The organism is Hyphomicrobiales bacterium (assembly GCA_039989895.1).
Taxonomy (GTDB): Bacteria; Pseudomonadota; Alphaproteobacteria; order Rhizobiales; family JACESI01; genus JACESI01.
The window spans coordinates 173,015-229,791 of sequence record JBDXGY010000002.1 but is presented as its reverse complement, the minus strand read 5'-3'; the positions used below and the strand labels follow the sequence as shown (position 1 = coordinate 229,791).

The following is a 56,777-nucleotide window of genomic DNA, read 5'->3' as shown; positions in this document are numbered from 1 at the left end:
TCGTTATGCTCAGCGTCAATATCCAGCATTTGGCCACCAACCATACCAATAGGACCAGCAGCCGTTGCAAGGCAGGCCACGAGCTCTGCCTGAATGACAGGGTCAACATGTGTTTCACTTGAAGCGAGGATCACAAAGGCCTGCGTCAATAAACCGTCACCAGCTAAAATGGCTGTTGCCTCGTCAAATTTCTTATGGGTCGTCGGCACACCGCGCCTAAGGTCGTCATCATCCATTGCAGGCAGATCATCATGAACCAGTGAATAGCAATGTATACATTCAAGCGCGACCGCCGCACGACGAACACCCACACTTTCAAGCCCAAATAAACGAGCCGTCTCTATGACCAAAAAGGGGCGCACCCGCTTGCCACCATTTAAACTTGCATAGCGCATGGCATCAAAGAGCCTATCAGGCCAGCCAATCCCCGCAGGCGGCGTGAAGGTCAAAAGGTCATTGAGGTCAGCCTCAACGATTGATGCGACTTGAGAGAGCCGATCCTTGAAAGAAGATTGGGTTGAAGACGTCATAATGTATTGATAATCCCTCGCTATCCGTTTGCGTCCTTATTCCACAAATTAGTATAAAACACCAAGGCCGAGATCATAAATCACGTGTTTTTGCATTCACGAGCCTAACCCTCTATTTAAAGAGATGATAATGACGCAATCTGCATTCGCTTAAGGGACTTCTCAAAATAAGCACCTATATGTCAAAAAAAATAGATCAAGAAAAAAAAGCCCCCAGCTCATGGAGGCGCTTTTTGAAGCGCATTATAATGGTATGTTTCCTTATCATCGCGCTCCCTTTTATTCTCGTGCCGCTTTATATTTTTGTCCCACCTGTCTCCATGTTGATGATCAAAGATCTTGTCACTCTCAAAGGCTATGAACGCAACTGGGTTTCCTATGATGAAATTTCTACTCGCGCTGTCTATTCCATCATGGTCTCTGAAGACGCACGCCACTGTGTTCATAATGGTGTAGACTGGATTGAAATGAAAAAAGCCTGGAGTTCCATCCAAAAAGGCGGCAGAGGGCGCGGCGCCAGCACTATCACCATGCAAACGGTTAAAAACCTGTTTTTATGGAACAGCCGCTCTTTCATCCGCAAAGGGCTGGAATTGCCTATTGCACTTTATGCAGATTTATTTTGGTCCAAACGACGCACTATTGAAATTTATCTCAACATCGCAGAATGGGATGAGGGCGTTTATGGCATTGATGGTGCGGCTCAACATTACTTCAATGTACCAGCATCGAAATTAACCCGCCGGCAAGCCGCTCTTTTAGCCGTTACATTACCAAGTCCCATAAAGCGGAACCCCGCCAAACCGACCCGTAGCTTAAACCGTTTAGCCAAGAAAATTATCGCCCGCGCACGCGCCGCTAGCCCCTATGTTGGGTGTCTCAAATCATAAAACGCATACGACAAACAAAAAAGGCTATTTTCAGAATGTATTTTTTCTGATATTGCACTGGTCAAAGCGTGGCTTTGACTGTATAAGCCCGTCACTTAACTGATATTGTGCCAAGACGCCAACCGCTGTTTCATGCGGTTTCCAAGTGCGAAACAGGCCAGCCAAACCACTGGAGACCGACATGGCAGTTCCAAAAAGTAAAATTTCGCGCATGAAACGCGGGTTCCGTCGTTCTACAGACGCCTTAAAAAACCCGACATATGTCGAAGACAAAGATTCTGGCGAATTACGCCGTCCACACCACATTGACCTGAAATCTGGCATGTACCGCGGACGTCAAATTCTTGAGCCAAAAGACGACATCTAAGTCGAAAAAATAAATTTACAAAAGGTCAGCTGTAAGCTGGCCTTTTTTTTTGCTCTTTTGTTCTGCAAACAAGGCAGTTAAAATATAAATCTGATTCTAAATCGAGGAAAAAAATGGCCCTTATCCGCAACTTTCCCCTGCTTATCCTACCACTTCTTATCTATAACGCCTTCAGTTTAGGCATTATTAGTAGCCTCGGCGAGATATGGTCTGGAGAAATTTTTCGCTTCGACATGATCTCCGGCGCGACTTTTTCGCTCACACGCGGGGGCATGATTGTCACCATCGCGCTTAGCCTGCTTTTCATTGAAATATTAAAAGCAACCCGTACAGCACGTTCAACTATCATCGATCACTTGCTATCGACGTTGGTTTTTATCATTTATCTGATTCAGTTTATTGTTGACCCAGCGGCCGCGACCACCACCTATTTTATCTGCCTGATGGTCGCACTGCTTGATGTCATTGCCGGTTATTCAATCTCTATCCGCGTTGCTTCGCGCGATGTGACCCTCGGCAGCTAACATTTAAATAATATCAGTATCTAACCAACATCAGGCGTAAGGTTTGCAGCCTCAACGCCTGCGACAGCTGCTGCCTCATCATTATCCGATGTATCGCCAGTGATACCAACCGCGCCTATGATCTCGCCGCCATCTTTAATCAATACACCACCGGGAACAGGCAGAACCTTGCCGCCAGATAGCGCAACAACGCCGTCCATAAAGTGGCCGCGATCAATTCCGTTTTGATTGATCCAACGTCCACCAACACCTAGCGCGATGCAGCCATAAGCTTTACCTGCCGCCATTTCTGGGCGCATTGTTGATGCGCCATCTGCGCGAGCCAGCGCTTTTAGATGCCCACCAGAATCAAGCACCGCAACAGTGAGCGGCTTAAAGCCCATCTCTTCACCTTTTTTAAGTGCATTTTCAATAATTACATTAGCTTGTGCTAGCGTCACATCTGTCATTTTTATTATTCCTGATAAGAGAAAGATTGTCGTTTCTTATTAAGCATGTTGTTGTACGACTACAAGAGATCGCTTAGAACAAATAAGCACAACTCTTATTCCAAATTGGGTGCATCCAATGGATGCTTCAAGTTGTTATTATTAAACTACGTCTTTGAACCACTCTATTCGCCGGATATACCGAATGCGCGACTTTCATGAACCAAAACGATCGCCCATCTATGCGGCAAATGCAGCCCTTGCAACATCGCATCCTCTTGCGACCGAAGCCGGAATTGCTGTTTTGCGCCGTGGCGGTAATGCCGTAGATGCAGGCGTAACTGCAGCTGCCGTTCTGGCCGTGGTCGAGCCGGCCATGACGTCTATTGGAGGTGATGGTTTTGCCATGATTGCAAAACCAGGTGAACCCCTCTATGGCCTAAATTCATCAGGCCGCGCTGCCAATGCTCTTTCAACAGAGATGTTGATGGCACAAGGCATGAACGCTATGGATCTGAATTCTCCCCATGCCGTCACCGTACCAGGTGTTGTAAAATGCTGGGAAAGCTTACTGGCAAGCCATGGCACCATTGGCCTTGAAGAAGCCTTACAGCCGGCGATCGCAGCCGCAGAAGACGGTGTGCCCGTTGCGCCTCGTGTCTGGTCTGATTGGCATGATGAAGTGGGAAAATTAACCCGACAAAATTCTGCATCAAACCAATATCTAGTCAATGGTCGCGCGCCTAAAATGGGCACGATTCACAAACTACCAGCTCTTGCTGCTACATTAAAAATCATCGCGAAAAAAGGCGCTAAAGGCTTTTATGAAGGCGAGGTTGCAGCTGATATCGTTTCAGAACTCAAAACCCGTGGCGGAGTGATGAGTGAAGAAGACATGGCGGCAATGAGCGCAGATGTTGTAACGCCTGTCATATCGACATACCGCGATATTGGCCTTGCCGAATTGCCACCAAATGGCACCGGCATCACGGCCCAGATCATTTTGAATCTTCTGGAACGCTTTGATCTCAGCTGCCTTGACCCACATGGCGCTGAGCGGTTTCACCTGGAAATGGAAGCTTCCCGCATTGGGTACGCCATTCGTGATGCACAAATTGCCGATGCGACAACCATGCAAGTATCTGTTGAAGCCTTGATAGATAAAGCATTTGCAGCCGGACTATCGACCACAATCGACCCGACAAGGCGCAATGAAACGTTGCCTTCTCCAGACCCACGCAAGCAAAGCGATACAATCTATCTAAGTTGTGTCGACAAAGACGGCATGGCGCTGTCGCTGATTAATTCAATTTTCAAAGGCTTCGGCTCCGGCATCGTCACCAAAAAAACCGGCATCACGCTGCAAAACCGTGGCGGAGGCTTTGTTGTTCAACCGGGTCACCCGAACACAATAGAAGGCGGCAAGCGCCCGCTTCACACGATCATACCTGCCATGGCCTTGGAAAACGGCAAGCCAACACGCTGCTTTGGCGTGATGGGTGGACAATATCAGCCCACCGGTCACACCCATGTCATGACCAATATGTTTGACTATGGCATGGATCCGCAAGAAGCTCTCGATAGCGCACGCATTTTTTGGAATGATAATGGCGTGATTGAACTAGAGCCAACGCTTGGACAAGATGTGTTTGACGGATTGAAGGCAAAAGGTCATCCAGTTGGCTGGACATCATCCCCGCACGGCGGCGGCCAGATCATCGAACTCAACCATGAAAGCGGTGTTTTGATTGCTGGTTCGGACCCACGCAAAGACGGCTGTGCACTAGGATATTAGAATAGGGTGCGCTTTTAATCACACCCATATAACCAATGGGTCAGCTTAAACCGCTTCTTGATAGAAGCTACCATGATCCATACGGTGTATTTTTCGGTCCAGCGCAGCACCATAGGCTTCAGCACCAGCTATAGAATTACTTGCCTCATAGGATAAATCAAAAGTATCAGCAAAACGGGTAGCGACAACTTGAGTCGCTATCAATGAATGGCCTTCAATTCCGAATGATGCCGCAGCAAGGGGCTTTTGAGAACGCACCTCTGGGCGGTTCGTTTTTGCCTTAGAGGCACGCGAAAGACGTTCAATACGTCTTGTTGTCGTATGTTGCGTTGCACCGATGTTGTGCCATTTTGATACAATTTGCATCACGGATGGTCCCAATCTGTTTTATCGCGAGACATTCTATCGTGTCTCGTCTGCTTTCAGATAAGGTCTCGCAAGTGGCATGCCAAATGCCAATTACTTGATATGGCTCTTAATTAGCCTTTATCGAGCGCTTTAATTTGCGCCTGCATTTCTGCCAGTTGCTTTTTCATCTTATCCAGATCGACATCATCCGCTTGCGCTGATTGTGAAGCAGGCTTTTGATTTTCGCCCTCATCATCATCTTTCTTTGCAAGACCACCAAACGGCATAAACATACTCATCGCATTTTGAAATATTTCAGTATTGCGTTTTGTTTGTTCGCTAATCATCTCAAGACCAGTTGCGGGCGCGAAGCCAGTCGCTATCTGCTCACGGAATTTATCTTGTTGCTCGCGAAAGGATTCCATTGAGTGTTCAAGATAGCTTGGCACGATTGTCTGCACACTATCCCCGTAAACTTGGATAAGATTGCGCAAAAATTTAACGGGCAAAAGAGTTTGACCCTTGGCTTCCTGCTCAAAAATAATTTGTGTCAGAACTGACCGGGTAATGTCATCACTTGTTTTTGCGTCAATAACGATGAAATCTTCCTCATCTTTCACCATGACTGCCAAGTCTTCCAAGGTTACATAAGTGCTTGTACCCGTATTATAAAGTCGCCGATTGGCGTATTTTTTGATTATTATTCTCTCAGGTGCTTTAGCCATGACACTTCCAAAAACTTAGATAAATATGTTTCAATATCATACCTTTCTTCACGCCTAGTACAACCAATATTGCGATACACTTTAGCAAATTAACTGATAAAGTGGTTTTAATGCCAGTTAGCATTTGCTTTTTTTAATTAAGACTATTAAAGAAATTTCAACAAATGCTGCAGTGCAGCATTTCATACTGAGATAGAAAGGGAGCTCTATGAGTTCAGATGATATTGTAATTGTAAGTGCAGGGCGTACAGCCGTGGGTTCATTCAACGGCGCATTTGCCGCAACACCGGCCCACGATCTGGGTGCTGCCGTTATTTCTGGCGTTCTTGAACGCGCAGGCATTGAGGGCGGCAATGTGGATGAAGTCATCCTCGGTCAGGTTCTGACAGCCGGTGCTGGCCAAAACCCAGCTCGTCAAGCTTCCATCAATGCTGGCCTTCCTATTGAGACAACAGCTTGGGGTATGAACCAAGTGTGTGGCTCTGGCCTTCGCGCGGTTGCCATCGGCATGCAACAAATTGCATCTGGTGACGCGAATATCGTGATCGCTGGCGGTCAAGAAAACATGTCTTTATCTCCCCACGTTCAGCACCTACGTTCAGGCGTTAAAATGGGCGATTACAAAATGATCGACAGCATGATCAAAGATGGTCTTTGGGATGCCTTCAACGGCTACCACATGGGCACCACCGCTGAAAATGTTGCCAAAGAATTCCAAATCAGCCGCGACCAGCAAGATGAATTTGCCCTTCAGTCGCAAAACAAAGCGGAAGCTGCACAAAAGGCTGGCAAGTTCAAAGACGAAATCATTCCTTTCACAATCAAGACCCGCAAGGGCGAAACAATTGTCGACCAAGACGAATATATTCGTATTGGCGCAACACTCGACGCAATCAAAAAACCACGTCCCGCTTTTGATAAAGAAGGCACCGTGACAGCGGCCAATGCCTCTGGCCTCAATGATGGCGCAGCAGCCGTTGTTTTGATGAAAGCATCTGAAGCAGAAAAACGCGGCCTCACACCCCTTGCCCGCATCGCCTCTTGGGCGATTGCCGGTGTTGATCCTAAAATCATGGGTACGGGCCCAATTCCAGCCTCCAAAAAAGCGCTTGATAAAGCGGGCTGGTCTATTGGTGATCTTGACCTTGTTGAAGCCAATGAGGCTTTTGCAGCACAAGCCTGTGCCGTGAACCAAGGCCTCGGCTGGGACACAGACATGGTCAATGTAAACGGCGGCGCTATCGCCATCGGTCACCCAATCGGCGCATCTGGTTGCCGTGTTTTCGTAACGCTCTTGCACGAAATGCAAAAGCGCGATGCGAAAAAAGGTCTTGCTACATTGTGCATCGGCGGCGGCATGGGCGTTGCTCTCACAGTCGAGCGCTAAGAGTTTTAAAAGGGCACCATCTGGTGCCCTTATTTATTTATAAATAGGAGAAGAAGATATGGCACGAGTTGCACTCGTAACAGGCGGAACACGCGGCATTGGCGCTGCAATTGCAAAAGGCCTTAAAGACGCAGGCTACAACGTTGCGGCAAGCTATGCAGGCAATGATGAGAAGGCAGCAGCCTTCACCGCAGAAACAGGCATCAAGACTTACAAATGGAATGTTGCCGATTATGATTCATGCAAAGAAGGCATCGCACAAGTTGAAGCTGATCTTGGCCCGATTGACGTTCTCGTCAATAATGCCGGCATCACCCGCGATGGCATGTTCCACAAGATGACCCCAGAACAATGGAACGAAGTTATTGGAACGAACCTCAATGGTGTTTTCAACATGACCCACCCTATATGGCCGGGCATGCGCGAACGCGGTTTTGGTCGTGTCATCACCATCTCATCAATCAATGGTCAAAAAGGCCAAGCCGGTCAGGTGAACTATTCAGCCTCAAAAGCTGGTGACATCGGCTTTACCAAAGCACTCGCTCAAGAAGGCGCCTTCAAAGGCATTACAGCCAATGTTGTATGCCCGGGCTACATCGGCACAGAAATGGTGCGCGCCATTCCTGAAAAAGTTTTGAATGAAAAAATCATTCCGCAAATCCCTGTTGGTCGTCTTGGTGAACCAGAAGAAATTGCACGCTGCGTTGTCTTCCTCGCATCAGACGATTCAGGCTTTATCACAGGCTCAGTGATCACAGCCAACGGTGGCCAGTATTTCGCCAACGGCTAAGTCATCAAAAATTGACGACCCTTTAAAAACCCTGACCATAGCGGTCAGGGTTTTTTGTTGTTATCATCTTCCTTAAATTTTGAGCTTCACAAAACACCAAACGAACCATGGCCACCTTTTACGGATTCACTGCTGTTTTTTTATGGTCACTCCTTGCACTGCTGACCGCCGCAAGCGGGATGGTGCCACCCTTTCAACTCGCCGCCTTAACCTTCACCATCGCAACCCTTGTTGGTTTGGTTTTATGCATAATCAAAAAGACCCCTTTCAGCGCGTTCAAACAGCCTCTTCCCGTTTGGATAGTAGGAGTTGGTGGCTTGTTCGGTTATCATTTTTTCTATTTCACAGCCCTCAAAAATGCCCCGCCCGTTGAAGCAAGCCTGATTGCATATTTATGGCCGCTTCTCATCGTTTTAATGGCGGCGATGTTACCGGGCGAACGGTTGCGCTGGTTTCATCTCATTGGCGCACTCATGGGATTATCAGGCACAGCTCTTCTGGTGAAGCGTGGCACAGGCCTTACCTTCGATACCCATTATATCATCGGCTATGGCGCGGCCTTTCTTAGCGCTCTGATATGGGCACTCTATTCTGTTTTATCACGCCAATTCGCTAAAACACCGAGTGATATTGTCACTGCTTTTTGCGCGGCTACCGCCCTTTTGTCCGCGCTCTGCCATCTCGCTTTTGAAACAACAAAATGGCCTGACACAACAACCCAATGGCTTGCCCTTATCGGCCTTGGTCTTGGACCTGTCGGTCTTGCTTTTTACACATGGGATATAGGCATGAAGCGCGGCAATATCCAATTACTTGGGGTTGGCAGCTATGCCGCTCCGCTTTTATCGACGCTACTTTTGATTGCTTTTGGATATGGCAACTTCACATGGCAAGTCATTCTCGCCTGCTTGTTGATCACAAGCGGTGCCTTGCTTGCGGCGAAAGAAATAATCGCAAAAAAATCTTAGCCTCAAGATTCTTTGCGCGGGGTCGGCCGCCAATCTGGCGGGGCCATTTCGAAGCCTGCAAATTCAAAGCCGGGCGCAACCGTGCACCCCACAAGCGTCCATTCGCCCAGACTTTCCGCTGTCTGCCACCAGCCTGTCGGCACAACCACCTGCGGGCGTTCGCCAAAATCGATATTGGGACCAAGCCGATGGCTTTCTGCATCATGACCATCAGGCGATACTGTCAACGCCAGTGGCGCCCCAGCATAATAGTGCCAAACTTCCACAGCATCATTCACCCGATGCCACGCGGAACAGTCCCCAACTTCCAACAGATAATAAATCGCCGTTGAGTGACCACGCTCACCCCCCTCACCATCGCGAAAGGTCTCTTTATAAAAGCCCCCTTCAGGATGCGGTTTCAATTCAAGAAGTCGGATGATGTCTTTTGCCGATTGCGTCTCGGTACTCACACCCAGCATTAAAAATTATCTTTCAAGCGACGAATTTCAGCAAACACCGCTTCATCACTTGCGCCAGCCATATCAAGATGCGCACGAATTGCAGCATCATCAGGTCGCAAAAAGGGATTTGTTTCAAGCTCAAGCGCCATGGTGGTGGGCAGTGTAGGTTTATCATCAGCCCGCAGCGCCTCAATCTCTTTCAATCGCGCGGCAAGAGCAGCATTATCAGGATCAACCGATACAGCAAATTTAGCATTAGAAAGCGTATATTCATGCCCGCAATAAATCACCGTATCAGCCGGCAAGGCTTTTAGCTTTTGCATGGAAGACCACATTTGCGCTGGTGTTCCCTCAAATATTCGACCACAGCCAAGTGCAAAAAGCGTATCCCCCGTGAAAGCCACTTTGGCATCGGGAATGAAATAATTCACCTGCCCCAAAGTGTGGCCGGGCGTCTCAATCACCTCGACTTTAAAGTTGCCAAACATAAAGCTATCACCTTGACTAACCATCTCATCAACACCCGGTATTTTTGAAGCCTCCGCCGCAGGTGCAATGACCTTACAGTCATATTTTTGCTTCAAGGCCTCGTGGCCTTCCACATGATCATAATGATGATGTGTTGTAATAATATGAGTTAAAGTCCAGCCCGTTTCTGATAAGGCGGCCTCTATGGCTGCAGCTTCTGGCGCGTCAATGGTGGCGGTCGTGCCCGCGCTTTCATCATGAATAAGAACGCCATAATTGTCTGAGCGGCACATGAACTGGTGAATGTTGAGTGAAGTCATAAAAAGCTCGCTGCTGTAAGATTGGTGAGACCTCTTAGTATGATTGCACGACGTAAAAGGTCAATAACCAGTCTCACAACACTGATTTTAAAGTACTGGCTTTGAGCTTCGCAAGCCTTTAAAATACCCCCATGTATCTTGATGCTATTGATCTAAGAGAATTTTATTCATCCCACCTAGGGCAGCAAACCCTTGAGAAACTGCAGATAAAGATCAGCCATGTCTGGCCAAAAGTCAGCGACGATCGCATTTTAGGACTTGGCTACCCCACGCCGTTTCTGGATAAATTCTCAAATGACGCCGAACGCGTGCTGGCTTTCATGCCCGCAAGCCAAGGCGTGTTTCGCTGGCCACAAAGCAAGGAGGGCAAGGACAGTGATGCATCGGCCACAGCCTTGATTGCCGATAATATGCTACCTCTTCCTGACGCCGCTGTTGATCGTGTTCTTCTCACTCATTCTTTGGAAATGACCGATAATCCGCGCGAGCTCTTATCTGAGATCTGGCGCGTTCTCTCCCCCGGCGGGCGACTACTCGTTATGGTGCCAAACCGAGCTGGCCTTTGGGCACGCATGGAGAATTCTCCATTTGGTTATGGTCGCCCTTTCAGTCGAGGCCAACTGAACAAGCTCATGCGTGAAGCCCTGTTCTCACCTGTAGGCTGGGTCAGTGCTCTGCACACCCCGCCAATTGAAAGACGCTCCTTCATAACAAGCAAATGGATAGAAAATGCTGGTGAGCGATTCTTTTCGCGCCTGTCGGGTGTCTTCTTAATGGAAGCTAAAAAAGAGCTTTATCAAGGCATTCCGGTGGTTAAAAAGCGCTCATTTTCATCGGCCTTCAAACCCATCCTTATGCCGTCCCCTCAACCAAGCTCCCAAACCTCGCGCTTTACTCGGAAATCACAAAAATAGCTTCACGACCAAACAGATTCCAAAGCCACGGACTTCGGCGCGCAATAGGCTTGCCATCTGAGCGCAAAGCAAAATGGGCTTCCATAGTCAAGTTCATTTCATCCAGTAAATCGCGAAAATCGCGGATCGTACAAAAATGAATATTCTTGGTTTCATACCAAGCAATGGGCAGGTGACTGCTCATGGGCATACGCCCTTCAACACCAACCTGCCACCGAATATGCCAATGGCCAAAATTCGGAAATGAAACGATCGCCTTCTTACCAATACGAACAAGCTCTCTTACGACATGTTTTGGATCATCCACCGCCTGCACAGTCTGGCTCAAAATCACCCAGTCAAAAGATTTATCAGGATAAGGACCAAGGTCAGAGTTTGCGTTACCTTGAATCACGGAAAGACCTTCAGCCAAACATTTGGTCACCCCTTCCGGACTAATCTCAATGCCTCGAGCATCAACGTCTTTGCGGCTCTCAAGGATGCGCAGCAGTTTACCATCGCCACAACCAATATCGAGCACCCGCGTGCCTGGTTCGATCAAATCAGCGATCAATTCAAGATCAGTCCGCCGAGCTTCCTGCATATTTTTTTTAACACGCACCACCATCGTCTTATCCTTCAACATCGTCAGAGGCGACAAGACCACGAGCACGAGCAGCCGACATCAAAAATCCGTCAATCATCTCAAGCATTTCCGGCTCATCCAGCAAAAACGCATCATGCCCTTTATCTGTCTCAATCTCTGCGAAAGAAACACTCGCACCTGCTGCATTCAATGCATGCATAATGGCTCGGTTTTCCTCTGTCGGAAACATCCAGTCTGACGTGAAAGAGATGATGCAAAAACGGGATTTAGTGCCCATGAAAGCTTTTCCAAGAACATCGCCATAATCACTTGCTAAATCAAAATAGTCCATCGCCCGCGTCAAATAGAGATAAGAGTTTGCATCAAAACGATCCACAAAGCTCATCCCCTGATGGCGCAGATAACTCTCCACCTGAAAATCCGCATCAAAGCTAAAGCCAACTTTTTCTTTGTCTTGTAGGCTACGACCAAATTTTCGCTGAAGCGCCGTCTCAGACATATAAGTAATATGCGCAAACATACGGGCAACAGCCAGTCCTTTAGACGGGAGAACGCCTTCAATTTGATAGCGCCCACCACGCCAGTCAGGGTCTGCCATTACGGCCTGTCTGCCAACTTCATAAAACGCAATATTTTGCGGGCTATGACGCGCACCGGTCGCGATTGGCACCGCTGTAAAGACAGCGTCAGGATAGCTCGTCGCCCATTGTAAAACCTGCATCCCCCCCATTGATCCACCAACCACAGAAAAAAGGGTCTCTATGCCTAAAGCATCGACTAAGAGCTTTTGCGCATTCACCATATCGCGAATAGTAATAACAGGAAGATCAACGCCATAATCACGCCCCGTATCAGGGTTGAGTGATAAGGGACCTGTTGATCCCATACATGACCCAAGCACATTCGGGCAGATGACAAAATATTTTTCCGTATCAATTGGCTTGCCTGGACCGATCATCGAGAGCCACCAGCCCGGCTTGCCGGTGACCGGATTATCGCTGGCCGCATATTGATCACCCGTTAACGCATGACACACAAGCACAGCATTTGATTTGTCAGCATTCAACGTGCCGTAAGTTTCATAGGCAATTGTCAATTCCGGCAATAGGGCACCGCAATCAAGCTTCATGCCGCGCTCAACAACACAAACTTCACTACTGGGTGAGCGGGCTTCACGCAGCGCCACATCACGCACTGAATTACTCGCATCTTGACTAGGAGGCACTGCTTCACGTCCCATTTAAAATCTCAGTTCTTGTTTTCAACTGCTAAGGTCAGAACCTAGGTAGAGCGGGTCTTATATTGATGTCAATCACCCACTACCTTTATATAGGAAGCAATCTTTTGTTTGCTCTTCTTCTTTTCGTCGCTTATGAACGGCTTTTAAGAGAGTAAAACCGTATGAATACGGCGATCATTACCGAATTTAGGCCAAATCTTTAAGGATAGGCCAAGGACAATAGAAAATGCCTGCCAATAGATCAAATGAACAGATGCTAAGGCCAACCCCACGTGCGGGTGTTATGGCAATTGACGCCTATGTTCCTGGCAAATCCAAAGCGGGGAACAATGCCCCGACATTGCACAAACTGTCATCCAATGAAACGCCCTTTGGCGCAAGCCCCAAGGCCATCGCCGCCTTTAAAGAGGCAGGACAAGCATTAGAGCTCTATCCAGATCCCGCCTCTAGCCGCCTGCGTGAAGCTATCGCTGGTGTTTATGGCCTCAACCACAATCAGATTATTTGTGGCACTGGTTCAGATGAAATTTTGAGCCTGCTCGCCTATGCCTATTTAAGCAAGGACGATGAAGCCATCTTCACCGAGCACGGCTTTCTCGTCTATAAAATTGCCATTCAGGCAGCAGGAGCAACGCCTATCGTGGCACCTGAGACCAATGCAACAGCCGATGTTGATGCTATTTTAGCCTGCATCACTGAGCGCACAAAAATGGTGTTTATCGCCAATCCAAACAACCCAACAGGCACCTATTTGCCTTTTGATGAAGTGCGCCGCTTGCACAATGCTTTGCCCTCTCATGTGATGCTCGTGCTTGATGCGGCTTACGCGGAATATGTGCGCCGCAATGATTATGAAGCAGGCATTGAACTTGTGGCAACGAGCGAAAATGTTGTCATGACTCGCACGTTTTCCAAGGTCTACGGTCTTGCTTTCCTCCGCCTTGGCTGGGCCTATGCGCCTGACCATGTCATCGACGCTTTAAACCGCATTCGCGGCCCATTCAATGTTAATGGTGCAGCGATCGAGGCGGGTATTGCTGCCATTGAAGACCGCACGTTTTTAGAAGCCGCCATCACCCACAATGAAGAATGGCTGCCAAAAGTCATAAAAGCTCTCGAAGCAATCGGATTACGCGTCACGCCAAGTGCGGGTAATTTCGTACTCATGCACTTTGCCGAAAATGACACCAAGAACGCAGAAGCTGCAGATGCCTACCTTTTGTCGAAAGGCTGCATCTTGCGCCGTGTAACAAGCTATGGCTTTCCCAATGCCTTGCGCATGACAATCGGCACGGCAGACGCTAATCGCGCCGTGATTGGACATTTGGCCGACTTCATGGGTGTTAAGGCACCGGCATTCTCATGACCCAAAAACCTGACGTTCCGCTTTTCAATAAACTCACGCTGATCGGTATCGGCCTCATTGGCTCATCCATCGCCCATGCCTGTCGGCGTGCCAATCTGGTGGATGAAATCACCATCACAACACGGCGCGAAGAAACCCTTGCCGAAGCCCGACGGCTCAATCTTGGCGATCACTATACCCTTGATATGAGCGAGGCCGTACGCGACGCTGATCTTGTTATAGCCTGTATTCCCGTTGGCGCTTGTGAGGCGGTCGCAAAAGAAATTGGCCCTCACCTCAAAGCAGGCACGATCATCTCTGATGTCGGTTCGGTCAAACGCTCCGTGATTAATCAAATGCAACCACATTTGCCGGATACCGTGCATTTTATTCCCGGCCATCCCATAGCTGGCACAGAATATTCCGGCCCCGCCTCAGGCTTCGCGAGCCTATTCGATGACCGCTGGTGTATTTTAACGCCGATTGAGGCGACCAATCGTGGGGCACTCGATCAACTCATTTCTTTTTGGCAGGCTCTTGGTTCCAATGTAGATGTCATGGATGCCGACCATCATGATCTGGTGCTGGCCACCACGTCCCATCTGCCGCATTTAATTGCTTACAATATTGTCGGCACCGCCGCAGACCTTGAAGATGTCACCCAGTCTGAAGTCATCAAATATTCCGCTTCCGGCTTTCGCGATTTTACTCGCATTGCCTCTTCCGACCCAACCATGTGGCGCGATGTATTCTTGCACAATAAAGAAGCCGTTTTAGAAATGCTGAGCCGCTTTTCAGAAGATCTCTCATCCCTGCAACGCGCCATTCGCTGGGAAGATGGAGACAAACTTTTTGAATTGTTCAGCCGTACCCGCGACATCCGCCGCTCCATCATAGATGCCGGCCAAGACACAGATGAACCAGATTTCGGGCGTAAGGATTAAATACCTGACAAATCAATCTGTGGTATCGTGCCAAGCGGGATGAGGCCGATGTTCACAAAGCCTTTTCGGATCGTTACCTTGACCCGTTTGGCTGCCTGTGAACCCAGCGTCACATTTTCACCCAAGCCTTCAATCGCACCAACAATGGCACGGGCAACTGCTTGAATTTGCACCAGTTCCGGCCCCATCGCATCAATGAATTCATCCACATTCGCACTATCCACATCAAGGTCAGCATGGATAAATCCATTTTGATCAAGCTTCACCCAGCCCTTGGCAAAAATCTGTGCATTGCCTGAAATCAAGCTCACCCCATTCACATCCGCCTCTCCACCCTTTTCAATCCAAAGCGGGAAAGGCGACCCGCGCCCTTCAAAAGCGCCGGCAATATCATAGACCAATATAGAGGCATCTGCCGCGACTGGTGGCAGGCGGTATTTCGAGCCAAGAACCTCAAGGCCGCTGGAAACAAGACCAAGCACAACGGAATTAGCGGCCTCGTCACCGCTAGAACGACGGGCACTGACCGTTATAAGTTCAGCACTCAAGGCCGTATCACCAACCTCTATCGGTGGATTAATCAGACTCAAGCGGGCTTTTTCAATTTTAGCGGTAGCTGCACTAAGACCATTCTTTTGAAGTTGGGAACCAAGTCGCGCTTTTTGCCACACAAGTTGCAGCGTCCCAAGTCGTCCAGCATCGATCAAAGCAGGGGATTTAAAATTAATCAGCTGATGGTGCGGCTTATAGACCACACTTTGTGCGCTTAAACCGGCAAATTCAAAACTGATACCTTCACCCTTTGCGAATGACGGCTTGTCGCATTCGACGGCTAAGCGAAAGGGAAACCCGCTGGAGCGCGGATGATCACAACTGAAGCGCTGCTCACCATGGTTGGCTTTGTCAATCACACCAACAAAGGCTTTTTCAGCTTCGCCAGATAGATAGTTCCAACCAACAACCCAGCCAATTGAAGTAACGATCAAAGCTGTAATCAGCACGATAAAACGAGTTTTCATGAAGTACCTTTTCAAACAGTCAATATTTGCCCTTGAGAGACATTAGTGAGCTTGCTACCACAAACTATGACAGATCATAAGACCACATTACCTGATCACATACTTTTCAATGATAATCATGTCGACTTTTGGGTCTTCGCTTATGGTTCTTTGATGTGGAACCCAGGTTTTGAATATACCGAACGCCAACCTGCCACCCTCAATGGCTATTCACGCGCGCTTTGCATCTATTCATGGGTGCATCGCGGCACTCCCGAAACCCCCGGGCTTGTCTTCGGGCTTGATAAAGGGAGAAACTGCGACGGTTTTGCCTTTAATATTCCCAAACATGCACGAAAAGATACGGTAGCTATGCTACGAGGCCGTGAACTCGTAACCGATGTTTATCAAGAAACTCTTGAACCACTGAAACTAACCGGAGCTACCCCACGAACAGTCAAGGCGCTATTTTATACTGCTGTGCAGAATCACGAGCAATATGCTGGAAATCTAGATCATGCTGATCAAGTTCGTCTTATAAAACAAGGTGTTGGTAAAAGCGGCATCAACAGAGACTATATTTTGAACACACAAAGCCATCTTGTAAAAGAGGGCATTCATGATGAAGATCTAAGTCTTCTTTGCGAGCAGATCAACGCTGAGAGCTAACATCAACGCCGCGCGCTTCCAGTTCATCAAGCGCCTTATGAATTGTTGCTGGCGGATTGTTTGACCTTGCTGTTTCAAGTATCAACGCATTGGAAGCCTCTTCCACATCCTCTTCAAGTTTCTTCAAAACATCTTGCACTTTTCCACAGGGCAATATGGGCGGCATAAACTCGATAATCGCATGGCCGGGATAGCGCCTAAAACTGTTGCGCGGCCATAAAAGACCCGTGTTCAAAGCCACCGGCACAATCGGACATTCAAGCGTCTTGGCCATACGCGCAACACCGGCCTTATAGGGGCGCATTGTGCCAGCAGCCATGCGCGTTCCTTCCATGAAAATAATAATCTGACGACCTTTGGAAATAGCTGCGCCGGCCGCCTCAATCATCGGACCGATCGCTTTAGAGCGATCACTTCTACGCACAGAAATCATACCTGTTTTCTGTGCAATCCAGCCAAAAATAGGAATGTACATCAACTCACGCTTCATAATAAAAGCGACATTATGAATGGCGACACCAAGCCCAATAGTCTCCCACGCAGATTGGTGCTTTGAAGCGAGTATACAGCCCCCTTTTGGAACATTTTCAAGGCCCCTGAATTCATAAGTAGACCCCGTGGTCCATTTCCAATGAAATAAAACGGCATGCATCCAAGCCACGGCATAAGACCATGCAATGGACTTAGGCAGAAACAGAACGACAGGAGATACCAAAGCAAACAGAATAAAATTCAGATAAAAGACAATCTGGAAAAGAAGCGAGCGCAAAAAAATCATCTCTGATCCCGAATAATCAGCGTTACAAAAGGTCTGTATGGTCTAATGGCTGTTGAATAAGCACACAAGCCCAAAACCTTCCCAAACTCTTCAGTGCCCAGCACTACCACGAAGTGGGCTCACTTTTTCGTTCTTCTTCTCAGTCGACAAATGCACACTTTCATCAAAACGGCGCAGCGGCATTGTCGGCCATGGCTTACCTGTCCATGCATTCACATAATCACGGCCACTGACAAATATAAGCTTAGCATATTCCCGCAACATATCCCGTATACGAGAGTAATCTCGCCACCAGTTATTGCCGCTAGGAACATTGACGGGTGCCGCTATGAATTCCACACCCTGCATAGCATGGTCTAATTCCTTTAAAGCCCGCGGCATATGAAAAGCGCCAGTTACAACGACAAGGTCTTTTACATTAAACTGCTCGGCCCATTTTTTGGTAGCAAGCGCATTGCCTATTGTGTCCCGCGCCATCCAATCGATTTCGATACAACACTCAAACAGCGCTTCATCAATATTGAATATATTTTTCAATGAGTCTTGCGTCAAAACGCTATTAACCCCAGTCAAAAGCAACCGCTCCGCTGTGCCTTCAGATAAAAGCTTCATCGCTGCATGGATTCGATTTTCACCACCGGTGAGAACAACAATCCCATCAGCTTTATCAACTATCGGGGCTGTGGGTGTGGTTACCATATGCGCATAACGCACCAAACCACCCAATTGAAGGCCAGCAATAATAAAACCACACAGCAGAACAAACGACCAACAACGGCTGCCTATTCGGCGCATGCGGGAACGGCCTGCAATAATACCATTAGTCGGCTTCTCAGATGTCTCTGGATATATCACCAGATCTGCATCTTCTTTTTTGATCTCGTCTACCATTCTAAAAAAGCTAACCTGCTATAACGGCCTATAATAATTCCGCTTGTACTATGACATTTTGGCCAAATATCGAAAAACTGCAATGCGTGAGGTTAATCCAGTCAGCGCAGCGATCACAATAATTAACAAAAAAGCGCCCAAATAACCCAATAAGCCAATTTGAAACCGTCCAAACAGGGCAGCCAATTGATCTGCTTCAAGTGCCTTAGAGGATAAGGACGACCAAAAATTCAATGCCAGCAAACATAAAATAGCACCGCCCCCACCCATAAACGCCCCTTTTAAACCCAGTAATAAAAAGCGCCGTTGAAATTCAGAGGCAATAAAATCATCACGGCCACCCACAAAATGGAGGACTTCCAGCACATCATGATTACTTGTCATCGCACCATGGGTGGCGAAAGTGACACTCAAAATCATGGCCGTCAGCATCAGGCCCATGATAATGAACCCCAAAAGAACCGCCGTATTTGCAACGCTACCTAATCTATCAAGCCATAGCCGATGATCGTCGAGGGTAGCGCCAGGCACACTTGTCGTCAGTCTTTCGGCCAAGCCTTCAAGGTTAGCGCCTCTTTGCGGGTCCAACTCCAAAATCAACATTCTAGGGACAGGCAATTCGCTCAAATCAAAATCACGACCAAGCCATGGCTCTAAGAGTTTTTTTGACCATTCATCATCTACGTTAGACACACGCGCGATGCCAGGCGTGTTTTCAGCCAAGGCAATTGCCTTAGTTATTTCTTCACTTAAAGACACCCCTTCAATCGGCCTGATTTGTATCGTAACCTCGCTTGAAATATCACTCTGCCAATCTGACGCCTGCTGCCAGACGATCATCACCGTTGCAAAAGTAAGACAAGTGAGAAAGCTCATAATCGCGACGACAATAATAAGGGTTTGGCTAGAGACAGACCGTTCAGGCACAATCGGATTGCCAAGATTGCGTTTACCGAAAGAAGAAAACATAAAATCGCGCAGTATCGATGCGCCTTTTTGAAAGGCTGACGGTTGCATAGCCTTTGTATTTTTTCTGCGTTTTTTATTGCTCTTTTTATTCATAAATGACCAACCGTCCCTCATCCAGAACAAGACGCCGTGCATCAAATTGATCCATTAAATTGATATCATGCGACGCAATAACGACCGAAGTACCCGATCTATGTAGCTCTTGAAACAAGCGCAACAGCCTTTTGGCAAGCGGTGGATCAACATTACCCGTCGGCTCATCTGCCAAGAGCAGTTTTGGTTGGGCAATAAGCGCTCGCGCAATGGCAGCGCGCTGTTTTTCTCCTCCAGAAAGTATGGGTGGGAAAACATCCATTCTCTCCCCAAGACCAACCCATTCAAGCAGCTCCCTTACATCCGGCCCATAAGTTGCTTCATCTTGGCCAGCAACCCGCAGCGGCAACGCCACATTTTCAAAAGTCGTCAAATGATCAAGTAGACGAAATTCCTGAAACACAATCCCAATTTTACGCCTCACATCTAGTAAATCTGCTTTGGTAAAGGTCGCCGGATCCTGATCGAACACCTTAATCAAACCGCGAGATGGTCGCCGTGACAAAAACAGTAACTTCAGCAATGAGGTTTTACCTGCACCAGATGGTCCCGTTAAAAACTGAAATGAATTATCAGGTATTTGAAAAGTTAGGTCGCGCAAAATTTCTGGCCCTAAGCCATACCGAAGTCCGACATTTTCAAATTCAACCATTGTCAAAGTTAATTACCGCGCGGGTTAAGTCTTGTTGATGAAACCATTTTTGAGGCACATTTTCCATGTTTGAGGCGGCTATATTAAGAACTTGTTAACCATAAACGTTGAACAAATGATATAACAACCCGGATTTCATCATGCCAAAAATCACTTGCCCATCATGTTCCACATCTTACGAATTACCCGACGGATCAATTGATTCAAAAGGCCGTAAGGTAAAATGCGCCTCATGTGGGAGCAAATGGTTAGCCAAACCAGAAACTATTGAAGTGAAAGACCCCCTACTTGATTCTATTTCCACGGGGCAAGAAGACATTAACCCGGCAGATGAGTGGTCCTTAAATCAAAACACGCCTATTGATGCCGATTTCGAAGATGTTGATGGCAGCGATGTATCGCTGCATATGCCAACAGAAATTGAAGAATTACCCCGTCAGCGCTCAAGACCCATCAATCCATTGATGCGCAGCAGCATTGACAAAAACAAACAAACAAAAGTCAATCGCTATGAAATAAGCGAGCAAAACAGAGTAAAACGCAATGCCTTTTTGCGCCCGCTATCATTTGTTGCAAGCTTAGCATTTGTCGCAGGCATTATTCATATGCGCGAACCAATTGTGCGCATCGCGCCAGATCTTGCAAGCCTCTATAGTACAGTCGGGTTTGACGTCAATCTGCGAGGTTTTGAAATTCTCAATATTCGTTCAGAACGCGTTATTGAAAACACCGGTCCAGTCCTGATCGTCACAGGTGAAATTAAAAACCTGAGAAATGTAATCGCACCAGCCCCAAAATTACGATTTGGATTGAAAAGTAATACCAATGAAGAGATTTATGCATGGGACCACGATTTGTCGGTACCAACAATTGTACCTCGCGGTACGACGCGATTCCAAAGCAGATTGCCCGCACCACCACACCTTGGCCGAAATATTTCAGTACAATTCACAGACAGTTAAACGAAATATTTATTATAAATGAACCCAGCGGTATTTTTTTACCTGATCACAAGTCTCTTATGTTTAGATTGACATAGAGTAGAGATAAGGAAGCATCAGTTATGGCCAAAATATTAATCGCCGAAGATGACGAAGCAGTACGCACATTTGTTTCACGGGCGCTCATGATTGACGGACATGAAATCACCACAGCAGAAGATGGCACAGATGCACTGAGCGTCTTATCGCATGACGACAAGTTTGATCTTCTTTTATCTGATATAAAAATGCCTATAATGGACGGGATAGCGCTAGCTCTTAATGTTGCGCGCGACCATCCGCATATAACCATTCTCTTGATGACAGGCTATGCTGACCAGCGTGAACGCGCTGATGGTCTCGATAAAATCGTTGATGATGTTGTATTAAAGCCGTTTTCCCTCGCCCAAATTCGCAAAGCCGTAAGCGATACGCTGGAAAAAATTACTCACGCCGCTTAACTCAAAAACTCACTCGCTTTGTAGAAGGCGTTCAAGATACTCAAGTTCTATCTGAGGTCTAAGCGTTTCACCAAGGCGCTCGCGAATTGCATCCAATATTTCGCGCGCTCGCTGCGTATCAATTTCATCAGGCACTTCCACATCATCCCCAAAGTCAGAACTTCTACGCCCGTCGCGTCGACCAAGAGGGTCTGTCCCGCGATTTCCACCTGCAATAGATTGATCGCCCTCGCCTTGCCCTTCTCCTGCCATTTGTTCAGCTAATGCCCGTGCACCTGCCCGCAATTCATTCAGTGCCTGAGATTGGTCTTCACCGGCGCCACCAAGGTCTCCTTCTCCAAGTTGCCCTGCTGCACCGCGCATCGAGCGCTCCGCCTCACCCAGCTGCCCGCTTGGGTCATGCGGTCCTGGCCCAAGACCATCCATGAAACGTTGCAGCTGATCTGCAAGCGCGCTTTGCCCTTGTTCAAGACTCTGCCCATTTTGACTTTGCTGGCCTTGTTGACCTTGCCCCGGTGATGGTCTGCCATCCTGCCCAAACTGCTGGCCAGGCTGCTGACCAGGCTGTTGGCCTCGTTGCTGACCCCTTTGGCCTTGCTGCGATTGTCCGGGTTGCTCGCCTTGTTGATTACCTGGGCCTTCTTGCTGTTCACGATAGGTCTGATCCAACAATTGCTGCTGACGACGTATCATTTCACCAAGCTCATTCAGCGCTTGTTGCTCTTGACTTTCGCCTTGCTGCCGTTGCTGGTTTTGCGCTTGCAGGTTTTCCATCATCTGCTGTAGTTCAGACAAAAGCTGCTCAGCCGCATCCCGCGATCCCGTTTGCGCTAGTTCTTGAATACGGTCCAGCATTTCTTGAAGATCTTGCGGGTCTAGGGTTTGTGAAGGATCAGTTGGCTGCTGGTTTTGCGCCGTATCACTATTGCGCTGCGCTTGTTCCGACAAGGCTTGCATGAATTCATTCATTGCTTCGCGAGCATCTTCCAATAAACGGGCAAGCTCTTCTTCTGAAGCGCCATCCCTTATACCTTCACGCAAAGCCTCAAGCGCCTCACGCAATGCGCGTTCAGCATCTGAAAGATCACCATCTTCCAGACCAACAGCCAAGTCCCATAAGTCATCAACAACTTTGCGCAAAGCATCATCATTACGCGCATCCAAAAGGCCTCTTTGAATCGAGGCAAGTGTTATGAGCGCAGCGTAATCATCATTAAACTGTTCTGGTCTGACTGTTAAAACATCAATCACATCAACCAACTGATTGGCATAATTTCCATCCATAGCCAGACTTCGGCGTTGCTCGATGAGCGCGCGAGAAAGTGGATTGAAAAATCGCCGAGACGGCAAGGATAAAGTTAAAACCTCACTCAACCCCTCCTGTCCAGCCGCATCAACAGCCCGCAGTGTCATGGCAACTTCTGCACCTGCCCACGGGTGATCTGTCAGCGATCGCACTGTTTTAGACGTTCCATCTTTCGCTTGGTCCCGACGCAATGATAAAGGAAATTGCGGCGCCTCATAAAGAGGACGAGCTGTATCAGCAACCCCAGCACCTATAGGCTCAATCACAACATCAGCTTGCGTTATACCGTAATCATCTTTCATTGTTGCTAAGATTTGCAAAGCGCCCGATCGCTGCACTTCGGGATCATCAATGAAAGCAATAATCGGGGGGCTGTCGGGCAAGACATCAAAAGCCCAGCTACGGCTCAGCTCCGCCTTACCAACCGTGATGGTGCCGCTTTCATCAAGCTTAAACTCATAATCCGTTTGATTACTATTGCTCGTTGGATTTTCTGCCTGATTCAATTTTTGGGCAGCAATTGCAATAGGTCCAGTCACTGAACCAGAAGCTGCTTCACCAGAAAAAGTAACCACTGTGGCGTCCGCATTCACGCTGCGGATTTTTAAAAGACTACCAGCTGGCACCACAACAGAGCCAACCTCAAATTCGGCGTCTTCTTTCGTGAGAAAAATTGGTGGCTTGCCAGTATATCGCGGCGGCGTCACCCACGCATCAAGACGGGCAACAACAGTTGCTTTCCCTATCGAAAAATCAAAACCATCTGTCAGGCGCTGCAATCGATCTGGGCCTGCCACATTAAACCCTATGAAGGTCGCTAAAATAAGCACTGCACGCGAAGCGAAAGGATCCAACCTTTGAGTAAGTGGCTGTGGCCAACCGGCTTTTAGTTTCGACAATCCCTCGGCTATACGTTGTTGATGAGCGCGCCATAAAGTGCTTTGTGGCGATGAAGGATCTGCTGTTTCGCCAACAGGCAAATCGAGTGAAGCAGTCAATGGCCGGTGGGAAACACCCGACACCATCTCAACGCGCGCAATTGTCTCATCAACCTTTGGCAATGTAAGGCGCGAGGCCCGCGATAGCGTCAATAAAATAGCGATTGCAAACAAACCAAGCGCAATCACTTTCAGCCAAACCGGCATGAATGACCAAACACCAAACCATGACGCGCAGGCATAAACCATCGCAATCATCAAAAGTGAAAAGAGCGCGGGCCAAATCCGTTCCCAAAACAATATCAATTTTGCACGGCGCAAAACACTTTTGATCCGTGAAAAACCGTTACGTGTAAGAGAGTGAGATTTCTCCATGAGATCCAATCATAAACCGTGAACTGCCGATATAGGCCTTCAGCACCCAAATAGAGCGGCAATGAGCTTAATATATGACCATATCGATCAATGTCGATATCTTAAACAACCGATTCGCTCACAAAACCGGCATTGCACAAGTAATTCAAATACGATTGTATTCATCAAAGCCTAAGGCTAGGACCACTTAATTAGCATAAATCAGTAATCTGGCCAGTAAAATGAGCTATTTAAACGAAAGACACCCGCATGAGCACTTTATCCAATTTTCCAATCACAAAAAAATGGCCACCCAAAGACCCAACCATTATTCAGCTTTATTCATTGACCACTCCAAATGGCGTAAAGATCTCGATTGCTTTGGAAGAAATGGGGCTACCCTATGAGGCTCATACCGTTTCCTTTGGCACAAATGATCAAATGACACCGGAATTTTTGTCCCTTAATCCAAACAATAAAATTCCGGCCATCATCGACCCCAATGGACCAAACGGCAAACCTTTGCCGCTGTTCGAAAGCGGTGCGATTTTACTTTATCTGGCTGAAAAAACAGGTAAATTTATCCCGACAGACCCGTCACAACGCTATGAATGCATTCAATGGATGCTGTTTCAGATCGGTGGTGTTGGCCCGATGTTCGGTCAATTTGGGCATTTTTATAAATATGCTGCAGATAAAGTGAACGACCCCTATCCACAAGAGCGCTATCTCAATGAAAGCAAACGGCTACTCAATGTCTTGAACCAACGCCTCGAAGGGCGCACTTACATTATGGGCAATGATTATACAATCGCCGATATTGCTATCTTCCCGTGGGTTAATGCATTGGATGCAAGCTATGGGGCCGCCGATTTAATCGGCTTGAATGACTATCCAAATGTCACGGCATATCTTGCCCGCTGCATGGCGCGTCCTGCCGTTGGAAAAGGAATGGTCAATCCACCTAGATAAGTTTTAAAACCAGTCTGGAACGCTATCCATTGCAATAATATCGTCCGCGCTCAGGCGGGGGCGAATAATATGGTATTGATCGCCCTTCACCATGACCTCTGGCACTAAGGCCCGTGTGTTATAGGTACCAGCTTGCACAGCGCCATAAGCACCAGCCGACATAACCGCATAAAGATCACCTGATTCAGGTTTCACCATTTTGCGATCAAGCGCCATATAATCACCCGTCTCACAAACAGGCCCAACCACATCGGCGGTTATCCAGTCTTTAGACTCAATTGCTTCATTCACGGGCAACACATCGTGATGTGCTTCATACAGTGTCGGGCGCACCAGATCATTCATGGCTGTATCACCAATGATGAAAGTTTTACGCTCACCTTCTTTCACATAAATCACTTCACCAACCAGAATGCCTGAATTTCCAGCAATCAGCCGACCAGGCTCAAAAATCACCTGACAATCAAGATCATCCACATGACGACGCACCACTTTAGCGTAAGCGAGCGGGTCTGGCGGTGGGGTATTGTCTGCTTTGTAAGGAATACCAAGCCCACCCCCCACATCAACATGGTCAATCACATGGCCTTGCCCTCGCAGGGTTTTAATGAGGCCACTTAGAAGCGAAAAAGCATCGTCAAAGGGCTGAAGATCAGTAATCTGACTGCCAATGTGCATATCGATGCCTGTGGCTTTCACACCGGGCAGACGTGCGGCCTCAGCATAAATCCGTTCAGCGTCTTGCCACGGAATACCAAATTTATTTTCCGATTTTCCTGTTGCAATTTTCGCATGCGTTTTTGCGTCCACATCAGGATTGATGCGAAAAGACACATGCGCTTCTTTGCCAAGATCGGTTGCAACCTTGCTCAACAGATGAAGTTCGGGCACCGATTCCACATTGATGCATAAAATACCCGCATCAATGGCCGCCCGTAGTTCCTCAGCTTTTTTGCCAACGCCAGAAAACATGATCTTCTCAGGCGGTATACCAGCCATAAGCGCGCGTTTCAGTTCTCCACCAGAGACAACATCAGCCCCGCAACCTAGCCGCGCTAGCGTCGTTAATACTGCCTGATTAGAATTCGCTTTCATCGCATAGCAGACGACCGTATCAATGCCCTCAAAAGCATCCTTGAAAACACGATAATGGCGCTCAAAAGTAGCACTTGAATAGCAATAAAAGGGAGTCCCCACCCTAGCCGCAATTTCTGGCAAAGGCACGTCTTCAGCGTGGAGAACGCCATTTTTATAAGCAAAGTGATGCATGGTTTTGGTCTTTAAAGAAGAAAATCAAGAAGAAAGGAACGCTGAGGTTTTGTCTTGGCCACCGGCTCCAACCCATCGATATTGCCATCCAGCGTTTCTGTGGTTTGCGGTGATGCAACTCTGACTTCTTCAGATTTAGCCGCCGGAGGTTTTAAATCAGAAAGGCTTGGCTTGCGCCCACACCCAACAAGCGCCACGCTAATACCAGCGCAGATTATCAGGGCCAGTCCAGATTTTGAAACCAAATGCGTCATTCCATGCCTTTCTTTAATTTGCTTTTAATCGGCCTTTTATGCGCCAGCGTCAAGATGTTTGCGCCAACGTGCGGCCTGCTCGACCACATTGCTTGGCGACGTACCACCATAAGCCTTGCGACTCGCCACAGATTTTTTAACCGACAAAACATCAAAAATTCCATCGTTAATCCGCGCCTCAACCCCTTGCATGTCAGCCAAGGACAAAGCATCAAGCGTCAGACCCTTCGCTTCCGCAAGGGCAACAATAGCACCGGTCACATGATGCGCATCACGAAAGGGCATACCAAGCTCACGCACCAGCCAGTCGGCCAGATCCGTTGCCGTGGAAAACCCATGACCGGCAGCAGCCGCTAGTTTATCAAGATTCGGTGTTAAATCACGCACCATGCCTGTCATCGCGGCAATGACCAGCGACAAATTCTCAAGCGCATCAAATGTCTGCTCTTTATCTTCCTGCATGTCTTTTGAATAGGCAAGCGGCAAGCCTTTCATAACAATCAAAAGCGCATTCAGCGCCCCGACAATCCGCCCAGCCTTTGCCCGCACAAGCTCTGCCGCATCAGGATTACGCTTTTGCGGCATGATAGATGAACCAGTTGAAAAGGCATCAGACAAGGACACAAAACCAAATTGCGCCGAACACCAAATCACAAGTTCTTCTGCAAAGCGCGACAAATGAACAGAACAAATGGCAGCACCACTCAAGGCTTCCAAAGCAAAATCACGATCTGATACACCATCAAGCGAATTGGCGGATGGGCGATCAAAGCCTAATGCTTTGGCTGTCATATGACGATCAATAGGAAAAGGCGTGCCTGCAAGGGCCGCAGACCCCAATGGACATTCATTCAGCCGCGCTCGTGCATCGCTAAACCGGCCTCTATCGCGAGAAATCATTTCCACATAGGCCATCATATGATGACCCAGTGTAACAGGTTGCGCAGTCTGTAAATGGGTGAAGCCAGGCATCACCGCATCGGCGTTCTTTTCTGCCACTTCGACAAAGGCAAGCTGCAAACCAGCAAGCTGCTCATCCAAAGTGTCCAAGGTATCACGCACCCACAGCTTAAAATCTGTCGCGACTTGATCATTGCGCGAGCGGGCTGTGTGCAATCTACCAGCAGCATCCCCGATCAATTCACGCAGTCTCGCCTCAATATTCATATGAATATCTTCAAGCGCACGAGAGAATTGAAATTCACCATTGGCAATTTCTAACGCAATTGTGTCTAGCCCTTTATTGATTATTTCGCCATCATCACTGGTAATAATCCCACAAGCGACCAACATGGCACAATGAGCTTTTGAACCGGTGATATCTTGAGATGCCAGCTTTTGGTCAAAATCAATCGATGCGTTGATTTCTTCCATAATAGCGTCAGGGCCTTTGGCAAAGCGCCCGCCCCACATCTTGTTGCCTGATTTGTTTTGTGTCATGTGCGGTCTCAATAGAAGTTCGAATTATTTTATACTAAGGATGAAATTATGTCTGATGCGCCCAAAAAGTCTGGTCTATTCATTGCAATTGCCGCCCTTGCCATGGGCGTTATAGCCGGTGCGATCACGGTATACTGGACTGCTGGCCAGTCTGGCAATGGGCAAGAAGAGACAAATATAGCACAAGCCGCTGCAGCCTGCACCATGACAGATGCCACAAAGGCTTCAATGGACGCTGCAGCAATCGGCGATTTGGCAGCAATGCGCATTGCCAAGAAGCCTATTCCTCTCGCCCATATAGGCTTTAAACTGCCAAATGACGAGGATATAACCTTTGGTGACTGGAAAGACAAAGTGGTGCTCTTGAACATTTGGGCCACATGGTGCGGACCATGCCGGGAAGAAATGCCGGATCTTGCCAAATTACAAGAAGAATATGGTGGCGACACATTCGAGGTGCTGGCACTTAACGTCGATCGAAATGGTGGCGTTAAGCCTCAACAGTTCCTAGAATCAATTAAAGCCACAGCATTGGGTCTTTATCTTGATCCGAAAAATAAAACTTTTCAGGACTTGCGGTCAAAAGGACTGGTTTTCGGCCTGCCAACAACCATGATTTTAGACGCTCACGGCTGTGTGCAAGGTGTTTTATCAGGCATTGCTCATTGGAACTCGGATGATGCTAGAAACCTTATTGAGGTATCAATAAAAGAGCTTGGTGCAAAAACCTAGCGGCAAGAATAGGCGCTCACGCCCACTCACATGACCATCTATACAGATCGATCCACAGCACCGCCGGTGCCGTCAAGCGTTGGCGGCACGGAAAGATTGGACGCAGCCTCATCAAGGCTCGACTGACTTTGCTGTAATGATTGAAGAATCCCGACCGCCGCCTGCTGATCAATCTCTAAAACCCGCGCCGCAACAGCCGATGTAGCTTCAACCGTATTGCTTGCAGCAATAAAATTTGCGACGGCATCAACTGATATAGACGACATGATTAAACTCCATACTAGACATATATACTGCCATAGACATCTTAAAATAGTTTAAGAAAAATAGATCAAATACGAGCCGTTATCATAACCACTCGAACACCAAACGGCGGCCCCTTTGTATTGGAACTTTGATAAAGCCTTCAAACCGATCGATTAACGGTTGCGCCTGTTCCATCGAGAGTGGGTGTTGGCGGTTGTGGAGGCGGCGCAATTTGCGAGGCAAGCTGCTGAAGATTTTGCTGGCCTTGCTCCAAAATTCCGACAACTAATTCCGCAGTTTGCAAGCTCGATGCAAGAGCGATACTTGAGGAAGCGGTACTAACAGCAGGGATAGACATAATAATACTCCATACAATATAAGTAGTAGTATCTGTGATGAAGATTAAAAATGGATAAACCGTCTCCCTGAGGGCAAAATCCTGTGCTTATCGCGGTTTAAAACCGGTAATAGCCAGCGGGTTATCAAGCAAAACATCTTTATCCGCCATGTCTATTTGCGGAACACCGCAAAACCCATCATAAAGCCGTTTGACAAAATCTTCATTCAATCCATTCGTGATAAAGACCAAACGCGATTGCTGGTTATCATCCGGCCATTGATCAAGCACTTTTGGCGGATGAAAAATATTTTGCACCCCATGCAATAATACTGGTTTATCTGGATGCTCCCTCACATGAACCAGCCCTTTCATCCGCAAAAGCTGCGGCCCATGCGCTGAGGCTAAGAGATCAAGAAATGCAGTGAGAGCCGCCTTTTCAATTGGATGATCGCGGAAAATAGTAAAAGTCTTGATACCTTCGCCGTGGCCCGCATGATGGGAATGGCCCTTTTTACTCGGTGTTACTTCCTGCGCTATTTGTTGCGCAAATGAAGAATCCCCTTCATCGAAAAGACCATCAAACAAGGCATCAAACTGATCACGAATTATAGCTGTTGGATTGAGGGCCCGAAGACGGCTCTTCAAGTCATCAGGGATCATACCCCCCACAAGATCACACTTAGCAACAAGCATCCGGTCAGCAACGGCCACCTGTGTCACAGCCACGTCATGAGTGCCAAGCGTCTCAAGGCCATTCACAGCATCGACCACGCTCACAACACCACTAAGATGCAATTGATCGTGCAAGACAGGATGCGCCATAACAGCCTTCATAACAGGTACAGGATCAGCAAGACCGGTCGTTTCAATCACAATTGCCTTCAAGGGATCGCGATTGATGTCCTCTTGTGATTGTCGCTCAAAAAGGCGCTCAAGAGTTTCAATCAACTCACCCCGAATTGTGCAGCAAATACAGCCTGACGACAGCTCAACAATACTGTCATCACTGCTTTCTATCAAAAGATGGTCCAGCGATACATCACCAAACTCATTAATAATCACAGCAGCATTGGCCATGGCTGGGTCTTGTAAAAGATGATTCAATAATGTGGTTTTTCCTGCGCCTAGAAAGCCGGTGACTATAACAACAGGGACCGACATAACAAGGTTATCGCACTGGATTGGGGCGAGGCAAAAGCGCGCCGCCAACATCAACACCGCCCGCATTCAAGGCGCGTGATTTAGAAGAGGCAATAACCCCAGTTCCGGTCACCACATCTGGTTTCTCTGTCTCTACAAGAAGACTACCGTTTCTTGCAGGCGCAGATGCGCCAACACCATTATTTGCATTAGCAAAGGCACTGGCGCTGGCTGGCACAGATGCCGCTGACAAACTCGTTGGTTTTTGTTTTGGTTTTGGAATATTAGTTAAAGCAACAGAAGAGCTAGAATCTAATAGATTACTCTCTCCAACCGCTTCTGCCTTTTGCCTTTTGGCTGCTTTTGCACTTTGTTTGATCGTGTATCTTGCGTTGACAACACGCTGCCCTGATCCTGTACGCACTCGCAAAATGTCGCGTGACTGGCGCGGTTGCAAAATATGAGAGCGGTATTTCCGCCCCTTTGGAGCATGAACTAGGGCACCTTGGGGGTGAGTTGCATCACCAAGATTACGGCCAAAATTCTTGCGTTGTGGCGAGACATATTTATCCCGCGCAAAAATACCTTTCTTTGGCTTTGGCGGCGGCGTAATTAGTTGGTATGAGCGAATTTTACTATTTCCACCGCAAATCACAGGCCGCATATTAACGGGAGTCGTCCGTGTGGGCCGAGGATTATAGCGATCTACACGTTTGCCAATTTTCCTAGCTTTACCGGAAAATGCATGCTCTAGAAGCAATGCTGCTTTTTCTGTCCGGTCAATTGTCGAAGGTTCTCCCAATAGCACTGCAAGATATTGCTTCCTACCGCGTTTTGCTGATGCCACCATATTGAGACCAGAGGCACAAATAAAACCTGTCTTCATACCGCTGGCACCGCGATAATGCTCTAAAAGAAGATTATACGAACGCAATACTTTATCGCCACTGCGAATAGCCGGTATATCGAATAGAGGCAAAAGTTCAGGAAAGTTTTTGTGAATAGCAAGACCAAGCAACGCCATATCCCGAGCCGTTACATACTGACCTTTTGACGGCAGACCGTGAGGATTGGTAAAGCGACTACCACTCATTCCCAAGCGTTGTGCCGTTTTGTTCATCTGCGCCACAAAAGCAGATTGAGAACCGGACACACGTTCCGCAATAGCGCCAGCAATATCATTCGCTGATTTTACGATCAGCATAGGCAAAGCGTTTTCTATTGTGACTTTTGTGCCAGGCTTAAAGCCCATTTTGCTTGGTTGGACACGCGCCGCCGTCTTCGACATGGTCAATGTGGAGGTTAAAGACAGTCTGCCCGCCTGCACAGCCTCCGCCACAACATAAAGCGTCATCAATTTTGTAATTGAGGCCGGATACCAAGGATCAGTTGGTCGATCAGCGGCGATAACTTCTCCATTTTTTATATCAACCAGAATGAACGGCCCCGCAAAAGCAGATGCCACAAAAAAGAAACCAGCGAAAAGAGTGATTGCCCATATCTTGAAAACAGAAAACATCCAGCAAAAAAGCCTTTGGTAAGTGGTCGTTTAGGGTTTTAGGCGATACTGATCGAAACTTCGTCGAATCAATGGCCGTCGATTGAAGTTAGTAACATTGAACATTGGTGCGGATAATAAACAAGATGACGCTATACAGCCAGTACAGGAAGCATTTTTATCATAACGATAGAGTGATGCGAAAATTACCATGGGAAAAGCTAGTTACTTTACTCATTGCCTGCGTGTTTTCACTTTCAATAACAACAGCTGCCCGCTCTTCTGAACGCACCTATCAGCTCAGCACAGGCATATCAAGTGGTGATTTTTATCCAATCGGCATCGCTTTAAAAACACTCTTGACCCTCAAAAGATCAAAAAAACAAAATATTATACTCGACGTACACCAATCAGAAGGCGCTCAGGCAAACCTGATTGCCCTTTTGGAAGGTAAAGCCGATATTGCTTTCGTTGATGCTTCCACAATACTTGCTGCCTTTACGAAAAAGCCTCCTTTCGACAAATTCACTAATATTGGCGAACTTCAGGCCCTCGCATCACTATGGCCTGATATTGCTCATTTCATTATCCAAGAGCCACAGGTAAGCAGTGGCGATGTTGGTGACTTTCGAAATTTGATCGGTGAGAACATCTCTATTGGTTCCCAAACAACTGCTTCTGCCTTCGCAGCGCGTGAGCTGTTTAACAAGACCGGTATCTATCACGATAAGATGTTTCGCATGTCAGACTATGGCATCTATCGGACCACAGAGGCTTTCATTGACGGAACGTTGAGTGGCGCAGCATTATTCACCCATCAAGCCAACAAAAATATAGCCCGCATTTTGGCAGAGCCAAACAACAATTCCACACTGCTCCATATTAGCAACAAACATTTAAAAGCTATCAATGAGACACAGATCCCCATCTGGCAACGCCATATTATAGAAGCAAATACATATAAAAATCAGCTGAACCCGATCAACAGTATTTCTCAGGCCAATTTTTTGGTGGTTCGCCAAAACTTCAATAAGAAAGATGCTTACACAATCACAAAAACGCTTTTCGAAAATTTGACATTCGTGCAGGCGCTTCATGATGCAGCAAAAGAACTTCATCGAGACGCCTCTACAGAAGAAATGCTCTTGCCGCTTCATGTAGGTGCAAAGCGATATTTCGTTGAAACAGAAAAATGTAGAGGTATTTTCTGCCTATTTAACTCATACTAAGAACACAAAGACAAACTTATTATAATGCGGATCACAAAGGCCAATCACAAAGCCTTTACAAAGTTTGATAATATTCTGTGCTATGAATTGGGCAAAAAGTAATATCTAACAAGCATGCTGCGGTATCAACTACGCCAAAACTAGATCATCACTGACGGATAGGATTTTCTCTTGGTTGCTTTCCAAACCCATAAAAGCAAAAATACTGCCAAAAAGGCATTTGCCCGTAAAGTGTCTCTTTTGGGAACAATCAGTGCAGCAATGATTTTGGCTGGCTGCTTCGGCGCAGAATTTGAAAAGCATGAAGCGCCCATTACATCCTCGCTCATTAAAGAAATGGCTAGAATCAACGTCGACAAGCGTGATGCAATTTTTATACGTATTTTCAAAAAAGAAGCAGAACTTGAAGTTTGGAAAAAAACATCAAATGGACGATATGCCCTTTTGAAAACCTATGAAATTTGTGCGTGGTCAGGTGAGCTTGGACCAAAATTTAAAGAAGGCGACAGGCAGGCTCCTGAAGGATTCTACAAAGTATCACCAGCTCAGATGAACCCGAATTCATCATTCCATTTATCATTCAATCTTGGGTTTCCCAATTCTTATGATAAATCACATGAGCGCACTGGCTCATTCTTAATGGTTCATGGCGCCTGCTCATCTGCTGGTTGTTATTCTATGGAAGATGAACAGATTGAAGAAATTTATGCCTTAGCGCGCGAAGCATTTCTTGGCGGACAAGAAAAATTTCAAGTTCATGCCTTCCCTTTCCGCATGACGGCTGAAAACATGGCCTTATTCCGTGACAATGAATTTATGCCTTTCTGGCGCACCCTCAAAGTTGGCTATGAACATTTTGAACTCACCAAGGTCGCCCCAAAGGTAGATGCGTGTAACCGAGGTTATATTTTTAACGCTGTAGAGACTGACGGCGGCAGCTTCAATGCAAATAACGAATGCCCCGCCTATGAAGTTCCATCAAGATTAGCAGCAGCCGTTGATCTGGAAATTAAAAAAGATCGTGCACAAGAAGAAGCTATTGCAGCACAGTGGACAACACCCAGAGATCGCAAACACACGGAACTGCTCACCAAATTGAAAATCGAGAAAGAACGAGTCGGCAAATTTGAAGACAGAGGCCTTGCTTATTCTTCACATCAAAAGCGGCGCATTCTAGAGATACAAGCAGCCCTTGTTAAACTTGGTTATACACCAGATGGATCCTTACCGGATGCAGCCGCACCAAGTGTAACGACTATTGAACCTGTTTCACCGGCACAACAAATCACGCCTAACCTGCCAATACAGCGCCCACTCGCTCCAACAAACGCAGCCGCGGCCGAACAAACGGGAAAAGTTAAGTCAGGCGCGTAGAGATCCGCGACCATAATAACTCAACAAAAACGCATCCTGTTACCAACAAAATAGCAAGTCCCTGCAACAGGGTCGGATGATCTGATAAAAACAAAATAGCCAAAAAAGCAGCGACCACCGGTTTCAAAAAAAACAAATAAGAAGCGCGTGTGATATCGGGCGCGGCCGCCAATCCTCCAAACCATAAAATTTGAGTAATTGTGGTATTCCACAACCCTAGAACCAAAATCCACCATCCCGGGTTTACATATACGGTCGCCTCACTGCTGCTTCTATCGAATAGCGTTGCAGGATTAACCCAGACTCCCCAAAAAGAGCCAACCGCCACCCAAAGCCCAACAGCACCGATAGCAAGTGATATAGCGGTCGTGGGCAAGGCACCGTGTTTGGCAATTATCGGTTTCACTAAAACGGAATAAGCAGATCCCGCGGCCGCACAAAAAACGGCAAGGCCGACACCAAACAGTGACTGACTATCGCCAGTAAGTTCCGCCAGATAACCATCAGTAATCATCACAATAATGCCAGCAACCGCTAGGCAACCGGTCACAATTTTAACCCATGTAATCCGCTCACCATTGATCGCAAGGTTAGAAAGGCCAACAAAAATTGGGATGGTTGTTACAACAGTTGCCACTTGAATGACGGAAGCAAAATCAAGGGCCCAGTGAAAGGCGAGATAGGTTGCCGAGACACCTATCAACGAGAGAAGAATAAAATAAAGCCCTCCGTCTCTTAAAGGGGCTAGCAAATTGCGCGATGAAGGGATTAAAAGCGCCCACACCACAAGCCCAAAAGCACCAATAACATAACGCCAAACAGATAACTCAGGACCTGAAACGCCTGAAAGAACAGCAAAAAATTCTGATGATGCATGGCCGCAAACACCGATGAATGCAGCCAGATAAGCTGTTTTCGCCGAAATCCTCATGGCCGCTTAGCTTCAATTTCTTGGCCAAATTTTGCAAGCGCCCGCGCTAGTTTTTCTGGTCGTTCTTGAGGCAGCAAATGCCCTGCATCATGCCATTCTTCACAAGTAGCCTCAGGCAAAAGGTCAAAAAGTCTCTCCACTACGTCACGGTCAAGAAAAACACGGTCATGCAATCCCGTTATCACGTGAATTGGTAGAGCCAGTTTCTCATAGGGAATATCCCAGTCAGCGAGGGCTGCATGTTTCATGAGATTGGCGTGGCCGTGGCTTGGGGGTAATGGCTCATAATTGCCTTTTATAAATTGCGCGCGCACTGATTTTGCAAAATCAGGATTGACCAGCAGAGGAAACAAAGCATCCAAAAAAAGTGGCACACCACCGGCCTTCACAATCACCGGCATCGCATCATTGATCCATGAAATGCGGGGGCCTATTTCACGCAAAGTATTAAGGAGTACCAGCCCTTCACAATTCATCCCATCAAGATAAGCATGGGCAGCAAAAAGCCCTCCAATGGAAAGACCCACAACAATGGGGCGAACTGGCTGAACCGCATCTAGTAAATCTTTTAAATCACGCGCAATCAAATCAGGCGTCAACGCTACATCTTCACCGAAGGCTGAGTTGTCCTGTCCGCGAAAATTATAACTCAGCGTGCCAAAGCCATCCTCCCGCAAAGAAGGCCCGACAATAGCTTCCCATGCCTGCGTATTACCGGTGAGGGCATTAACAAAAACAAAGGTCACAGCTCCATCACGCGCAGGCCGCGTATGTTCATAATAAAGCGCATTGTGAGCATCTATATGATGAAGTGTCATGATATCTCCCTAAGAGATCATAAACACTTCATTTTAGGTTTGACGAGCAGAAACTTATGAAACGGCGCTAAAGCGCGCCATGACTCTCATCTATCCACGGCGCTAAAGCGCGCCATGACAATGTTTATACTTTTTGCCGGATCCACAGGGGCACAGTTCATTGCGGCCAATTTTCCCCCATGTCTCAGGGTCTTCCGGATCACGGTCTTCAGCGTTCACAACAGGCATAGTGACGATACCGGACGAATGGGCCGCATCTTGATTTACAGCGCCCTCGTCAAGTGATCCATGCTCATATTCCATCTCAGGCATATCATCATCTGATAATTCAGGTGCTTCACTCGCAAGCTCAACGCGCATCAATTGCCCTGTAACAGCCTGTCGTAGGGTTGCAAGCATGGTTTCAAACAAGGCGAATGATTCTTGTTTGTATTCTTGAAGCGGATCACGTTGACCATAACCACGCAGGCCAACGACCTGACGAAGATGTTCTAATGTAACCAAATGCTCGCGCCACAAATGATCCAGCGTCTGTAGAATGACTGCCTTTTCAATATGCCGCATGTTTTCTGTACCAATACGAACCGCACGAGAAGCAGCAGCCTCATCAGAGGCGACCTGCAAACGCTCGCGGATTTCCTCATCCGCAATACCTTCTTCTTGTGCCCATTCATCAATCGGCAAATCGAGACCAAGATAGGTATCAACCTCACCCTTCAGCTCATCCACCGACCATTGTTCTGCATAGGCCTTTTCAGGTATGTGCTTTGCCACCAAATCATTCACCACGTCGGTGCGCATTTCATCAACCGCATCCGCGAGGTCTTCATCACCCATCATTTCAACACGCTGCTCGAAGATCACCTTACGCTGATCATTCATCACATCATCATATTTCAATAGGTTCTTACGAATATCAAAGTTGCGCGCTTCAACCTTTTTCTGTGCTTGTTCGAGCGCTTTATTAATCCAAGGGTGAATGATCGCTTCACCTTCTTCAAGACCAAGCTTTACCAACATGCCATCCATCCGGTCAGATCCGAAAATTCGCATGAGGTCATCTTGTAAAGAGAGATAAAATTTAGAACGCCCCGGATCACCCTGACGCCCAGAGCGGCCACGCAACTGATTGTCAATGCGGCGGCTTTCGTGGCGTTCTGTCGCTAGAACATAAAGCCCACCGGCGGCCAGCGCCTCCGCTTTCAATTCCTCAATTTCACTCTCAATTTTAGCTATTTTCTTATCACGCTTAGAGCCTTCAGGCACATCAGCAAGCTCTTGCTCAATGCGCATGTCCAGATTGCCACCCAGCTTAATATCCGTACCGCGACCCGCCATATTTGTAGCAATCGTAACAGCACCCGGCACGCCGGCTTGAGCCACAATCTGCGCTTCTTGATCATGGTGACGCGCATTCAAAACGCTATAGCCTTCAACCCCTTTTTCTTTCAAAAGATCAGCAAGATATTCTGATTTCTCGATCGATGTTGTACCAACAAGAACGGGCTGTTTTTTTGCCTGACACGCTTTAATTTCTTCAACAATCGCATTGAATTTTTCATCCGCAGTGCGATAGACCTCATCGCTTTCATCAACTCTAGCGACAGGCTTATTCGTTGGTATATCAATAACTTCGAGACCGTAAATGTCGCCAAATTCCGATGCTTCAGTCATCGCTGTACCTGTCATGCCAGCAAGTTTTTCATACATACGGAAATAGTTTTGAAATGTGACAGAAGCCAATGTCTGGTTTTCTGGCTGAATTGATACCCCTTCGCGGGCTTCAAGAGCTTGGTGCAAGCCTTCAGAAAACCGTCGCCCTGGCATCATACGGCCAGTAAATTCATCAATAATCACAACCTCATCATTGCGCACGATGTAGTCTTTATCACGCTGAAAGGTTTTATGAGCACGAAGCGCATTGGTAACATGATGGACCATCGTCACATTTTCAACGTCATAGAGGTTTTCGCCCTTCAAGAGATCCGCCTCACGAAGCAATCCTTCTAACTTCTCATTACCTGCTTCGGTAAGGGTCGCTGAACGTTGTTTTTCGTCAATCTCATAATCTTCCTCAGTAAGCTTAGGAATGAATTTATCGGTAGTGACATAAAGCTCGGAGCGATCTTCAAGGGGGCCGGAGATAATAAGCGGCGTTCTTGCTTCATCGATCAAAATAGAATCGACCTCATCCACTATCGCAAAATAATGTCCACGCTGGGTCATTGAATCGACAGTATATTTCATATTATCGCGCAGATAATCAAACCCAAGCTCATTGTTCGTCGCATAAGTGATATCACAAGCATAGGCTTCTTTACGTTCATCATCTTCAATACCATGAACGACAACACCAACGGTCAAACCGAGGAAATTATAAAGTTGTGCCATCCATTCCGCATCACGAGTAGCCAGATAATCATTGACTGTGACAACATGAACGCCGCGCCCTGTAATCGCATTGAGATAAACTGGTAGCGTAGCCACCAGTGTTTTACCCTCACCGGTGCGCATTTCAGCAATCGCTTTTTCATGCAAAACCATGCCACCCATAAGCTGCACATCAAAAGGCCGCATACCCAAAGCGCGTTTTGAACCTTCCCGCGCGACAGCAAAAGCTTCGACAAGTAGCTGATCCAGCGTCTCACCATCTTGATATCTTTTTTTAAATTCATCCGTCTTGGCGCGAAGATCATCATCGCTCAACACTTCAATTTCAGCTTCCAAAGCATTGATCGCATCAACTTTGGGCTGATAGCCCTTAACGCGGCGATCATTGGCTGAACCGATAAATTTACGGGCAATTGCGCCAAAAACCATTAGAATTTCCTGTGATGTCACTAGATTAAGTAGAATACAGTTTCTCTACATCATAAAACTATGCGTAAAGTTAAAACCGTTGTGGACGATATATCATGAGACAGATAAGAGTGGGCTGTGTCGATGTCAACGCCAACAATGTATAGACAAGCGATAACAACTAAAACTATAAAGTCGGGATTTAGACATAATCTTATGTAACCCGTCGCCACGAAATAATGAAGACACTTAAGAAGTTGGAGAAATTGATGCTCTTTTCAAAATGCGAAACCTCATTTTTTACGCTCGCAAAAGGTATTTCTAAGTCTGGAATTCGCAAGCTGTCATCCCCTTTGTTGATGATCAGCCTATTCCTATTACCGGCTATGGTTCAAGCACAAGAAAAACCATCTTCAACTGAAAATTTAGACGAAGTCGTCTTCACCGTAGATGGCAAAGAGTATACCAATCGCGACTTAGCTGCGGCCTCTATCGACTTTAGGCCAGAGCTTGAGAAAACTCCGGCCGATAAACGCCGTGAAGCTGTGATTGAGATCATGATAAATACTATCCTGATCGCCAAAGAAGCTGAGACAGAGAAACTTAACGAAATAGATGAATACAAACGTCGCTTTGAGCTACTAAAAGCACGCACTTTACGTAATTTTTATCTTAATAAAATAATCCGCCCAAAGGTAACCGAAGAACTTACTCAAGAGCGATACGTCGAATTACTCGCACGTTTCAAACCAGAGACAGAAATCCGTGCTCGACATATTCTAGTGGAAACCGAAGAAACCGCGAAAGCATTGATTGTAGAGATTGATGGCGGTAAGGATTTTGCTGAATTAGCTAAAGAAAAGTCAACCGGACCAAGCGCTCCAAACGGCGGGAACCTTGGCTTTTTCAATAAAAATCAAATGGTTTCCGCTTTCCATGAAGCCGCCACTAAATTGAGAATAGGCGAGCATAGCAAAGAGCCCGTTAAAACCCAGTTTGGATGGCATATCATTAAAAAAGAAGAGATCAGAGAAAGCACTGCCCCAACTTATCAACAAGTTGTTTCAGAGCTACAAAATCAAGTTTATAATAGCTTGTTCGCAGAGAAAGTTTCTGAATTACGCAAAACGGCGAAAATAGAAATAAAAGAAGACCCACAAGCGCAGCCCGCGGCACAAGGTGACAAGAAATAAGCTGAATCTTAAAATATGGACCAAATAATTGCTGAAAGTATCACCCCTAGCACCGAAAACCTTTGACGAATGTCCAAAGCTTGAAGGTTTAAGCCTCAAAACTGAGCAGGCAGGCATCAAATATGAAGGTCGCACGGACGTTTTACTGATCACCTTTGATGCCCCCGCAGCTGTGGCTGGCGTCTTCACAAAATCCCGCTGTCCCTCAGCACCGGTAGACTGGTGCAAACAAGTTTTAAAAAGCGCGACAGCACGGGCAGTCCTAATAAACTCAGGCAATGCCAATGCCTTTACCGGCGTTAAAGGATGGGAGTCTGTGCGTACCTCCGCAGAGATGGTCGCCGAAATTACAAACTGCCCCGTCAATCAAGTGTTCCTAGCCTCGACAGGGGTTATCGGCGAGCCGCTTGATGCATCACTGTTTAAAAGTGTTCTCCAAACAATGGACAAGTCATCAAGCCAAAGCACATGGCTAGACGCTGCCCGCGCCATCATGACAACAGATACATACCCTAAAGTCGCGACCACAAGTGTCAAAATAGACGGGACGAACGTTGTCTTTAATGGCATCGCAAAAGGCTCTGGCATGATAGCTCCTGACATGGCGACGATGCTGTCTTTCATTGTCACTGATGCGCCAATTTCCGCAGAAATTTTACAAACGCTCCTATCAAAATCAACTGAAACAACTTTCAATGCCATCACAGTGGACAGCGACACATCCACAAGCGACACGGTGCTTTTGTTCGCAACTGGCAAAGCGGCCATCTCGCCCATAACAGACCCAAAAGACAAGCGCTTAAGAGCTATCAAAAAAGCTCTCAAATCGCTGAGCCTCAATCTTGCCCATCAAATCGTTCGTGATGGCGAAGGGGCCCACAAATTTGTAGAAATAAAAGTCGTTGGCGCCAAATCCGCTAAATCCGCTAAAAAAGTAGCACTCTCAATTGCCAATTCGCCACTGGTTAAAACCGCGATAGCCGGGGAAGACGCCAATTGGGGACGGGTAGTGATGGCCGTTGGCAAGGCGGGCGAGCCTGCGGATCGCGACCGGCTTGCGATCTGGTTCGGTGATATTCGAGTGGCGGTTCAAGGGGAACGCGACCCAGACTATAGCGAAGAAGCGGCAGCCTCAGTTATGAAAGCAGAAGAAATTACCTTAACCGTCGACTTGGGCCTTGGCCGTGGAACCGCCAGCGTTTGGACTTGCGACTTGACCAAAGACTATGTGGCAATCAATGGCGACTATCGCAGCTGATATCATCCGCGCTGAATCGATGATCGCCTCCTCATGGCCGGCTTTAAACGTCTGCCTGTCCGGTCGTTGGTTGCTCGGTATGGCTGATGGTGTGTCGGGCCGCGCAAATTCTCTATTTTTCCTCGACCATACCGATGATGCCGACTATCAAATACGGCTAGACTGGATGGAGGCAACATATCGCCGTGCAGGGCTTCCCCCACGGGCAAGATTGAGTCCACTAGCACCGGTTGCAGTGATAAAGGAATTACAAAATCGCGGCTACAGATTCCAAAACCCCACCATAACGCTTAGTAGACAACTCTCAAATCTTGAAACCAAACCAACACCAGCTATTGAAAACTTTGAAATTATGTCATCGCCATCCTGCACGAGTGAATGGCTTGATACATTCATCCAATGCAGCCCAAGGTATAAAGATAAGCCCGACACCATTAAAAAAATGCTTGAAGCAATTTTAGATAAGACAACCTATCTCCTCGGTTTATACAAAGGTGTTCCGGTTTCAACAGCCATGGCAGTAGACCATATTGGATGTTTGACAATACAAAATGTTGCCACCCAAGCTGACTATCTGCGACGTGGTTTTGCTAAGGCAACCATGGCGGCTCTCTTGAACCAAGCCACTCAAGAGAAGGCAAGTTGGTGCTGGCTTGCGGTCGAACAAAGCAATACGCCTGCTATTGATTTATATAGAGGCCTCGGTTTTGAAGATTTTTACAGTTATATTTACGCATCACTCGACGCGTGAGGAGAATAGGTTATGAAACTCACCTTGGTTGTCGCCTGCGCGCTCATAGATGCCGACAATCGCGTGTTGATTGCCAAAAGGCCGGCAGGCAAATCAATGGCTGGCCTATGGGAGTTTCCGGGCGGAAAACTAGAAGCAGGTGAGCGGCCTGAAGAAGCGCTAGTGCGCGAGCTGCAAGAAGAACTGGGAATTGAGACCAAAACTGACTGCCTTGCCCCTCTTTCCTTCGCAAGTCATGCCTATGATGAATTTCATCTCTTGATGCCGCTTTATATATGCCGAAGATTTTGGGGAGAACCGCAGCCAAAAGAAGGTCAAACCCTAAAGTGGGTGAGAGCAAACAAACTGCGCAGTTTTGACATGCCACCAGCTGACGAGCCGCTCATACCACCTCTCATTGACCTCTTAATTTCATAAATCATAAGATTTACCCGATGAGATAGACTTTATTTATAAGCCCACGTGAACCACTTATTAAGCAAGATAATGCAAATTAACTCAGAAATCGTATTTTGGGGTTAAAATCATGCAAGAATATAATGTGAGTCAACGGCCAGGCGCAACGATCAACTACGCAATATTTCTTTGTGTCGCATCTGTATTATTCGTTTCTGCTATTGCCTATGTAGGAAATAAGTACACACCAGAATTGACAGCATGGAACCAAGACGTCGAAATTGATAACACTATTGTTGCTTCAATTAACAAAACCCAGTCAAGCAAGAATAAAAATACAATAACAAAAGTAGAAATAGGCGCCGATAACGCGAAAACTTATCGGGTATTTCAATTACCAAAGGGTTTAAGACCCGCGCAATAGGAAATTACAGTGACTAAAATTTTACAGAATATAAAATATTTCACAAAAGACCAAAGCGCCGCCCCAGCTATTGAATATGGCTTGATTGCAGGACTTATTGCTGTTGCCATTATTACTGCTTTATTCGGAACTGGCCAAAGTCTAGGCGAAATATATAATGAGACGATACAGCTGGTTACAAATGCCATTAACGGCTAAGGTGCTTGACCATTAATTTCTTCAAGAAAATTATGGTTTATCCTTGCCACCCAAGACGTCTGATAATTTCATCTGAGCAGAACCAGGTTTCAACGGCTTTTGCTGACTTTCATGAGGCCTCCAACCGGAGAGCGAAATAATCTCAAAAGTTGCTCTGATTCGCCCATCTGGATCACTAAAATTCTGCGCATAAATTTCAATCATGCGTGCCAGAACAGCCCGCGAAAGAATTTTTTTATCTCTATCAAACAAGCAATTAGTAGCACCCATTGACCGCAAATCATGCATAAGTTCCAAGGCTGTCTCATAGCGGACAGTGAGCGTATCAATGTCAGCGACTGGCAGCGCAAAGCCCGCTCGTTGCAACAATCCACCCGCCGCACGCACATCCATAAACGGCAAAACACGGGCATGGGCAGAACCTTTGATCTCTGATTCTGCCTGCAAAAATGACTCGCGCAATTCATGCAATGTGCCACCCCCAAGAAGCGCACCCATAAAAAGACCATCAGGCTTAAGCGCCCGCCTGATCTGCACCAAAATACCCGGCAAATCATTCGTAAACTGAAGCGATAGTGTTGAGGCAATCAAATCAACGCTATCATTGGCAATAGGGAGCATGTCATCGCCATGAATAATGCTGGTTTGCTTGTCTTTAAAAGCGGCCGCTCTACTTTGGATAATCTGCGCACATTTTCCGCTCAAACGCATGGCATCACTCACAGCAGTGCCAGCGCTATTCAAATCAACCGCGATCTTAAATTCTCTGGTAATTGTCGATAATCTTAAAGATAAATCATCAGCCGCTTGGTGCATCAAAAAATCTGCGCGAGTACTCGCACCGGATTGAGCCATCGCTAAAGCCCGCGAGCGATGCCGATGCAACGCTAGTTCATCAATAATGATATCATTAGGCAAGGATGCGACCGCCTTTTCAAAAAACCGAGAGTTAAGAGTTGAAACTCAAGCCTGATCCTGATGAAATAAGCAATGTTAGAAAGTTCGGCAAGACGCAATGAACCTTATATCGCATCAATTTAGCACCCTACCCCTGATCAGGCTTGCAAAAAGCGCCTTTCATTTCATTTTGCCACCCCGATGTTTAGCCTGTGATGAATTGGTCGCGGAACAAGGCGGTTTATGCGCGACATGCTGGCAGGAGATGCCTTTTATTGAGAGGCCATTTTGTGATCGCACCGGCAAACCAATGGCTTTTGATCTTAAGGATACCATTGTGAGCGCTGAGGCCATCGCCAATCCGCCAATCTATAGAAAAATGCGAGCGCCAACCCGATATGAAGGGACAGCCAGGCGGATGATTTTATCATTCAAATTTCATGACCGCCTCGACCTCACCCCGCACCTTGCCCGTCTAATGGTGCGAAGCGGGACAGATTTATTAAATGAGGCCGATATCATCATTCCCGTACCACTCCATCGCAAAAGATTGTTCAGCCGCCGTTTCAATCAATCGGCAGAATTAGCAAAAGAAATCTCAACCTTGACCGGCATACCCTGTGCCCTTGAAGGGCTACAACGCATCCGCCCGACCAAACAACAAACAACCCTTGATATGACTGCGCGCCATAAAAACGTCGAAGGCGCTTTTCGGGTGCCAGCCAGTGAAGTCATAAATGTTCAAGGTCGCAGAATTATCCTGATTGATGATGTCGTGACCACCGGCGCGACCATAAATGCCTGTACTCGCGCACTTTTGCGTGAAAAAGCCAGCCATATCGATATACTGACCTTCGCAAAGGTTGTTGAACAAGGCGATATCACCCTATAAAATCCCGATACCTGCTAAAGCGCACTATCTCAAGGAAACATAATGCAAGACGTTACAATTTATACTCGAAAATTCTGCCCCTATTGCACAGCAGCCAAAAGGCTTTTGTCAGGCAAAGGAGCAAAGTTCACAGAACATGACGGAACAATGAATCGCGCTATAAAAGCTGAAATGATTAAACGCTCCAATGGCGGCATGACATTTCCGCAAATCTTTATTGGCGACACACATGTTGGTGGCTGCGACGACCTCTACGCGCTAGAAGATGCAGGGAAACTGGATCCGCTTCTGAAAGGCTAGCTGCCAATGTCCCCTTTCAAGGCTGCTTGCATCCAACTGCGCGCCACATGTTCTATTTCGCATAATGTGGAAGAAGCAAGCGCCCTTATACGTAAGGCAGCGGGTGACGGAGCAAACTACATACAGACGCCTGAAATGACTCATCTCGTTGCGAGCAACCGCGAAAACTTGATGCAAAAGGTCAAATTGCAAGCTGATGATGAAGGTGTGGCCCAATTTTCAAAGCTTGCTTCTGATCTACAAGTAACATTGCATATAGGGTCTCTTGCGATCCTTCGCGATGATGGCAAAGTCGCCAACCGCGCTTTTGTCTTTGGGCCTGATGGCCGATGTCTTGTTACCTATGACAAAATCCATATGTTCGATGTCGATCTGGACAACGGCGAAAGCTGGCGTGAATCAAACACCTATCAAGCAGGCACATCCTCTCCTGTCGTCCAAACACAACTTGGAGCCATAGGCCTTGCCATTTGCTACGATGTTCGCTTCCCCGAAGTGTTCCGCGCGCAGGCGCTAGCAGGCGCCAATATTCTCACATCGCCCTCCTGTTTCACCCAACAAACCGGCATGGCTCACTGGCATGTTTTGATGCGCGCCCGGGCGATTGAAAACGGCTGCTTTATGATATCCGCAGCACAAGGAGGGCTCCATGAAGATGGCCGCCAGACATATGGGCACAGCCTCATCATTGATCCATGGGGTAACATACTGGTTGAAGCCGATCATGATCGCCCCGGCGTTATCCTTGCCGATATCGACATTTCAAGCGCCTATCAAGCTCGAAAGAAAATTCCTGTTTTGACCCACGGCCGCGAATTTGATACGTCTTTTTCAACAAGTATATAGTTAGAGAAACAAGCTGTGATTAAATACACACTCAAATGTTCAAATGGCCACGTATTCGACGGTTGGTTTTCCAATTCCGTTGCCTTCGATGAACAAAAAGATATGGGGCTCGTCTCCTGCCCATCTTGTGGTGAAACGGAAATCAAAAAAACATTGATGGCCCCTTCAATCACAGGCACCAAAACGCAAGGTAACAGCACTGAACAACCAGACGCCATAGACCTTGATACGCCTATACCACGCGATTCTGAGCTATTGCCAACAACCATCCCCGAGCCTTTGGTTCATGGTGACGAAACAATGCAGGCTGTTGTTGAAAAAATGCGCGAATTACGCTCATGGGTTGAGGCCAATACAGAAAATGTCGGAGATAAATTTGCGGATAAAGCCCGCAAAATGCACTTCGGCGAAGAAGACCGCCATGGCATCATCGGCAAAGCCACATTTGAAGAAGCTCAAGAATTAATTGATGACGGCGTCGACTTCCTGCCACTGCCAGCACTGCCGGAAGATAATAACTAGGCACAGACTTAAGTATCGCGCCCCGCCAACATCATATAATTCACATCCATATCCTTGGACATCGACCACTGATCAAAAACCGGATTATAAGCAACGCCGGTCTCATCCATAATCGATAGGCCTGCTTTATGAAAGGCGGCTTCCAGCTCATCTGGTTTGACAAGCTTTTCATAATCATGCGTGCCAATGGGCAACCAACGCAAAACCTGTTCTGCCATAAAAATCGCGAGCATGCGGGCTTTGGCTGTGCGATTGATCGTGGCAACAAAGGTCAGGCCACCGGGTTTCACCATGTCACAGCAGCTTGCCATAAACAGATCAACATCAGCCACATGTTCAACCACTTCCATGTTCAACACCACATCAAACCGTTCACCAGCCGCCGCCAGCGCTTCTGACGTGGTGGCGCGATAATCAATTTTTAGGCCAGATTGCTCGGCATGGATTTTGGCAACTTCGATGTTAACCTCAGAGGCATCCGCACCCACAATCTCAGCCCCCATACGCGCCATCGGTTCACTCAATAAACCGCCGCCACAGCCAATATCCAAAATCCGCAAACCCTTGAAAGCATCCGGTGTCTTCACATCACGCCCAAAACGCTCACATACTTGGCTCTTGATATAAGTGAGGCGTACGGGATTGAATTTATGAAGCGGACGAAACTTGCCCTTCGGATTCCACCATTCCGCCGCTAGGGCTGAAAAGCGTGCAACTTCAGCATCATCAATTGTGGTTGTAGCGGACATAAGCATTCCTTCACAAAATATTCTAAGACCTATTCCACTTTAGGCATACGGTTCCAAGCATCAAGCGCTGCAGTTTTATAGGCTTCTGCAAGGGTTGGATAATTGAATGTGCTCTCGACAAAATATTCTAGCGTTCCTTGCAGGTTCAAAACAGCTTGCCCGATATGAATAAGCTCTGTCGCCCCTTCACCCACAATGTGACACCCAAGCAATCGTCTTGTTTTCAAAGAAAAAATCATCTTCAAGATGCCGCAGTCCAACCCCATAATTTGGCCCCGTGATGTCTCACGGAACCGCGCAATACCGCACTCATAAGGGATATCGCGTTCAATCACTTCTTCTTCGGTCATGCCCACAGTTGAAATCTCCGGCACCGAATAAATACCATAAGGAAAATATTCTGGCGGCGCATGACCTTTTTGGTCAAAAGCGTGACACATAGCAATGCGCCCCTGCTCCATCGAGGTGGAGGCAAGGCTTGGAAAACCAATCACATCGCCGGCTGCATAAATGCCCTCGGCTTCTGTCTCAAACGTATTGGGATCGACTGTAAGGCGACCACGGTGATCACAAGACAAACCACACTCATCAAGACCAAGTGTCGTGGTTGCACCCATGCGACCAGCGGCAAAAAGAACAATGTCAGAGCGAATCGAGCGACCCCCTTCAAGGGTAATTTCACAGCCACCATTTTCGGTTTCACTAACACGCTCAGCCTTCTTACCAAAGCGCAGAACCATGCCTCTGTCTCTCAGCTGATACGTAAAATCATCGACTAATTCCCGGTCAATGAAATCGAGCATCGAATCTCTTGGTTCAATAAGGGTCACTTGCACATCTAGTGAATTAAAAATTGTGGCATATTCGATGCCAATCACACCGGCGCCAATGATACTCATCGAACGCGGCAGTTCAGGCAATTCCAAAATGCTGTCGCTATCTAAAATCGAGTGGTCATTGAAAGGAATATAGTCTGGGCGAAAGGGCTGTGTTCCAACGGCAAGCAGGAATTTTTCAGCCGTAAAGTTAATCGCTTCGCCTTCATCACCGGTTACTTCAATAGTTTTTTTATCAACGAACTTTGCGTTCCCCATCACAGTCGTGACGCGATTGCGGGCGAATTGGTGTTCAAGCACTTCAACCTCATGGTCCAGTGTCATATGCAATCTGGTTCTCAGGTCTTCGGCTGTCAGGTCTTGCTTCACCCGATACGCTCGACCATAAAATCCACGCTCACGCCAACCGGAAAGATTCAGCGCCGTTTCGCGCAGTGTTTTTGAAGGAATGGTGCCCGTATGAACTGATACACCGCCAACCCGACGACCACGTTCAACGACCAGAACTTTCTTGCCGAGTTTAGCGGCCTGAATAGCACCACGCCGACCCGCAGGACCGCTGCCAATAACAATAAGATCGTAATGTTCCAATGAAAATCTCCAGAAAGAATCACTCTGGAGTTAATTCTAAATACTATGTAAGCATAAATGATTAATAGCTAACCGCGCCCGCGATATCCCGGCACACCTTGGTCGGGCAACCAAACACCGGTAGGCGCTTCGCCCGACTGCCAGAAGACATCAATTGGCATACCACCGCGCGGATACCAGTAACCACCAATTCTGAGCCATCGAGGTTCAATAGCATCGATCACGCGCTTGGCAATCGACAAGGTGCAATCTTCATGAAAGGAGCCATGGTTTCTGAAAGAGGTCAAAAACAGCTTCAAAGACTTTGATTCAACCAGATAAGCATCTGGAATATAATCAATAATCAGGTGTGCAAAATCAGGCTGGCCTGTTAGCGGGCAAAGCGACGTGAACTCAGGCTGCACAAAGCGCACAACATAATCCATATCCGCATTGTTATTTGGCACACGCTCTAATGTCGCCTCATCAGGGCTTTGCGGCGTACTGACAGTGCCCCCCAACATAGTGAGGCTAGAAGTATCCGTTTTTTTAATGTCAGCCATGAGTGTTTCCTAGTGTCTAAAGTGACGCATCCCTGTAAAGACCATAGCAAGACCAGCTTCATCAGCCGCTGCAATCACATCATCATCGCGCATCGATCCGCCGGGTTGGATAATCGCAGTTGCCCCTGCTTCGGCCGCTGCAAGTAATCCATCAGCAAAAGGGAAAAACGCATCTGAAGCCACAACCGACCCAATGGCCAAATTTTCATCAAGACCCGCAGCTTCCGCGGCATCCTGCGCCTTGCGTGCGGCAATGCGAGAAGAGTCCACACGGCTCATCTGTCCCGCACCAATTCCCACTGTCGCACCGTCTTTGACATAAACAATCGCATTTGATTTTACATGCTTAGCAACACGGAAAGCAAACTTCATATCAGCCATTTCTTGCTCTGTCGGCTGACGTTTAGTCACCACTTTCAAATCGAGATCATCGACCATCCCACTGTCACGGTCTTGGATCAAAAGCCCACCAGCTACACTGCGTACATTCAATGCTTTTTCACGCACATCAGGCAGACCACCGGTGGTTAAAAGTCTAAGATTTTGTTTGCTTGCAACAATAGCTTTCGCCTCATCACTCGCATCAGGCGCAATGATTACTTCAGTAAAGACTTTAACAATTTCGGTCGCTGCCTGCGCATCCAGCGTCTGGTTCAGCGCCACAATACCCCCAAAAGCAGAGACAGGGTCGCACCGAAGCGCCATCTCATAAGCAGCACTCAAACTCGCCCCTTCAGCCACACCACATGGATTGGCATGTTTAATGATGGCCACGGCTGACGTACGCTTTGGATCAAATTCAGCCACCAGCTCAAAGGCCGCATCAGTGTCATTGATATTGTTAAATGACAATTGCTTGCCCTGAAGCTGTGAGGCCGTGGAAACACCAAAGCGATGCGCGCCTGTTTTATAAAAACCCGCCTGTTGATGTGGGTTTTCACCGTAGCGCATAACAGAAGAAAGCGTGCCAGCGACAGCTCGCTTGACGGGCATTTCAACGTTCAATTCATTAGCAAACCAGTTAGACACCGCCGCATCATAAGCCGCTGTCATGGCAAATGCTTTCGCCGCCAACTTTTGGCGTTGTTGATAAGACGTGCCGCCTTTCTCGCTGATAGCATTGAGTACATCATCATAATCGTCAGGGTCTGTCACAATGCTCACATAAGCATGATTTTTTGCAGAGGCACGCACCATCGCCGGGCCACCTATATCAACATTCTCAATAGCCGATGAATAATCCGCGCCCGTCGCAACAGTTTCTTCAAAAGGATAAAGATTGACCACCACAATATCGATACCCACAATGCCATGATCAACCATCGCTTTAGCATGGTCTGGATGATCGCGCACACCAAGCAAACCGCCATGAACCGAAGGGTGCAATGTTTTTACACGGCCATCCATTATTTCAGGAAAATTGGTGACATCAGATACATCAATAACTGGAATGCCAGCATCAGCAATCGTCTTGCGAGTACCTCCGGTCGAAACAAGCTCGACACCAGCTCCATTCAATGCACGAGCAAGCTCAATGATGCCTTTTTTATCAGAAACAGACAGCAAAGCCCGCTTGGCTGGAACAACATCAGGAATATCAAAAGAAATGGCAGAAACAGCCATGGAAAACGCCTCATATAGTGATTTTTGTAGATCAGTATCAGGGTAAAGCTCTGAATGCTATGCGGCTACCACATTTCTTATAATTTGTGCAATCAAGAAAGTTGCTGAAATGACCAATCAACCACGGAATGTTCCCCAACCCTGCCTTGTAATAATATTTGCTTGGTTTGTCTGGTACGGAACACATCTGAAAAACACACGCTTTCATCCAGTTGGATATCAAGATTTTGACATGTAAAAAGCCAGCGGCGCCCAGACTTTAAACTAAGCTCAACAGTTCCAGGTGATGAAAGGCTAGCTTGTACGTTGGGATGAAGATGAAATCTTATCTGGAAAGTATTAGGGTTATTTGCATTTGGGCTTTGGCCGTTACCGTGGGTTAAAATATCTTGGCCAGATAGAAATACCCCATCAGAAGACAGTTTAATTGAGCGCTGATGTTTTAATCCGAAGGGCCGAATGTAACCATCGTGCTCTGCACTAACATTTACCTCCTTCTCACTTTGTGAACGCTGAACATCAATCTTTGTTGGGCCAGATAATAATGATGTCCCAATAAAACGACTGAACCCTTTATTCGTGATAAACCGACATGAAGATTCTTCATTAATTGACAAGGTTGAATGGGCTGCTGTCGAACGAGATATTCTTTCATAGCGGTCCTCTTCCATATCATCATTATGATAATTGCAACGGCCACAATTGATAACAATACGTTCCCTCTCAGCACTTAATTCAAAGGATAGGCAGCCAGCATGAATTTCATTCGATAAACTTTGTGCTGGCACGCTTCCTGTATCCATCAGCACGACGGCATCTCCACCCAGCAAGCGCTGATATCCCGAATGGCTAGCATTCAAGACCGGAGAACCACCCACGTCATCATAAACAAAGAGTGTTGCCACCAGATCACTTGGTGTGTCACCCATACCGTTAAACTGACCAAATGTTCCATCGCCCATTCTAAAAAACCGCAAAACCGGTATCATGCGATCAATACTACCAATCAAAACATCGCTCGGCACAATATCACGAGCAATGATGGCTTGTCGCAAGGGCATCAAAAGGGCAAGGATTGTAATAACCGCGCTTGGATTACGGCTAATATGTCCCCCATCAGGCAGGATTTGCGCTTTCAATTCTCTATCAAGCCTTTTTGTGGAATTACGAATAAAAACACTATGGCCCGACATGGATATAGCCGCATAAGAAAGTGCAATTGACACAAGCAAACGAGGCAAGCCAGCCGGCATATTGCCCACCGTCAAACGTAAAAACCGCACTTGCCGCGTCAAGCTGCGCATGAATCGTTGATAAAAGGCATGATCGCAGTCTTCAAGCAACAAGGGTGAATGGCAAAGCCAAGCAATCACCCGCTTTGCAGTGCACTCAATATCCCAAGCGACCGACCCAATATTATTATTTAGCTTGATCCAATCATCAACGAAAAGTCGAGCTTGAGTACGCGATACAGAATTTTCAGCAACACGCAAATGCTTAAGCCAACCAAACGCATGCAGCTTATCTAACCAGAAAAGAGGCTCGTCCTCCATCTCAAAAGGAGAGCGGCCACCACAATTAACCGTATGACCGCCAAATGAAAAGTATCCAGTATAGATATCATTTGCCCGTGTCGCATCTGCAGTAGAAATATCTTGTGGGGCGATAAGCAATTCTGACGCCGTTGGTCCAACAAGCCGCAACCTCGTCAAAGGGTTGGAATGAAACTTTCGCAAGATCGAAAAAAAAGCACCCGCACTAAAAAGGCGAGCAAATTTTATCTTATCTGCAAAGGTTGTTGTCACGTTCAACGTTTATCCATCTTACGAAACTGTTTTCGAATATACACTGACCTAATTAATTCAGCTTTCACCCAGAATGGAAAGCCCTCTTCAATCAATAAGTAATTATTTAATATGTACACAACAAATTATCGCCTATTACCACAAAAAATATTAATTATTTTTTTGAAATTTAGCCATGAAGAAACCATCTAGCCCTGCAAAAAACAGGTCATTGGCAACCGGTGAGACACCTTGGGCAAGGGGGCGGTGATCCGGTCTCGTACGTATGCTGCCATCTGGACGTAGTATATCTGAGAAGCCACCAAGCTCTTGCGGCATGATCGGAACAAGCTCAAGCGGCAATGCCTCTTGCTTTACAAAATCAAGAATTGCTTCGCCTTCTTCTGGCTGCAGTGAACAGGTGCAAAACACAAAAGTGCCACCCGGTTTTAAAAGATCTACGGCCCGCTTTAACAATGAGCGCTGTACCAAAACCAACCGCTCGACAAGCTCAGGAGATTTCAACCATAAAATATCCGGATGTCTGCGTGCGGTCCCCGTCGCAGAACACGGTGCATCCAGCAAGACGCAATCGTAAAGAGCGTCCGGCATCCATTTCTCAATATCGGCTTCGATTACATCTGCGCTCAATTGCAGACGCGTGAGATTTTCATCAAGTCTTTTCAAACGCTCAGCCGATACATCAACAGCCGTGACATTGGCACCACGCGCGGCAAGATAAGCACTCTTTCCACCAGGGGCTGCACATAAATCGGCAACACGCTTACCGCCCACATCACCCAACAGCCCCGGCGCAAGACTTGCCGCCATATCTTGAACCCACCAATCACCTTCTTTAAAACCTGCAAGGTCAGACACCATGCCGCGCGATTTTAATCGCACACTGCCATTGGGCAATAATTCACCACCTAGTTTATCCGCATAATCACTCGCTTCAGGCTTTACGCTGATATCGAGATAAGGCTCATGAGAAAGAGCAATGGCCATATCTTCACATGTCGACCGCCCATAGGCATTATCCCATGTTCTTGCCAACCACTCAGGCAAAATATCCCGCGCCTTCATATCAGCCAACAGCTCTTTTTTTTGCCGTGTCATCGCACGCAAAACACCATTGATCAGTTTAGAAAAATGCCGCGCCTTATGGTCTGATTTAGCGATATCCATCGCAATGCTGACAGACGCATGGTCCGGCACTTCCATAAAGAGAATTTGTGCCGCCGCTATGCGCAAAATATGCATCGCGCCACCGCCTCGTCGACCAAGTGGCTTTTGCATCAAGCTGCCTAAGGCCCTATCAATCTGCCCCTTGCGTCTTAATGTTGTCGCCGCTATCGCGCGGGCAAGCGCACGATCATTTGCAGGCATCGCATCATCGTTATTACGATCAAGCAGATATTCAAGTGGCTGACCCTCATCAAGCACGCGAGCGACAACATCAAGCGCACGTTTACGTGCATCATATCCAGGAGTGCCCTTTGATTTAGAAGACTTAAAGGGCGTATTAGATTTTTGCGGTTTATCAGACAGGGTACAATCCTTCAAATTCAAGAATTTCCCGTTTTAGCGATTTACCCGCACTTGTCACATGATTTCTATCATACCCCAAGATTAGAACTTAGCCCCAAGGCCCTTCTCGCCGCTGCCCAGCCCCTGTATTGGGTATTGAACTTCTACTTTTTCTCCCACCCACCGGCGGTATAAATTCTTGTTCAAAGGCCATCAAAGCATCAATCCGGTTTTGTGTATTGGGATGCGTTGAAAACAAGCCATCCATACGCTGCCCATTAAGCGGATTGATAATGAACATATGCGCAGTCGCCGGATTACGCTCCGCCTCATCATTTGTAATTTGCGCAGCACCATTTGAAATTTTGACCAAAGCTTGCGCTAAGCCACGCGGGTTTCGACAAATCTCCGCACCGCGCTTATCAGCCGCATATTCACGTGTCCGACTGATCGCCATTTGCACAAGAGCCGCCGCCATGGGTGCTAGAAACATCATCAAAATAACCCCAACAATACCAAGCGGATTGTTTCGGTTATTGCCGAAGAACATAGCAAAATTTGCCAGCATCGAAATCGCGCCAGCAAAAGTTGCCGTGATTGTCATAATCAGCGTATCGCGGTTTTGTACATGGGCCAGCTCATGCGCCATCACGCCTTCGATTTCTTCATAAGAAAGCATATCAAGCAGGCCTGTTGTTGCTGCCACGGCTGCATTTTCTGGATTTCGACCGGTTGCAAAGGCATTTGGTTGGGCTTGCTCAATAATATAAACCGCAGGCATCGGCAGATCCGCATTATCAGCCAATTCCGCCACCATATTATAATATTCAGGCGCTGATTGTTCATCGACCTCGCGCGCATTATGCATACGCAAGACCATTTTATCCGAGTTCCAATAACTAAAGACATTCATGGCAACCGCGATGCCAAAAGCAATCACCATGCCGCCTGTGCCACCAAGCAAAAACCCAATACTAACGAAAAGCCCCGTTATTACGGCAAGAAGCAAACCTGTTTTTGCATAATTCAACGCATCATACCTCGTGTTAGACTTTCAAAGCTGACTGTATTCAGTATATGGTATCAATAAATAAAAACTACAATGGATGTCCTCCACGTGGAAGAAGCCGACACGCCAAAAAAAAAGCTAACCCCAGCAGCCGAACGCGCACTCAAAGAGGCCGCTGAACGGCGCACCAAACGCGATGCACAAATCACCCAACGTCCCAAAGAAATCAATGGGCGGGATGGCCCAGAAGCAATAAGATATGGCGACTGGGAAAAAGACGGCATTATCAGCGATTTCTAATTTAAGATTGTATTCCTAGGAATTTTAGCCTAAAAATCACGCCATGATGATTCGTTGGCTTCTCCTTTTTCTATGCATTTTTGCATCCCCCACAGCACTTTCCGCAGAACGTCTACGCGGTCCTATACCCGCCACTGTTGTTCGGGTGGTCGACGGGGATACCCTTAAAGTACGGGCTAAAATCTGGATTGGTCAGACAATAGACATCTCTGTGCGCTTGCGTGGCATTGACACACCCGAGCTTTCTGCTTCCTGCCCCTTGGAGCGCAGACTTGCCCAAAAAGCCCGCCAGCGGCTTGCCTCTCTTGTTAAAATATCAAAAGGCTCAATGCCCGTCACCTTGCGTAATATTTCACAAGGCAAATACGGTGGCCGCGTTATCGCCTTTGTCGACAATGCCAACGGCATCTCTGTTGGCGATGTTTTATTGAAAGAAGATATAGCCAGACCCTATCGCCGCAATAAAGCAAGAAAAAGCTGGTGCGAGCAGGTGACTGCGATCGACAACAAGAACTAATCCTGCTGCCTGTTCAATTACTCCGCAGCTTCTAATTTGTTCAGACCAATGATCCCCGCAATTTCACTTCGGCATGAACCGCAATTCGTACCGGCATTCAACCGCTCGCCTATCATACCAACACTATGACACCCCCCAGCCGCAGCAGTAACTATCTCATTGGCACCAACATTATAACAAGAACAAATAATAGCACCTTTGTCTGGCATATCTGCGCTTGGACGGGCGGCCAAAACATGGGCGCGAGCAGCAAGATTATCCTGTTCTTCACCCATCAGCGCAATCAGCAAACTGCGTGAGGCCGATACAGGACTGGCTGAAAGATAAATCGCCGAGTGCAAAGTGTTGCCATCAAACCAAGCACATCTTGCCTCACCTTGCCGTTCGTCATTATAGGTCAGTGGTATGATGTCTTCAGGGATATCAAACAACTTTGCAGCAAAATCAGTTGGGCTTTCAATAACCGCATCAAAACC

62 protein-coding genes (2 of these 62 running past the window's edge) are annotated in these 56,777 nt (G+C 47.2%); 29 read left to right on the top strand and 33 right to left on the bottom strand.

Going from position 1 to position 56,777, the window contains the following annotated elements:
- Positions 1-530 carry the 5' portion of a polyprenyl synthetase family protein gene (locus tag ABJ081_01845; protein ID MEP6355408.1) on the bottom strand. It extends 385 nt beyond the left edge of the window, so the window shows 530 of its 915 coding nt (coding positions 1-530); its start codon is at positions 528-530; its stop codon lies beyond the left edge, outside the window.
- 179 nt (positions 531-709) lie between these two features.
- Between ABJ081_01845 and mtgA the strand changes: the two genes are divergently transcribed.
- From mtgA to ABJ081_01830, 3 genes are all read left to right on the top strand, one after another.
- The gene (mtgA, locus tag ABJ081_01840) at positions 710-1,420 is read left to right on the top strand and encodes a monofunctional biosynthetic peptidoglycan transglycosylase (GenBank protein MEP6355407.1); all 711 of its coding nucleotides are present in this window, start codon (positions 710-712) and stop codon (positions 1,418-1,420) included.
- 181 nt (positions 1,421-1,601) lie between these two features.
- Entirely contained in the window at positions 1,602-1,787 is a 186-nt protein-coding gene (rpmF, locus tag ABJ081_01835) for a 50S ribosomal protein L32 (GenBank protein ID MEP6355406.1), read from the top strand.
- Between the two features lie 113 nt (positions 1,788-1,900).
- Complete coding sequence (locus tag ABJ081_01830; protein MEP6355405.1) at positions 1,901-2,311, top strand: hypothetical protein; 411 nt, start codon at positions 1,901-1,903, stop codon at positions 2,309-2,311.
- A 20-nt stretch (positions 2,312-2,331) separates the two neighbouring features.
- Here ABJ081_01830 and ABJ081_01825 read toward each other — a convergent pair whose 3' ends face one another.
- Positions 2,332-2,760, bottom strand: a complete 429-nt coding sequence (locus ABJ081_01825) for a heme-binding protein (protein MEP6355404.1) — start codon at positions 2,758-2,760, stop codon at positions 2,332-2,334.
- A gap of 184 nt (positions 2,761-2,944) precedes the next feature.
- On the opposite strand from ABJ081_01825, the gene ggt reads away from it, so the two are divergent.
- Positions 2,945-4,534 carry a gamma-glutamyltransferase gene (gene ggt, locus ABJ081_01820; protein MEP6355403.1) on the top strand — a complete coding sequence of 530 codons (1,590 nt, stop codon included), beginning with the start codon at positions 2,945-2,947 and terminating at the stop codon, positions 4,532-4,534.
- Positions 4,535-4,579: 45 nt separating this feature from the next.
- Here the strand turns inward: ggt and ABJ081_01815 are convergent, their stop codons facing one another.
- Entirely contained in the window at positions 4,580-4,900 is a 321-nt protein-coding gene (locus ABJ081_01815; protein ID MEP6355402.1) for a hypothetical protein, read from the bottom strand.
- A 113-nt stretch (positions 4,901-5,013) separates the two neighbouring features.
- A complete protein-coding gene (phaR, locus tag ABJ081_01810; GenBank protein ID MEP6355401.1) occupies positions 5,014-5,607 on the bottom strand; it encodes a polyhydroxyalkanoate synthesis repressor PhaR in 594 nt (197 codons plus the stop codon).
- 208 nt (positions 5,608-5,815) lie between these two features.
- Between phaR and ABJ081_01805 the strand changes: the two genes are divergently transcribed.
- From ABJ081_01805 to ABJ081_01795, 3 genes are all read left to right on the top strand, one after another.
- Positions 5,816-6,994: an acetyl-CoA C-acetyltransferase gene (locus tag ABJ081_01805; protein MEP6355400.1), complete on the top strand. Its 1,179-nt coding sequence runs from the start codon at positions 5,816-5,818 to the stop codon at positions 6,992-6,994.
- A gap of 58 nt (positions 6,995-7,052) precedes the next feature.
- Positions 7,053-7,784 carry an acetoacetyl-CoA reductase gene (gene phbB / locus ABJ081_01800; GenBank protein MEP6355399.1) on the top strand — a complete coding sequence of 244 codons (732 nt, stop codon included), beginning with the start codon at positions 7,053-7,055 and terminating at the stop codon, positions 7,782-7,784.
- 107 nt (positions 7,785-7,891) lie between these two features.
- Positions 7,892-8,752 carry an EamA family transporter gene (locus ABJ081_01795; protein MEP6355398.1) on the top strand — a complete coding sequence of 287 codons (861 nt, stop codon included), beginning with the start codon at positions 7,892-7,894 and terminating at the stop codon, positions 8,750-8,752.
- Positions 8,753-8,754: 2 nt separating this feature from the next.
- Here ABJ081_01795 and ABJ081_01790 read toward each other — a convergent pair whose 3' ends face one another.
- Together ABJ081_01790 and gloB are read right to left on the bottom strand one after the other, a co-directional pair.
- A complete protein-coding gene (locus ABJ081_01790; protein ID MEP6355397.1) occupies positions 8,755-9,213 on the bottom strand; it encodes a cupin domain-containing protein in 459 nt (152 codons plus the stop codon).
- On the bottom strand, positions 9,213-9,983 hold the full coding sequence (gene gloB / locus ABJ081_01785; GenBank protein ID MEP6355396.1) for a hydroxyacylglutathione hydrolase: 771 nt from the start codon (positions 9,981-9,983) through the stop codon (positions 9,213-9,215). The genes ABJ081_01790 and gloB overlap by 1 nt, the downstream gene beginning before the upstream one ends.
- Positions 9,984-10,114: 131 nt before the next feature.
- Here gloB and ABJ081_01780 point away from each other — a divergent pair, with 131 nt between their 5' ends.
- On the top strand, positions 10,115-10,897 hold the full coding sequence (locus ABJ081_01780; GenBank protein MEP6355395.1) for a class I SAM-dependent methyltransferase: 783 nt from the start codon (positions 10,115-10,117) through the stop codon (positions 10,895-10,897).
- On the opposite strand, the gene metW is transcribed toward ABJ081_01780, so the two are convergent.
- On the bottom strand, positions 10,875-11,480 hold the full coding sequence (gene metW, locus ABJ081_01775; protein ID MEP6355394.1) for a methionine biosynthesis protein MetW: 606 nt from the start codon (positions 11,478-11,480) through the stop codon (positions 10,875-10,877). The genes ABJ081_01780 and metW overlap by 23 nt on opposite strands.
- A gap of 28 nt (positions 11,481-11,508) precedes the next feature.
- On the bottom strand, positions 11,509-12,723 hold the full coding sequence (locus ABJ081_01770) for a homoserine O-acetyltransferase (GenBank protein MEP6355393.1): 1,215 nt from the start codon (positions 12,721-12,723) through the stop codon (positions 11,509-11,511).
- A gap of 226 nt (positions 12,724-12,949) precedes the next feature.
- Here ABJ081_01770 and hisC point away from each other — a divergent pair, with 226 nt between their 5' ends.
- Both hisC and ABJ081_01760 read left to right on the top strand, forming a co-directional pair.
- Complete coding sequence (hisC, locus tag ABJ081_01765; protein MEP6355392.1) at positions 12,950-14,089, top strand: histidinol-phosphate transaminase; 1,140 nt, start codon at positions 12,950-12,952, stop codon at positions 14,087-14,089.
- Entirely contained in the window at positions 14,086-15,012 is a 927-nt protein-coding gene (locus ABJ081_01760; protein ID MEP6355391.1) for a prephenate/arogenate dehydrogenase family protein, read from the top strand. Before hisC ends, ABJ081_01760 begins: the two co-directional genes overlap by 4 nt.
- Here the strand turns inward: ABJ081_01760 and ABJ081_01755 are convergent.
- Positions 15,009-16,031 (bottom strand): DUF2125 domain-containing protein, encoded by a 1,023-nt coding sequence (locus tag ABJ081_01755; GenBank protein ID MEP6355390.1) that lies wholly within the window; start codon positions 16,029-16,031, stop codon positions 15,009-15,011. The genes ABJ081_01760 and ABJ081_01755 overlap by 4 nt on opposite strands.
- 66 nt (positions 16,032-16,097) lie before the next feature.
- On the opposite strand from ABJ081_01755, the gene ABJ081_01750 reads away from it, so the two are divergent.
- Positions 16,098-16,679: a gamma-glutamylcyclotransferase gene (locus tag ABJ081_01750; protein ID MEP6355389.1), complete on the top strand. Its 582-nt coding sequence runs from the start codon at positions 16,098-16,100 to the stop codon at positions 16,677-16,679.
- On the opposite strand, the gene ABJ081_01745 is transcribed toward ABJ081_01750, so the two are convergent.
- From ABJ081_01745 to ftsE, 4 genes are all read right to left on the bottom strand, one after another.
- Complete coding sequence (locus ABJ081_01745; protein MEP6355388.1) at positions 16,663-17,457, bottom strand: lysophospholipid acyltransferase family protein; 795 nt, start codon at positions 17,455-17,457, stop codon at positions 16,663-16,665. The genes ABJ081_01750 and ABJ081_01745 overlap by 17 nt on opposite strands.
- 90 nt (positions 17,458-17,547) lie before the next feature.
- Complete coding sequence (locus ABJ081_01740) at positions 17,548-18,348, bottom strand: YdcF family protein (protein MEP6355387.1); 801 nt, start codon at positions 18,346-18,348, stop codon at positions 17,548-17,550.
- A 48-nt stretch (positions 18,349-18,396) separates the two neighbouring features.
- Positions 18,397-19,410 carry an ABC transporter permease gene (locus ABJ081_01735; GenBank protein MEP6355386.1) on the bottom strand — a complete coding sequence of 338 codons (1,014 nt, stop codon included), beginning with the start codon at positions 19,408-19,410 and terminating at the stop codon, positions 18,397-18,399.
- Positions 19,403-20,062: a cell division ATP-binding protein FtsE gene (ftsE, locus tag ABJ081_01730; protein ID MEP6355385.1), complete on the bottom strand. Its 660-nt coding sequence runs from the start codon at positions 20,060-20,062 to the stop codon at positions 19,403-19,405. Before ftsE ends, ABJ081_01735 begins: the two co-directional genes overlap by 8 nt.
- Before the next feature lie 140 nt (positions 20,063-20,202).
- Between ftsE and ABJ081_01725 the strand changes: the two genes are divergently transcribed.
- Both ABJ081_01725 and ABJ081_01720 read left to right on the top strand, forming a co-directional pair.
- Positions 20,203-21,024 (top strand): zinc-ribbon domain-containing protein, encoded by an 822-nt coding sequence (locus ABJ081_01725; protein ID MEP6355384.1) that lies wholly within the window; start codon positions 20,203-20,205, stop codon positions 21,022-21,024.
- A gap of 101 nt (positions 21,025-21,125) precedes the next feature.
- On the top strand, positions 21,126-21,503 hold the full coding sequence (locus tag ABJ081_01720) for a response regulator (protein MEP6355383.1): 378 nt from the start codon (positions 21,126-21,128) through the stop codon (positions 21,501-21,503).
- Between the two features lie 9 nt (positions 21,504-21,512).
- Here ABJ081_01720 and ABJ081_01715 read toward each other — a convergent pair whose 3' ends face one another.
- Entirely contained in the window at positions 21,513-24,122 is a 2,610-nt protein-coding gene (locus ABJ081_01715) for a TIGR02302 family protein (protein MEP6355382.1), read from the bottom strand.
- 249 nt (positions 24,123-24,371) lie between these two features.
- Between ABJ081_01715 and ABJ081_01710 the strand changes: the two genes are divergently transcribed.
- Positions 24,372-25,073, top strand: a complete 702-nt coding sequence (locus ABJ081_01710) for a glutathione binding-like protein (protein ID MEP6355381.1) — start codon at positions 24,372-24,374, stop codon at positions 25,071-25,073.
- A 3-nt stretch (positions 25,074-25,076) separates the two neighbouring features.
- On the opposite strand, the gene lysA is transcribed toward ABJ081_01710, so the two are convergent.
- Genes lysA through argH form a run of 3 tightly spaced genes read right to left on the bottom strand, consistent with a single transcriptional unit; the run spans position 25,077 to position 28,036 of the window.
- Positions 25,077-26,342 (bottom strand): diaminopimelate decarboxylase, encoded by a 1,266-nt coding sequence (lysA, locus tag ABJ081_01705; GenBank protein ID MEP6355380.1) that lies wholly within the window; start codon positions 26,340-26,342, stop codon positions 25,077-25,079.
- A gap of 11 nt (positions 26,343-26,353) precedes the next feature.
- On the bottom strand, positions 26,354-26,596 hold the full coding sequence (locus ABJ081_01700; protein ID MEP6355379.1) for a hypothetical protein: 243 nt from the start codon (positions 26,594-26,596) through the stop codon (positions 26,354-26,356).
- Between the two features lie 36 nt (positions 26,597-26,632).
- Positions 26,633-28,036 carry an argininosuccinate lyase gene (gene argH, locus ABJ081_01695; protein MEP6355378.1) on the bottom strand — a complete coding sequence of 468 codons (1,404 nt, stop codon included), beginning with the start codon at positions 28,034-28,036 and terminating at the stop codon, positions 26,633-26,635.
- Between the two features lie 48 nt (positions 28,037-28,084).
- Here argH and ABJ081_01690 point away from each other — a divergent pair, with 48 nt between their 5' ends.
- Positions 28,085-28,768 (top strand): TlpA disulfide reductase family protein, encoded by a 684-nt coding sequence (locus tag ABJ081_01690; protein ID MEP6355377.1) that lies wholly within the window; start codon positions 28,085-28,087, stop codon positions 28,766-28,768.
- Positions 28,769-28,806: 38 nt separating this feature from the next.
- Here ABJ081_01690 and ABJ081_01685 read toward each other — a convergent pair whose 3' ends face one another.
- From ABJ081_01685 to ABJ081_01670, 4 genes are all read right to left on the bottom strand, one after another.
- Positions 28,807-29,034 (bottom strand): hypothetical protein, encoded by a 228-nt coding sequence (locus tag ABJ081_01685; GenBank protein ID MEP6355376.1) that lies wholly within the window; start codon positions 29,032-29,034, stop codon positions 28,807-28,809.
- Positions 29,035-29,174: 140 nt separating this feature from the next.
- Positions 29,175-29,372, bottom strand: a complete 198-nt coding sequence (locus ABJ081_01680; GenBank protein MEP6355375.1) for a hypothetical protein — start codon at positions 29,370-29,372, stop codon at positions 29,175-29,177.
- 87 nt (positions 29,373-29,459) lie between these two features.
- Complete coding sequence (locus ABJ081_01675) at positions 29,460-30,566, bottom strand: GTP-binding protein (protein ID MEP6355374.1); 1,107 nt, start codon at positions 30,564-30,566, stop codon at positions 29,460-29,462.
- The gene (locus tag ABJ081_01670; protein ID MEP6355373.1) at positions 30,523-32,013 is read right to left on the bottom strand and encodes a D-alanyl-D-alanine carboxypeptidase family protein; all 1,491 of its coding nucleotides are present in this window, start codon (positions 32,011-32,013) and stop codon (positions 30,523-30,525) included. The genes ABJ081_01675 and ABJ081_01670 overlap by 44 nt, the downstream gene beginning before the upstream one ends.
- 176 nt (positions 32,014-32,189) lie before the next feature.
- On the opposite strand from ABJ081_01670, the gene ABJ081_01665 reads away from it, so the two are divergent.
- Positions 32,190-33,221 (top strand): TAXI family TRAP transporter solute-binding subunit, encoded by a 1,032-nt coding sequence (locus tag ABJ081_01665; protein ID MEP6355372.1) that lies wholly within the window; start codon positions 32,190-32,192, stop codon positions 33,219-33,221.
- A 171-nt stretch (positions 33,222-33,392) separates the two neighbouring features.
- Positions 33,393-34,595 (top strand): murein L,D-transpeptidase family protein, encoded by a 1,203-nt coding sequence (locus tag ABJ081_01660; protein ID MEP6355371.1) that lies wholly within the window; start codon positions 33,393-33,395, stop codon positions 34,593-34,595.
- Here the strand turns inward: ABJ081_01660 and ABJ081_01655 are convergent.
- From ABJ081_01655 to secA, 3 genes are all read right to left on the bottom strand, one after another.
- Complete coding sequence (locus tag ABJ081_01655; GenBank protein ID MEP6355370.1) at positions 34,579-35,526, bottom strand: DMT family transporter; 948 nt, start codon at positions 35,524-35,526, stop codon at positions 34,579-34,581. The two genes, ABJ081_01660 and ABJ081_01655, sit on opposite strands and share 17 nt — an antisense overlap.
- Entirely contained in the window at positions 35,523-36,344 is an 822-nt protein-coding gene (locus tag ABJ081_01650) for an alpha/beta hydrolase (GenBank protein MEP6355369.1), read from the bottom strand. The genes ABJ081_01655 and ABJ081_01650 overlap by 4 nt, the downstream gene beginning before the upstream one ends.
- Positions 36,345-36,446: 102 nt before the next feature.
- Positions 36,447-39,164: a preprotein translocase subunit SecA gene (gene secA / locus ABJ081_01645; GenBank protein MEP6355368.1), complete on the bottom strand. Its 2,718-nt coding sequence runs from the start codon at positions 39,162-39,164 to the stop codon at positions 36,447-36,449.
- A gap of 248 nt (positions 39,165-39,412) precedes the next feature.
- On the opposite strand from secA, the gene ABJ081_01640 reads away from it, so the two are divergent.
- The 6 genes from ABJ081_01640 (at position 39,413) to ABJ081_01615 (ending at position 43,363) form a co-directional block, all read left to right on the top strand.
- Positions 39,413-40,336: a peptidylprolyl isomerase gene (locus ABJ081_01640; protein MEP6355367.1), complete on the top strand. Its 924-nt coding sequence runs from the start codon at positions 39,413-39,415 to the stop codon at positions 40,334-40,336.
- A gap of 28 nt (positions 40,337-40,364) precedes the next feature.
- The gene (gene argJ / locus ABJ081_01635; GenBank protein MEP6355366.1) at positions 40,365-41,594 is read left to right on the top strand and encodes a bifunctional glutamate N-acetyltransferase/amino-acid acetyltransferase ArgJ; all 1,230 of its coding nucleotides are present in this window, start codon (positions 40,365-40,367) and stop codon (positions 41,592-41,594) included.
- Positions 41,575-42,345, top strand: a complete 771-nt coding sequence (locus ABJ081_01630; protein MEP6355365.1) for a GNAT family N-acetyltransferase — start codon at positions 41,575-41,577, stop codon at positions 42,343-42,345. Before argJ ends, ABJ081_01630 begins: the two co-directional genes overlap by 20 nt.
- Before the next feature lie 12 nt (positions 42,346-42,357).
- Positions 42,358-42,762 carry an 8-oxo-dGTP diphosphatase MutT gene (mutT, locus tag ABJ081_01625; protein ID MEP6355364.1) on the top strand — a complete coding sequence of 135 codons (405 nt, stop codon included), beginning with the start codon at positions 42,358-42,360 and terminating at the stop codon, positions 42,760-42,762.
- A gap of 109 nt (positions 42,763-42,871) precedes the next feature.
- Positions 42,872-43,165, top strand: a complete 294-nt coding sequence (locus ABJ081_01620; GenBank protein MEP6355363.1) for a hypothetical protein — start codon at positions 42,872-42,874, stop codon at positions 43,163-43,165.
- A gap of 18 nt (positions 43,166-43,183) precedes the next feature.
- The gene (locus tag ABJ081_01615; GenBank protein MEP6355362.1) at positions 43,184-43,363 is read left to right on the top strand and encodes a Flp family type IVb pilin; all 180 of its coding nucleotides are present in this window, start codon (positions 43,184-43,186) and stop codon (positions 43,361-43,363) included.
- 30 nt (positions 43,364-43,393) lie between these two features.
- Here ABJ081_01615 and ABJ081_01610 read toward each other — a convergent pair whose 3' ends face one another.
- Positions 43,394-44,281 (bottom strand): methyltransferase domain-containing protein, encoded by an 888-nt coding sequence (locus tag ABJ081_01610; protein ID MEP6355361.1) that lies wholly within the window; start codon positions 44,279-44,281, stop codon positions 43,394-43,396.
- A 289-nt stretch (positions 44,282-44,570) separates the two neighbouring features.
- Between ABJ081_01610 and ABJ081_01605 the strand changes: the two genes are divergently transcribed.
- The 4 genes from ABJ081_01605 to ABJ081_01590 are packed head-to-tail and all read left to right on the top strand — an operon-like array spanning position 44,571 to position 46,820.
- Entirely contained in the window at positions 44,571-45,152 is a 582-nt protein-coding gene (locus ABJ081_01605) for a ComF family protein (GenBank protein MEP6355360.1), read from the top strand.
- A 42-nt stretch (positions 45,153-45,194) separates the two neighbouring features.
- Entirely contained in the window at positions 45,195-45,452 is a 258-nt protein-coding gene (gene grxC, locus ABJ081_01600; GenBank protein ID MEP6355359.1) for a glutaredoxin 3, read from the top strand.
- Between the two features lie 6 nt (positions 45,453-45,458).
- Positions 45,459-46,298, top strand: coding sequence for a carbon-nitrogen hydrolase family protein (locus ABJ081_01595; GenBank protein ID MEP6355358.1), 840 nt, complete (start codon positions 45,459-45,461; stop codon positions 46,296-46,298).
- A gap of 15 nt (positions 46,299-46,313) precedes the next feature.
- Positions 46,314-46,820: a DUF1178 family protein gene (locus ABJ081_01590; GenBank protein ID MEP6355357.1), complete on the top strand. Its 507-nt coding sequence runs from the start codon at positions 46,314-46,316 to the stop codon at positions 46,818-46,820.
- Between the two features lie 8 nt (positions 46,821-46,828).
- Here ABJ081_01590 and ubiG read toward each other — a convergent pair whose 3' ends face one another.
- From ubiG to htpX, 7 genes are all read right to left on the bottom strand, one after another.
- Positions 46,829-47,575 carry a bifunctional 2-polyprenyl-6-hydroxyphenol methylase/3-demethylubiquinol 3-O-methyltransferase UbiG gene (gene ubiG, locus ABJ081_01585; GenBank protein ID MEP6355356.1) on the bottom strand — a complete coding sequence of 249 codons (747 nt, stop codon included), beginning with the start codon at positions 47,573-47,575 and terminating at the stop codon, positions 46,829-46,831.
- 23 nt (positions 47,576-47,598) lie between these two features.
- Entirely contained in the window at positions 47,599-48,996 is a 1,398-nt protein-coding gene (gene sthA / locus ABJ081_01580; GenBank protein ID MEP6355355.1) for a Si-specific NAD(P)(+) transhydrogenase, read from the bottom strand.
- A 68-nt stretch (positions 48,997-49,064) separates the two neighbouring features.
- On the bottom strand, positions 49,065-49,529 hold the full coding sequence (gene queF / locus ABJ081_01575) for a preQ(1) synthase (protein ID MEP6355354.1): 465 nt from the start codon (positions 49,527-49,529) through the stop codon (positions 49,065-49,067).
- 18 nt (positions 49,530-49,547) lie between these two features.
- Positions 49,548-51,161 carry a bifunctional phosphoribosylaminoimidazolecarboxamide formyltransferase/IMP cyclohydrolase gene (gene purH, locus ABJ081_01570; GenBank protein ID MEP6355353.1) on the bottom strand — a complete coding sequence of 538 codons (1,614 nt, stop codon included), beginning with the start codon at positions 51,159-51,161 and terminating at the stop codon, positions 49,548-49,550.
- Positions 51,162-51,253: 92 nt separating this feature from the next.
- Complete coding sequence (locus ABJ081_01565) at positions 51,254-52,966, bottom strand: heparinase II/III family protein (GenBank protein ID MEP6355352.1); 1,713 nt, start codon at positions 52,964-52,966, stop codon at positions 51,254-51,256.
- Positions 52,967-53,116: 150 nt separating this feature from the next.
- Positions 53,117-54,511, bottom strand: coding sequence for a transcription antitermination factor NusB (locus ABJ081_01560; protein MEP6355351.1), 1,395 nt, complete (start codon positions 54,509-54,511; stop codon positions 53,117-53,119).
- A gap of 73 nt (positions 54,512-54,584) precedes the next feature.
- Positions 54,585-55,505: a zinc metalloprotease HtpX gene (htpX, locus tag ABJ081_01555; GenBank protein MEP6355350.1), complete on the bottom strand. Its 921-nt coding sequence runs from the start codon at positions 55,503-55,505 to the stop codon at positions 54,585-54,587.
- A gap of 72 nt (positions 55,506-55,577) precedes the next feature.
- Here htpX and ABJ081_01550 point away from each other — a divergent pair, with 72 nt between their 5' ends.
- Both ABJ081_01550 and ABJ081_01545 read left to right on the top strand, forming a co-directional pair.
- Positions 55,578-55,784, top strand: coding sequence for a DUF1674 domain-containing protein (locus ABJ081_01550; protein ID MEP6355349.1), 207 nt, complete (start codon positions 55,578-55,580; stop codon positions 55,782-55,784).
- Between the two features lie 43 nt (positions 55,785-55,827).
- Entirely contained in the window at positions 55,828-56,301 is a 474-nt protein-coding gene (locus ABJ081_01545) for a thermonuclease family protein (protein MEP6355348.1), read from the top strand.
- Between the two features lie 17 nt (positions 56,302-56,318).
- On the opposite strand, the gene ABJ081_01540 is transcribed toward ABJ081_01545, so the two are convergent.
- On the bottom strand, positions 56,319-56,777 hold the 3' end of the coding sequence (locus tag ABJ081_01540) for a molybdopterin-dependent oxidoreductase (protein MEP6355347.1). The gene runs 2,196 nt beyond the window's last position; the window shows 459 of its 2,655 coding nt (coding positions 2,197-2,655); its start codon lies beyond the right edge, outside the window — the gene reads right to left on this strand; it ends in the stop codon at positions 56,319-56,321.

What these genes read in the sequence shown, in the direction of transcription:
- ABJ081_01790 (MEP6355397.1), bottom strand. Translation starts at nt 9,213, where the DNA reads ATGCTGGGTGTGAGTACCGAGACGCAATCGGCAAAAGACATCATCCGA.
- phaR (MEP6355401.1), bottom strand. Translation starts at nt 5,607, where the DNA reads ATGGCTAAAGCACCTGAGAGAATAATAATCAAAAAATACGCCAATCGG.
- ABJ081_01770 (MEP6355393.1), bottom strand. Translation starts at nt 12,723, where the DNA reads ATGGGACGTGAAGCAGTGCCTCCTAGTCAAGATGCGAGTAATTCAGTG.
- ABJ081_01700 (MEP6355379.1), bottom strand. Translation starts at nt 26,596, where the DNA reads ATGACGCATTTGGTTTCAAAATCTGGACTGGCCCTGATAATCTGCGCT.
- rpmF (MEP6355406.1), top strand. Translation starts at nt 1,602, where the DNA reads ATGGCAGTTCCAAAAAGTAAAATTTCGCGCATGAAACGCGGGTTCCGT.
- ABJ081_01805 (MEP6355400.1), top strand. Translation starts at nt 5,816, where the DNA reads ATGAGTTCAGATGATATTGTAATTGTAAGTGCAGGGCGTACAGCCGTG.
- secA (MEP6355368.1), bottom strand. Translation starts at nt 39,164, where the DNA reads ATGGTTTTTGGCGCAATTGCCCGTAAATTTATCGGTTCAGCCAATGAT.
- ggt (MEP6355403.1), top strand. Translation starts at nt 2,945, where the DNA reads ATGCGCGACTTTCATGAACCAAAACGATCGCCCATCTATGCGGCAAAT.
- metW (MEP6355394.1), bottom strand. Translation starts at nt 11,480, where the DNA reads ATGCAGGAAGCTCGGCGGACTGATCTTGAATTGATCGCTGATTTGATC.
- ABJ081_01720 (MEP6355383.1), top strand. Translation starts at nt 21,126, where the DNA reads ATGGCCAAAATATTAATCGCCGAAGATGACGAAGCAGTACGCACATTT.
- ABJ081_01640 (MEP6355367.1), top strand. Translation starts at nt 39,413, where the DNA reads ATGCTCTTTTCAAAATGCGAAACCTCATTTTTTACGCTCGCAAAAGGT.
- ABJ081_01750 (MEP6355389.1), top strand. Translation starts at nt 16,098, where the DNA reads ATGACAGATCATAAGACCACATTACCTGATCACATACTTTTCAATGAT.
- hisC (MEP6355392.1), top strand. Translation starts at nt 12,950, where the DNA reads ATGCCTGCCAATAGATCAAATGAACAGATGCTAAGGCCAACCCCACGT.
- mtgA (MEP6355407.1), top strand. Translation starts at nt 710, where the DNA reads ATGTCAAAAAAAATAGATCAAGAAAAAAAAGCCCCCAGCTCATGGAGG.
- ABJ081_01650 (MEP6355369.1), bottom strand. Translation starts at nt 36,344, where the DNA reads ATGACACTTCATCATATAGATGCTCACAATGCGCTTTATTATGAACAT.
- ABJ081_01745 (MEP6355388.1), bottom strand. Translation starts at nt 17,457, where the DNA reads ATGATTTTTTTGCGCTCGCTTCTTTTCCAGATTGTCTTTTATCTGAAT.
- ABJ081_01780 (MEP6355395.1), top strand. Translation starts at nt 10,115, where the DNA reads ATGTATCTTGATGCTATTGATCTAAGAGAATTTTATTCATCCCACCTA.
- gloB (MEP6355396.1), bottom strand. Translation starts at nt 9,983, where the DNA reads ATGACTTCACTCAACATTCACCAGTTCATGTGCCGCTCAGACAATTAT.
- ABJ081_01830 (MEP6355405.1), top strand. Translation starts at nt 1,901, where the DNA reads ATGGCCCTTATCCGCAACTTTCCCCTGCTTATCCTACCACTTCTTATC.
- ABJ081_01670 (MEP6355373.1), bottom strand. Translation starts at nt 32,013, where the DNA reads ATGTTTTCTGTTTTCAAGATATGGGCAATCACTCTTTTCGCTGGTTTC.
- lysA (MEP6355380.1), bottom strand. Translation starts at nt 26,342, where the DNA reads ATGCATCACTTTGCTTATAAAAATGGCGTTCTCCACGCTGAAGACGTG.
- grxC (MEP6355359.1), top strand. Translation starts at nt 45,195, where the DNA reads ATGCAAGACGTTACAATTTATACTCGAAAATTCTGCCCCTATTGCACA.
- ABJ081_01655 (MEP6355370.1), bottom strand. Translation starts at nt 35,526, where the DNA reads ATGAGGATTTCGGCGAAAACAGCTTATCTGGCTGCATTCATCGGTGTT.
- ABJ081_01735 (MEP6355386.1), bottom strand. Translation starts at nt 19,410, where the DNA reads ATGAATAAAAAGAGCAATAAAAAACGCAGAAAAAATACAAAGGCTATG.
- purH (MEP6355353.1), bottom strand. Translation starts at nt 51,161, where the DNA reads ATGGCTGTTTCTGCCATTTCTTTTGATATTCCTGATGTTGTTCCAGCC.
- ABJ081_01715 (MEP6355382.1), bottom strand. Translation starts at nt 24,122, where the DNA reads ATGGAGAAATCTCACTCTCTTACACGTAACGGTTTTTCACGGATCAAA.
- ABJ081_01725 (MEP6355384.1), top strand. Translation starts at nt 20,203, where the DNA reads ATGCCAAAAATCACTTGCCCATCATGTTCCACATCTTACGAATTACCC.
- ABJ081_01665 (MEP6355372.1), top strand. Translation starts at nt 32,190, where the DNA reads ATGCGAAAATTACCATGGGAAAAGCTAGTTACTTTACTCATTGCCTGC.
- ABJ081_01815 (MEP6355402.1), bottom strand. Translation starts at nt 4,900, where the DNA reads ATGCAAATTGTATCAAAATGGCACAACATCGGTGCAACGCAACATACG.
- ABJ081_01680 (MEP6355375.1), bottom strand. Translation starts at nt 29,372, where the DNA reads ATGTCTATCCCTGCTGTTAGTACCGCTTCCTCAAGTATCGCTCTTGCA.
- ftsE (MEP6355385.1), bottom strand. Translation starts at nt 20,062, where the DNA reads ATGGTTGAATTTGAAAATGTCGGACTTCGGTATGGCTTAGGGCCAGAA.
- ABJ081_01630 (MEP6355365.1), top strand. Translation starts at nt 41,575, where the DNA reads ATGGCGACTATCGCAGCTGATATCATCCGCGCTGAATCGATGATCGCC.
- ABJ081_01795 (MEP6355398.1), top strand. Translation starts at nt 7,892, where the DNA reads ATGGCCACCTTTTACGGATTCACTGCTGTTTTTTTATGGTCACTCCTT.
- mutT (MEP6355364.1), top strand. Translation starts at nt 42,358, where the DNA reads ATGAAACTCACCTTGGTTGTCGCCTGCGCGCTCATAGATGCCGACAAT.
- argH (MEP6355378.1), bottom strand. Translation starts at nt 28,036, where the DNA reads ATGACACAAAACAAATCAGGCAACAAGATGTGGGGCGGGCGCTTTGCC.
- phbB (MEP6355399.1), top strand. Translation starts at nt 7,053, where the DNA reads ATGGCACGAGTTGCACTCGTAACAGGCGGAACACGCGGCATTGGCGCT.
- ABJ081_01760 (MEP6355391.1), top strand. Translation starts at nt 14,086, where the DNA reads ATGACCCAAAAACCTGACGTTCCGCTTTTCAATAAACTCACGCTGATC.
- ABJ081_01825 (MEP6355404.1), bottom strand. Translation starts at nt 2,760, where the DNA reads ATGACAGATGTGACGCTAGCACAAGCTAATGTAATTATTGAAAATGCA.
- ABJ081_01740 (MEP6355387.1), bottom strand. Translation starts at nt 18,348, where the DNA reads ATGGTAGACGAGATCAAAAAAGAAGATGCAGATCTGGTGATATATCCA.
- ABJ081_01545 (MEP6355348.1), top strand. Translation starts at nt 55,828, where the DNA reads ATGATGATTCGTTGGCTTCTCCTTTTTCTATGCATTTTTGCATCCCCC.
- ABJ081_01755 (MEP6355390.1), bottom strand. Translation starts at nt 16,031, where the DNA reads ATGAAAACTCGTTTTATCGTGCTGATTACAGCTTTGATCGTTACTTCA.
- ABJ081_01685 (MEP6355376.1), bottom strand. Translation starts at nt 29,034, where the DNA reads ATGTCGTCTATATCAGTTGATGCCGTCGCAAATTTTATTGCTGCAAGC.
- ABJ081_01675 (MEP6355374.1), bottom strand. Translation starts at nt 30,566, where the DNA reads ATGTTGGCGGCGCGCTTTTGCCTCGCCCCAATCCAGTGCGATAACCTT.
- ABJ081_01690 (MEP6355377.1), top strand. Translation starts at nt 28,085, where the DNA reads ATGTCTGATGCGCCCAAAAAGTCTGGTCTATTCATTGCAATTGCCGCC.
- ubiG (MEP6355356.1), bottom strand. Translation starts at nt 47,575, where the DNA reads ATGCTTATGTCCGCTACAACCACAATTGATGATGCTGAAGTTGCACGC.
- ABJ081_01620 (MEP6355363.1), top strand. Translation starts at nt 42,872, where the DNA reads ATGCAAGAATATAATGTGAGTCAACGGCCAGGCGCAACGATCAACTAC.
- ABJ081_01710 (MEP6355381.1), top strand. Translation starts at nt 24,372, where the DNA reads ATGAGCACTTTATCCAATTTTCCAATCACAAAAAAATGGCCACCCAAA.
- ABJ081_01550 (MEP6355349.1), top strand. Translation starts at nt 55,578, where the DNA reads ATGGATGTCCTCCACGTGGAAGAAGCCGACACGCCAAAAAAAAAGCTA.
- ABJ081_01595 (MEP6355358.1), top strand. Translation starts at nt 45,459, where the DNA reads ATGTCCCCTTTCAAGGCTGCTTGCATCCAACTGCGCGCCACATGTTCT.
- ABJ081_01605 (MEP6355360.1), top strand. Translation starts at nt 44,571, where the DNA reads ATGGCTTTTGATCTTAAGGATACCATTGTGAGCGCTGAGGCCATCGCC.